Origin of the sequence: Caproiciproducens sp. NJN-50 (genome assembly GCF_004103755.1) — a bacterium.
Classification (GTDB): domain Bacteria; phylum Bacillota; class Clostridia; order Oscillospirales; family Acutalibacteraceae; genus Caproicibacter.
In genome coordinates, this window is sequence record NZ_CP035283.1 from 1027011 (window position 1) to 1084681 (window position 57671).

47 protein-coding genes and 2 pseudogenes (1 of these 49 only partly in view) are annotated in these 57671 nt (G+C 54.7%); 28 read left to right on the forward strand and 21 right to left on the reverse strand.

The window, feature by feature from the left end; all coding sequences use genetic code 11:
- Nucleotides 1–70: 70 nt before the first annotated feature.
- The 6 genes from EQM14_RS04905 to EQM14_RS04930 form a co-directional block, all read right to left on the reverse strand.
- Nucleotides 71–853, reverse strand: coding sequence for a LamB/YcsF family protein (locus EQM14_RS04905; RefSeq protein ID WP_128741903.1), 783 nt, complete (start codon nucleotides 851–853; stop codon nucleotides 71–73).
- 16 nt (nucleotides 854–869) lie between these two features.
- Nucleotides 870–1655, reverse strand: a complete 786-nt coding sequence (locus EQM14_RS04910; protein ID WP_128741904.1) for a putative hydro-lyase — start codon at nucleotides 1653–1655, stop codon at nucleotides 870–872.
- Between the two features lie 71 nt (nucleotides 1656–1726).
- A complete protein-coding gene (locus tag EQM14_RS04915) occupies nucleotides 1727–2668 on the reverse strand; it encodes a biotin-dependent carboxyltransferase family protein (protein ID WP_128741905.1) in 942 nt (313 codons plus the stop codon).
- Entirely contained in the window at nucleotides 2658–3407 is a 750-nt protein-coding gene (pxpB, locus tag EQM14_RS04920; protein WP_243112637.1) for a 5-oxoprolinase subunit PxpB, read from the reverse strand. Before pxpB ends, EQM14_RS04915 begins: the two co-directional genes overlap by 11 nt.
- Nucleotides 3407–4486, reverse strand: a complete 1080-nt coding sequence (locus tag EQM14_RS04925) for a DUF4392 domain-containing protein (protein ID WP_128741906.1) — start codon at nucleotides 4484–4486, stop codon at nucleotides 3407–3409. The genes pxpB and EQM14_RS04925 overlap by 1 nt, the downstream gene beginning before the upstream one ends.
- 25 nt (nucleotides 4487–4511) lie before the next feature.
- On the reverse strand, nucleotides 4512–5375 hold the full coding sequence (locus EQM14_RS04930) for an aminotransferase class IV (protein ID WP_128744237.1): 864 nt from the start codon (nucleotides 5373–5375) through the stop codon (nucleotides 4512–4514).
- A 387-nt stretch (nucleotides 5376–5762) separates the two neighbouring features.
- Between EQM14_RS04930 and EQM14_RS04935 the strand changes: the two genes are divergently transcribed.
- The gene (locus EQM14_RS04935; protein WP_128741907.1) at nucleotides 5763–6896 is read left to right on the forward strand and encodes a GGDEF domain-containing protein; all 1134 of its coding nucleotides are present in this window, start codon (nucleotides 5763–5765) and stop codon (nucleotides 6894–6896) included.
- On the opposite strand, the gene EQM14_RS04940 is transcribed toward EQM14_RS04935, so the two are convergent.
- The 4 genes from EQM14_RS04940 to EQM14_RS04955 all read right to left on the reverse strand — a co-directional run bounded on the left by EQM14_RS04940 (nucleotide 6884) and on the right by EQM14_RS04955 (nucleotide 10941).
- Complete coding sequence (locus tag EQM14_RS04940; protein WP_128741908.1) at nucleotides 6884–7639, reverse strand: protein-glutamine gamma-glutamyltransferase; 756 nt, start codon at nucleotides 7637–7639, stop codon at nucleotides 6884–6886. The two genes, EQM14_RS04935 and EQM14_RS04940, sit on opposite strands and share 13 nt — an antisense overlap.
- Nucleotides 7636–8625, reverse strand: coding sequence for a hypothetical protein (locus EQM14_RS04945; RefSeq protein ID WP_128741909.1), 990 nt, complete (start codon nucleotides 8623–8625; stop codon nucleotides 7636–7638). Before EQM14_RS04945 ends, EQM14_RS04940 begins: the two co-directional genes overlap by 4 nt.
- A 146-nt stretch (nucleotides 8626–8771) precedes the next feature.
- A complete protein-coding gene (locus EQM14_RS04950) occupies nucleotides 8772–10397 on the reverse strand; it encodes a peptide ABC transporter substrate-binding protein (RefSeq protein ID WP_128741910.1) in 1626 nt (541 codons plus the stop codon).
- A gap of 220 nt (nucleotides 10398–10617) precedes the next feature.
- Nucleotides 10618–10941: a P-II family nitrogen regulator gene (locus tag EQM14_RS04955; RefSeq protein WP_128741911.1), complete on the reverse strand. Its 324-nt coding sequence runs from the start codon at nucleotides 10939–10941 to the stop codon at nucleotides 10618–10620.
- Between the two features lie 393 nt (nucleotides 10942–11334).
- Between EQM14_RS04955 and EQM14_RS04960 the strand changes: the two genes are divergently transcribed.
- Nucleotides 11335–11898: a hypothetical protein gene (locus EQM14_RS04960; protein WP_128741912.1), complete on the forward strand. Its 564-nt coding sequence runs from the start codon at nucleotides 11335–11337 to the stop codon at nucleotides 11896–11898.
- 2 nt (nucleotides 11899–11900) lie between these two features.
- Complete coding sequence (locus EQM14_RS04965; protein WP_128741913.1) at nucleotides 11901–12473, forward strand: hypothetical protein; 573 nt, start codon at nucleotides 11901–11903, stop codon at nucleotides 12471–12473.
- A gap of 66 nt (nucleotides 12474–12539) precedes the next feature.
- Here the strand turns inward: EQM14_RS04965 and gpmI are convergent, their stop codons facing one another.
- From gpmI to EQM14_RS04985, 5 genes and pseudogenes are all read right to left on the reverse strand, one after another.
- On the reverse strand, nucleotides 12540–14051 hold the full coding sequence (gpmI, locus tag EQM14_RS04970; RefSeq protein WP_128741914.1) for a 2,3-bisphosphoglycerate-independent phosphoglycerate mutase: 1512 nt from the start codon (nucleotides 14049–14051) through the stop codon (nucleotides 12540–12542).
- A 19-nt stretch (nucleotides 14052–14070) separates the two neighbouring features.
- Nucleotides 14071–14838: a triose-phosphate isomerase gene (gene tpiA / locus EQM14_RS04975; protein WP_128741915.1), complete on the reverse strand. Its 768-nt coding sequence runs from the start codon at nucleotides 14836–14838 to the stop codon at nucleotides 14071–14073.
- A pseudogene (pgk, locus tag EQM14_RS16955) lies at nucleotides 14831–15339 on the reverse strand (phosphoglycerate kinase). The gene tpiA and the pseudogene pgk overlap by 8 nt, the downstream one beginning before the upstream one ends.
- Nucleotides 15251–16119, reverse strand: a pseudogene (locus EQM14_RS04980) (phosphoglycerate kinase). Before EQM14_RS04980 ends, pgk begins: the two co-directional pseudogenes overlap by 89 nt.
- A 134-nt stretch (nucleotides 16120–16253) precedes the next feature.
- Nucleotides 16254–16754 (reverse strand): tRNA (cytidine(34)-2'-O)-methyltransferase, encoded by a 501-nt coding sequence (locus EQM14_RS04985; RefSeq protein WP_128741916.1) that lies wholly within the window; start codon nucleotides 16752–16754, stop codon nucleotides 16254–16256.
- A 141-nt stretch (nucleotides 16755–16895) separates the two neighbouring features.
- Between EQM14_RS04985 and EQM14_RS04990 the strand changes: the two genes are divergently transcribed.
- The 6 genes from EQM14_RS04990 (at nucleotide 16896) to EQM14_RS05015 (ending at nucleotide 26880) form a co-directional block, all read left to right on the forward strand.
- The gene (locus EQM14_RS04990) at nucleotides 16896–17075 is read left to right on the forward strand and encodes a hypothetical protein (RefSeq protein WP_128741917.1); all 180 of its coding nucleotides are present in this window, start codon (nucleotides 16896–16898) and stop codon (nucleotides 17073–17075) included.
- 269 nt (nucleotides 17076–17344) lie between these two features.
- Nucleotides 17345–18880 carry a hypothetical protein gene (locus EQM14_RS04995; protein ID WP_128741918.1) on the forward strand — a complete coding sequence of 512 codons (1536 nt, stop codon included), beginning with the start codon at nucleotides 17345–17347 and terminating at the stop codon, nucleotides 18878–18880.
- Nucleotides 18867–20177: a hypothetical protein gene (locus EQM14_RS05000; protein WP_128741919.1), complete on the forward strand. Its 1311-nt coding sequence runs from the start codon at nucleotides 18867–18869 to the stop codon at nucleotides 20175–20177. Before EQM14_RS04995 ends, EQM14_RS05000 begins: the two co-directional genes overlap by 14 nt.
- A 383-nt stretch (nucleotides 20178–20560) precedes the next feature.
- Nucleotides 20561–23998: a hypothetical protein gene (locus tag EQM14_RS05005; RefSeq protein ID WP_128741920.1), complete on the forward strand. Its 3438-nt coding sequence runs from the start codon at nucleotides 20561–20563 to the stop codon at nucleotides 23996–23998.
- A gap of 284 nt (nucleotides 23999–24282) precedes the next feature.
- The gene (locus tag EQM14_RS05010) at nucleotides 24283–25674 is read left to right on the forward strand and encodes an MBOAT family O-acyltransferase (protein ID WP_128741921.1); all 1392 of its coding nucleotides are present in this window, start codon (nucleotides 24283–24285) and stop codon (nucleotides 25672–25674) included.
- A gap of 30 nt (nucleotides 25675–25704) precedes the next feature.
- Nucleotides 25705–26880 (forward strand): DHHW family protein, encoded by a 1176-nt coding sequence (locus EQM14_RS05015; RefSeq protein ID WP_164918972.1) that lies wholly within the window; start codon nucleotides 25705–25707, stop codon nucleotides 26878–26880.
- Between the two features lie 37 nt (nucleotides 26881–26917).
- Here EQM14_RS05015 and spoIID read toward each other — a convergent pair whose 3' ends face one another.
- A complete protein-coding gene (spoIID, locus tag EQM14_RS05020; RefSeq protein ID WP_128741923.1) occupies nucleotides 26918–27913 on the reverse strand; it encodes a stage II sporulation protein D in 996 nt (331 codons plus the stop codon).
- Nucleotides 27914–28182: 269 nt separating this feature from the next.
- Here spoIID and EQM14_RS05025 point away from each other — a divergent pair, with 269 nt between their 5' ends.
- From EQM14_RS05025 to EQM14_RS05095, 15 genes are all read left to right on the forward strand, one after another.
- On the forward strand, nucleotides 28183–29550 hold the full coding sequence (locus EQM14_RS05025) for a citrate/2-methylcitrate synthase (protein ID WP_128741924.1): 1368 nt from the start codon (nucleotides 28183–28185) through the stop codon (nucleotides 29548–29550).
- Nucleotides 29551–29570: 20 nt separating this feature from the next.
- Nucleotides 29571–30560, forward strand: a complete 990-nt coding sequence (locus EQM14_RS05030; RefSeq protein WP_128741925.1) for a hypothetical protein — start codon at nucleotides 29571–29573, stop codon at nucleotides 30558–30560.
- 92 nt (nucleotides 30561–30652) lie between these two features.
- Nucleotides 30653–31669 carry a type I glyceraldehyde-3-phosphate dehydrogenase gene (gap, locus tag EQM14_RS05035; protein ID WP_128741926.1) on the forward strand — a complete coding sequence of 339 codons (1017 nt, stop codon included), beginning with the start codon at nucleotides 30653–30655 and terminating at the stop codon, nucleotides 31667–31669.
- Between the two features lie 864 nt (nucleotides 31670–32533).
- Nucleotides 32534–33226 carry a hypothetical protein gene (locus EQM14_RS05040; RefSeq protein ID WP_128741927.1) on the forward strand — a complete coding sequence of 231 codons (693 nt, stop codon included), beginning with the start codon at nucleotides 32534–32536 and terminating at the stop codon, nucleotides 33224–33226.
- 24 nt (nucleotides 33227–33250) lie between these two features.
- Nucleotides 33251–34168 (forward strand): hypothetical protein, encoded by a 918-nt coding sequence (locus EQM14_RS05045; RefSeq protein WP_128741928.1) that lies wholly within the window; start codon nucleotides 33251–33253, stop codon nucleotides 34166–34168.
- Between the two features lie 60 nt (nucleotides 34169–34228).
- Nucleotides 34229–35848, forward strand: coding sequence for a hypothetical protein (locus EQM14_RS05050; protein ID WP_128741929.1), 1620 nt, complete (start codon nucleotides 34229–34231; stop codon nucleotides 35846–35848).
- 14 nt (nucleotides 35849–35862) lie between these two features.
- Nucleotides 35863–38094: a glycosyltransferase family 2 protein gene (locus EQM14_RS05055; RefSeq protein ID WP_128741930.1), complete on the forward strand. Its 2232-nt coding sequence runs from the start codon at nucleotides 35863–35865 to the stop codon at nucleotides 38092–38094.
- 46 nt (nucleotides 38095–38140) lie between these two features.
- Entirely contained in the window at nucleotides 38141–38935 is a 795-nt protein-coding gene (locus tag EQM14_RS05060; protein WP_243112640.1) for a polyprenol monophosphomannose synthase, read from the forward strand.
- Entirely contained in the window at nucleotides 38901–41315 is a 2415-nt protein-coding gene (locus EQM14_RS05065) for a cellulose biosynthesis cyclic di-GMP-binding regulatory protein BcsB (protein ID WP_128741931.1), read from the forward strand. The genes EQM14_RS05060 and EQM14_RS05065 overlap by 35 nt, the downstream gene beginning before the upstream one ends.
- A 12-nt stretch (nucleotides 41316–41327) precedes the next feature.
- Nucleotides 41328–42638: a sugar phosphate nucleotidyltransferase gene (locus EQM14_RS05070; RefSeq protein WP_128741932.1), complete on the forward strand. Its 1311-nt coding sequence runs from the start codon at nucleotides 41328–41330 to the stop codon at nucleotides 42636–42638.
- A gap of 429 nt (nucleotides 42639–43067) precedes the next feature.
- The gene (glgB, locus tag EQM14_RS05075) at nucleotides 43068–45062 is read left to right on the forward strand and encodes a 1,4-alpha-glucan branching protein GlgB (RefSeq protein WP_128741933.1); all 1995 of its coding nucleotides are present in this window, start codon (nucleotides 43068–43070) and stop codon (nucleotides 45060–45062) included.
- A gap of 1 nt (nucleotide 45063) precedes the next feature.
- The gene (locus EQM14_RS05080; RefSeq protein WP_128741934.1) at nucleotides 45064–46299 is read left to right on the forward strand and encodes a glucose-1-phosphate adenylyltransferase; all 1236 of its coding nucleotides are present in this window, start codon (nucleotides 45064–45066) and stop codon (nucleotides 46297–46299) included.
- Nucleotides 46286–47398, forward strand: coding sequence for a glucose-1-phosphate adenylyltransferase subunit GlgD (gene glgD, locus EQM14_RS05085; protein ID WP_128741935.1), 1113 nt, complete (start codon nucleotides 46286–46288; stop codon nucleotides 47396–47398). The genes EQM14_RS05080 and glgD overlap by 14 nt, the downstream gene beginning before the upstream one ends.
- Before the next feature lie 39 nt (nucleotides 47399–47437).
- On the forward strand, nucleotides 47438–48865 hold the full coding sequence (gene glgA / locus EQM14_RS05090; RefSeq protein WP_128741936.1) for a glycogen synthase GlgA: 1428 nt from the start codon (nucleotides 47438–47440) through the stop codon (nucleotides 48863–48865).
- Between the two features lie 27 nt (nucleotides 48866–48892).
- A complete protein-coding gene (locus EQM14_RS05095; protein WP_128741937.1) occupies nucleotides 48893–50164 on the forward strand; it encodes a glycoside hydrolase family 3 protein in 1272 nt (423 codons plus the stop codon).
- Nucleotides 50165–50270: 106 nt separating this feature from the next.
- Here EQM14_RS05095 and EQM14_RS05100 read toward each other — a convergent pair whose 3' ends face one another.
- Nucleotides 50271–50975 (reverse strand): helix-turn-helix domain-containing protein, encoded by a 705-nt coding sequence (locus tag EQM14_RS05100; RefSeq protein ID WP_128741938.1) that lies wholly within the window; start codon nucleotides 50973–50975, stop codon nucleotides 50271–50273.
- Nucleotides 50976–51128: 153 nt separating this feature from the next.
- On the opposite strand from EQM14_RS05100, the gene EQM14_RS05105 reads away from it, so the two are divergent.
- Both EQM14_RS05105 and EQM14_RS05110 read left to right on the forward strand, forming a co-directional pair.
- Nucleotides 51129–51872, forward strand: coding sequence for a histidine phosphatase family protein (locus EQM14_RS05105; protein ID WP_128741939.1), 744 nt, complete (start codon nucleotides 51129–51131; stop codon nucleotides 51870–51872).
- Complete coding sequence (locus tag EQM14_RS05110; RefSeq protein ID WP_128741940.1) at nucleotides 51869–52762, forward strand: carbon-nitrogen hydrolase family protein; 894 nt, start codon at nucleotides 51869–51871, stop codon at nucleotides 52760–52762. The genes EQM14_RS05105 and EQM14_RS05110 overlap by 4 nt, the downstream gene beginning before the upstream one ends.
- Nucleotides 52763–52835: 73 nt before the next feature.
- On the opposite strand, the gene EQM14_RS05115 is transcribed toward EQM14_RS05110, so the two are convergent.
- Nucleotides 52836–53324 carry a deoxycytidylate deaminase gene (locus EQM14_RS05115; protein WP_128741941.1) on the reverse strand — a complete coding sequence of 163 codons (489 nt, stop codon included), beginning with the start codon at nucleotides 53322–53324 and terminating at the stop codon, nucleotides 52836–52838.
- 94 nt (nucleotides 53325–53418) lie between these two features.
- Here EQM14_RS05115 and rsmA point away from each other — a divergent pair, with 94 nt between their 5' ends.
- Nucleotides 53419–54285: a 16S rRNA (adenine(1518)-N(6)/adenine(1519)-N(6))-dimethyltransferase RsmA gene (rsmA, locus tag EQM14_RS05120; protein ID WP_330546244.1), complete on the forward strand. Its 867-nt coding sequence runs from the start codon at nucleotides 53419–53421 to the stop codon at nucleotides 54283–54285.
- Nucleotides 54275–54556: a hypothetical protein gene (locus tag EQM14_RS05125; protein WP_128741943.1), complete on the forward strand. Its 282-nt coding sequence runs from the start codon at nucleotides 54275–54277 to the stop codon at nucleotides 54554–54556. Before rsmA ends, EQM14_RS05125 begins: the two co-directional genes overlap by 11 nt.
- 73 nt (nucleotides 54557–54629) lie before the next feature.
- Here the strand turns inward: EQM14_RS05125 and EQM14_RS05130 are convergent, their stop codons facing one another.
- The 3 genes in view from EQM14_RS05130 to EQM14_RS05140 are tightly spaced (at most 33 nt apart) and all read right to left on the reverse strand, a layout consistent with a single transcriptional unit that may run on beyond the window.
- A complete protein-coding gene (locus EQM14_RS05130) occupies nucleotides 54630–55805 on the reverse strand; it encodes a homocysteine S-methyltransferase family protein (protein ID WP_128741944.1) in 1176 nt (391 codons plus the stop codon).
- 33 nt (nucleotides 55806–55838) lie between these two features.
- On the reverse strand, nucleotides 55839–57533 hold the full coding sequence (argS, locus tag EQM14_RS05135; RefSeq protein ID WP_128741945.1) for an arginine--tRNA ligase: 1695 nt from the start codon (nucleotides 57531–57533) through the stop codon (nucleotides 55839–55841).
- A protein-coding gene (locus tag EQM14_RS05140; protein ID WP_128741946.1) for a DUF1934 domain-containing protein crosses the window boundary here: on the reverse strand, nucleotides 57505–57671 show its end. The gene runs 295 nt beyond the window's last position; only the last 167 of its 462 coding nucleotides appear in the window; its start codon lies off the right edge, out of view; the stop codon is at nucleotides 57505–57507. Before EQM14_RS05140 ends, argS begins: the two co-directional genes overlap by 29 nt.

A 57671-nucleotide genomic window follows, 5' to 3' on the forward strand; every position in this document is an offset into this window, starting at 1 on the left:
TTCCATTATAAAAGACCAGCGGAAAACAGTCAAGGCTTTCCAGTTAATTTACAGGAAACGGAGCAAATTTTTAACGAGGCCCTTTAAGACAGATTGTTGGAAGCGGCGTAATTTTGATTCCCTCCGCCGTAAGCGCGGAGCGGATCTTCTGTACAAAATCCAGCGCCTTGGCGTTGTCTCCGTGGACGCAGACGGAATCCGCCTGAATCGGGATCTCTTTTCCGGTGACCGCCGTCACGGTTCCCTCTTTCGCCATGCGGACCACGCGGCGGATCGCCTCGTTCTCATCCGTAATCATGGAATTCGGCTTGGTTCGGGCAACCAGAGAACCGTCCTCTTCGTAAGCGCGGTCGGCAAACACCTCGCTGGCGGCGCGCAGGCCCGTATCCTTTGCGGCGCGGATCATTTCGCTGCCGGAAAGGGCGAGCAGAATCAGGCTGCCGTCGATTTCCGCGATTCCTTCGCAGATGGCTCTGGCAAGGTCGTAGTCTTTGCCCGCCATGTTGTACAGGGCGCCGTGCGGCTTGACATGCACCAGCTTGACGCCGAAGGCCCGGCAGAAAGCATCGAGCGCGCCGATCTGGTACTGAACGTATGCCTTAGCTTCCAGCGGGGAAACCTTCATATTTCTGCGGCCAAACCCCATCAGGTCCGGAAAGCCCGGGTGAGCGCCGATGCAGACGCCGTTTTTCCCGGCCAGTTCCACGGTCTTGCGCATCACCACGGGATCGGAAGCGTGAAAACCGCAGGCGACGTTGGCGGAGGAGACAAACGGGATGACCTCTTCATCCATTCCCAGTTTGTAGGTGCCGAAGCTTTCCCCCAAATCGCAGTTCAAGTCTATTTGATTCATGCCTGTTCCCCTTTCCTCAATACTTCAGCTGTACGTTTTTCACGTCTGTAATCAGCATGTGCCCCGGCGAGTGCGTAATGGCGATCTTGGGTTTCACATTCATGATGACCGACTGGGGCGTGACGCCGCAGGGCCAGAACACGGGCACTTCGCCGTCGCGGATGGTGACGCTGTCGCCGAAATCCGGATGATGGATATCCCGGATTCCGATCGCTTCCGGGGAACCGATGTGAATCGGCGCGCCGTGGACGCGGGGCATTCCGCCTGTGATCAGCACGGCGCGGACCACCTGGCCGTGGGGAAGGGGGCGCATGGACACAACCATCTTCCCGCTGAAAATCCCCGCGGGTTCGCAGTCGATGTTGGTGAGGTACATCGGCACGTTGCGGTTTTCCTCAATATGCCTTACCGTAACGCCGGACTCCAACAGTTCCGATTCAAACGAGAAGCTGCACCCGATCAAAAAGCTGACGAAATCGTCGCGCCAGAGATGGGAAACGTCGGTACATTCCTCCACCATCGTGCCGTTTTCATAGACGCGGTATTTTGGAATGTCCGTGGCGATATCCGAATTTTTCGCAATGGTGTGCAGTTCCCGGCTGCCCACATCGGAGACTTCCAGCAGCGGGCAGGATTTCGGGTTCCTCTGGCAAAACAGCAGAAAGTCATAAGCCAGCTCTTTTGGAAGAACGGCGAGGTTCGCCTGCGCGTACCCGGCGCACAGGCCGGCGGTCGGGCCGGTGATTTCCCCCTTGCGGATCAATTTCCGAACCTCGGAAGGTGCCATCGTTGTAAGATCCATTCAATCGACCTCCGTTTCCGCTGCCGGACGCGCCGTCCGAAGGGCGGCGCGGCAGCTGCTTTGATAAGATGTTATTCGTTGAGATACCGGTTCAGCTTCCGGAGCTTTTTAGCCTCTTTCCGCAGGAGCTTTTGGGCATCCGCGACGGAAATCCGTTCAAACCGCACGGAATCGCCTGGCTTGCACTGAGCCAGCAGCGGAAGATCGACAGAAGCCACGGTTCCGATTTTTGTGTATCCGCCCGTTGTCTGGTGGTCGGCCAGCATGATGATCGGCTTGCCGCTTGACGGAATCTGGACCGCCCCGTCGGGGATTCCGTCGGAAATAATATCGGCCTTCTCTCTGCATTCGACCGTCGGCCCTTCCAAGGCGCAGCCCATTCGGTCAAAGCGGGGGGTCACCTCATAGGATTCCCCAAAAAAGGTGCGGATTCCGCCCTCGGTGAACGCGTCTTCCTGCGGGCCTAAAATCACGCGAAGGCTGACTTCTCCACCGAAAGTGGGAGATTCCAGCGTGCGGAGAGGAAAAAACGGAAGCTCCTTTTTGGGAGACGCAAAGCCGATCGTGTCGCCCGCCAGCAGTTTGCGGCCCTGATATCCGCCGAAGCCGCATTTCAAATTGGTTGATTTGCTGTCCATAACAGCCGGAAGGCCGAGTCCCCCGGCAAACGCCAGATAAGCGCGGCAGCCGCTTTTCGCCTGACCGAAGGAAAGAATGTCTCCGGCCTTGACCGGGTGGGCCGCATAGCGGGCAATCGGTTTTCCGTTCAGGGCGGGGGAGAGGTCTCCGCCGGTGACCGCGATGAAGTTATCCGCGGTAAACCGCAGTTCCGGACCCGTGAAAGTCAGCTCCAAGAGGGCTTCTGCGGCGGGATTGCAGACCAGAAGATTTGCGAGAGTCATTGCTCTGCGGTCCAGCGCCCCGGAAGGAGAGATGCCGAGCTTTTGATACCCGGTGCGCCCAAAATCCTGTACCGTTGTCAAAAGACCCGGCTTCAGAACTTCAAATCCCATTGCCGGTTCCCCCTTCCCGAACGGTACACGGATAGGTTCCCTGATCCGCAAGAGCCTGAATTTTTCTGTATTCCTCCGCCGAAACGGGGACGAAACGGATTCGGTCCCCCGCGCGGTACAGAATCGGGTCTTCCCGGTCCGGGTCATAGGGCCTGACCGGCGTGCTGCCGATCAGCCGCCAGCCGCCGGGGGAGGCGATCGGGTAGATTCCGGTCTGTTCGCCGCCGATGGCGACCGAGCCGGCCGGGATCTTGACGCGCGGCGTTTTCAGGCGGGGAGTCGCAATCCTCGAATCCATGCCGCCCAGATACGCGAAACCGGGCAGAAAGCCCAGCATGTAAATCAGGTAATCCTTTGAGGAGTGGATCCGGACGACTTCTTCTTCCGAAAGCCCCGCGTGAGCCGCCACGTCCGGCAGGTCCTCCCCGAATTCCCCACCGTAGCAGACGGGAATTTCGACGATCCGGCCCGCGCCGGAGGAGGCGGCGCCGAGCCGCTCCGCCAGCCGTGACACCCTGCGCTTCAAGGCCGCATACCGGATGGCGCACGGGTCGTAGCAGATCAGCAAAGAACGGTAAGTCGGGATGGTTTCGGTAATGCCGACAATGCCTTCCTTTTGAATGGCGTTGTCCAGCGCGAGGACCTTGCCGTTGATCTCCTCGCTGATTTCATTGCCGAATTCTACCGTCAGGGCGCTGTCGCCCGCGGTCAGGATTCTCGCCTGAGGCACTTTCGTCATCACTCCTTATGCTGAAAAAATCCAAGTTCCAATACTTTTTGAAACCAGGTTCTGCCCGGTTCGTAATTTGCGTAGTCCAAAGCGTATGTGACACATTCGCGCATCAGTTCCAGAATCAGCACGTTCATTTTCAGACCGAAGCCGTCCACCGCCGGGGTCAGGGAACCGTCCATGTTGACCATTCCGCACCGGGAGGCGGTTTTAATGACTTCTGCAAGCAGTTCTCCGTCGTGCAGAATTTCCGGGTCCTTTTTCAGGAATGCGAGCGCCGCAATCATTCCGTCGCTGCCCCAGTTGGAAACGGTTGCGGTCAGGACGGTTTCCGCTCTGGTTGCAACGGCGATTCCGCAGCCGCAGCCGCAGGAGCAAGCTCCCGGCGCGGCGTAGGGGATATAGCGGTTTAAATGGCCGCCGAGCGTACCGAGGCCCATTTCATTGCCCAAATCTCCGATAGAGATGGTAGGGACTCCCTTTTCCTGAAGTCTTTCAAACAGAATGTCCGCTTTGGCTTCCAGAGCGGTAACGCTTTTGCCGACGGCGTTATGATATTCGCCTTTCGCGTTTGCGCCCGGAAATTCAATGGTGACCGCAACGGAGGGGAGACCCTGTGCGATAATTTCTTCCGCGCGCGCTGCAGCTTTTTCCGCGTCCTTTGGAAAAGTCAGACATGCCATGGAGAAGGGAAAACGCTTGGCTTCCTTCACTGATTCGTACAGATGGAGTCCGATCAGCGGAGCGATTCCCCTGACCGCCGGTACGTTTTCTTCCGGGCAGACGAGGACCGGCACTGCGCGAAACGCCTTTTGAACCGCCCTTGCAAACAGCATGGCGCCGATAATTCCGTCCGTTTCCGCGCAGAGAGAAGGAGTCAGGACAAAACCGGTCAGGATTAAAACTTCGTCGCCTTCCCTGACGGTTTCCATCAGCTTTTTTGCCGCGTGGATCGTAAGCGGTTCGCCGGCCAGCTTCCGCGATCCTTCGTAAAGAATCCGGCAGACCCCGTATCCGCGGGGGTCCAGATTCATCAGGTCGTCGAGATTCTGTCCGACGTTCAGTTCGGTCAATGCTTCCTGATCCATTTCAGTCGTGACAATCCTTTCGCCGTTATTTTGCATAGTCCGCGAATTTCGATTTCGTGTAATCCTCAAACCGTTTCACAGCGGCGTTCTGCAGCTTTTTCAGCAGTTCGGGAGCTTTGCCGCCCACCTTTTTGCCGTCGATCTCAACAGCGGCGTTGCACAGGGTGCCGGAGCTGTGGACAATGACCTCGTCGGCATCCATCAGTTCCGTTACGGTGAACGGCTTTTCGCAGACTTTCAGACCGGCCTCTTCGGCGAGCGCGACCAGATGCTTTCTGGCGGTGCCGGGAAGGATCAGGTTGTTCAGCGGCGCGGTGCGGAAAGTGCCGTCCTTGATAATGGAAACATTGCTGTGCGCGCATTCGGTGACTGTTTCGCCGCGGTGGAACACCGCTTCCTGGCAGCCGGCTTCCTTGGCGCGCTGAGCCGCCATCACGCTCGGAATCAGGTTCAGCGTCTTGATATCGCAGTGCAGGAACCGCGTGTCTTCCACTGTAATCAGCTTCAGGGTCCTGTCGATCGGCGTCAGCGGAATCGGCCGGATCGCAACCAAAAGATTTGCCGGGCCCTCCGAAAAAGCATGGTTGCGCATCCCGGTTCCGCGGGTGGTCTGCCAGTAGACCATCAGGCTTTCGGAATTATCCACCTGCTCCACCAGCTCCTGCAGGGTCTTCGCAAGTTCTTCCTTCGACATGGCAAATGGGATTTCCAGTTTGGAAAAACTGCGGTAAAAACGTGCAATATGGTCTTCCAGCGCATAAATAATATGATTTACCGCATAAGTTGCGTCGTACACTCCGTCGCCGAAATAGACCGCGCGGTCGTTCATGGGGATGGTCATTTCCTCAATCGGGCCGGTTTTTCCATTGTAATACCCAATGTTTTTCATCATGCTGCAGGTACCTCCACAAACTGTTATTTCCGGCTGCGGATTGGGCCGCTAATGCGCTAAAGCGGTGCGCTTCAAAAAAGAAAGAAGCCACTTAACCTAAACAGCGAGTTAAATGACTTCTGAATCATCACTATATGGTTGATTGCCATGCCACCATTGGCGTACGGCTTCCATAATATTTTAAATTTTGCGCAGCAGGCCGAATTCCGCATTTACCGGCTGTAATCTTTCCTTATTCTATTCTTCGATATAGATTTTGTCAACCTTTTTTTCGGGGATGGGGGTGCGAAGCCTTTACGGCGGATTGGTTCAATATTATAATTATCAGTAACAGCACGCAGCAAACCGTGAATCGTGCCTTACTTGGGACAGGATGTGTCAAAAATGAAAAAAACCGCATTTGGACACGTCAGGCTGTTATCCGCGGACCATAACGGCAAATCGGAGCGCGGTCAGGCGTATTTTAATTATCAGCTTTTGTCCTGCCGCCGGTATATGAATAAGATCTGCCTTGCGGTTGGAATATTCAATGAGCTTTTGTTGATCCCCGATCTCCTTTTTATTGCCAGCGGAACCGGCAGAACGCTCATCGTTTTATTCCGCACTGTTTTTACCGCCCTTCTTATCCTGTTTTCCATGTATTATTCCGGCAACAGGGGGTTCCGGTCCTTTTACCGCATGACGACAGCCGCCGAACTGCTCGCGGTTGCGCTTTTTCTGTTTGTGATGGTTCAATACGATCCTCCGGACTTTATGATTCAGGCGTCGGGGCTGTACATTATCGTACTGGCGGTTTTTCTTTTTCCAAACCGATACCGGAACATGCTTTTGGTATCGGTCTTGGGGATCTCCGGCTTCCTGTTTTTTTCCTGGAGGAAACTTGGCCGGCTGGACCCGAACGAAATGACGGCCAGCATCATCTATTTTTCGGCCACCGTTCTGATCTGCTCCATTTTTGCGCTCGGCCGCAACAAGCAGCAATACAGGGAATTCCTTACAAAGACCCGGTTGCTCGAAATGAGCTATACCGATCAGCTGACTAAAGCCTCCAGCCGCAACAGGCTTTTTTCGGAGTTCGCGAGATGGCAAAAAATCTGCCGCAGGCAGCGGGAACCGCTTTCCCTCTCCCTGTTCGACATCGACCAGTTCAAATCCGTCAACGATCGGTTCGGGCATACGGTTGCCGACCATGTCCTTGTCGAACTGGCCGGCATGATCCGGGCGATCTTGCCCGATTCAAATTTATTGGTCCGTTGGGGAGGAGACGAGTTTGTGGTCCTGCTGCCCGCAACGAGCCTGGAAGAGGCTGTGCGGATTCTTGAAACGGTCCGTTCCGCGGTTGAAAAGAAGTGTTTCACCCGGGAAATAAAAATCACGTGCAGCTTTGGCGTCGCGCAGATGGAGGAGAACTCCACGCTGGATTCCCTGATTCATGAAGCGGACGACAGGATGTATGAGGGAAAAAAGCGGGGAGGGAACCGGGTGGAGTATGGTGAGAAGCGCGCTCAGCGGTTCTGAGAGACCTTAAACAGGTTTTTGTAGTTCGGGCGGCCTGCGGAATCCATCAGATAGGCGGATTCATCCGCGTCCTCAATTCTGTTTCCGTTCAGGGACCGAATGATGAAATCCGCGTCGTGGATTCCGATGCCGTGTCCGTAGTACAGCTTTCCGTTCAGATCGATGACGTTTTCCCCCTGCCATTCCGGCGTCAGCGGGTCGACGTCCGGGTTTGCAAAGTAGCGGCGGTCGCCGGGAAGATAGAATGGATATTTTTTCATCAGGCCGATTTCGCGGAGAAGCCAGTCGAGGTGGTGCCAGTTCATCAGTTCGATCTTCGGAAAGACCCGGTCGAACGTTTCGGGTCCCCAAACGGCGAGAAGTGCGCGGTAGTAGACGATGACCATGGCGGTCGCGCATTCCGTCGCGTACTTGCGCCCGTGCTCAAAAATATCCTGAATCGCCTCGCTGGGCTTGGCGCCGCTTTTCAGCCGGAATCCGCCTTCCGCCGTGCGGTCCCAGAAGTTCGGGTTGCATCTGGATTTCCTGAAAATCGCGAAATCCATGCCGCTGCGGTCCAATTCTCTGGCGGCGGCTACGGTCTGGCTGCGCACGTGCAGTTCAAACAACAATTGCTCCCGGGAGTCGTAATCGAGCTTCTCGCTTGAGGAAGCAAGCTGCGTGAGAACTGAGCTTTCCACACTGCCCTGTGCAACGCCGGGAATTGACTCCGGCTCAATCTTGTCGCCCGCGATGAAAATCATACCAAACGCCTCCCCGTCCCGCCTTTTGCGACGCGAATCTGTTCGGAAACCGGAGAATGAATCCACTGGTTCCAGAGTTCCGGATTGCGCGCGTGAAGCTTTCCGGAATAATCGGAGAGGACGGCTTTTTCATTTTCTTCCGCCTGCGCGAAGCAGCTCAGGGATTCCTCTTCCTCCTGGGTCAGGGGATCGACCGGCGTTCGTTTGCGCGGGGAAATCTGTTTTCCGAGATATTTCGCTTCGCGGTCAAGACTGCAGATTTCCGGCTGGTTGGAGCTTTGCAGGCTTTCTCCCGTATAATAAAGGTAGGCGCTGTTTTCCTGAAGCCAGCTCATGAAATTCCGGTACTGTTCCTCCCGTTTGCGCACGTCGCCGCCTTCCGGAAGATGCAGCAGCAGATGGGCAAGTTCCCTGTCCCTCGTATTGGAAGATCGCAGATACGGGGCGATGTACCGAAGGGAACCAGGGTCGTGAATCTGGAAAAAGGCCCAGATCAGATCGTGGAGATACCCTTTTTTCCGATTGCGGCGGAAGATCAGTTCCGTAAGTCCGGACAGAATATTTTTTTCGCGGTATCTGCGCGTCAGCACGCCGGCACACAGATCCAGAATTTCATCGTACTCGTTGCTCAGGCCGTCGTCGCGAGCCCCTGTCTGGAAAATCCATTGAAAAGCGTTGCGGACATTTTCATCCGAATAGGGGATCCCGCCGCCTGGCAGAGATTTTTTTTCTTCCAGCACTTTGTTGCAAATCTGCAGCGCGGCTTGCATTTTTCCGCTGAGTTTGGGTTCCAGCCCGGCCTCTTCGATTTGGGGCTTGAGCGCGAACAGGGTTGCAAAGCGCAGTCCTCCGCCGTTCAGCAGCTTTGCCGCGCCTTCCTTCTGCTGCCGGATGATTTCCTGAAAGCGCCTCTGGCAGGCGCCGGTACCGCGGACGCGCCGGATCTGCTCCAGCGTTCCGGCGGTTAAACGGGGATCGGTATACATACGGATTCCTTCTTTCGCCGATCGTTTTTGTGTCTAATCCATTTTATCAAAAAAATGGATTTTGTTTCCTTCCGGCAGGGACAGAAAAAAGGAACCGCCGTCCGGGGAGTTTCCGGATGGCGGTAGTGATCGGATTCCTGCTGCTGCTATTCCTTGCCCGCGTTGATAAAGTCCACGCCACCCTGATACGGGTGAAACGAAATTCCGGATACGCCTTTTGCCATGGCGTAGTATCGCTTCCCATAATACAACGGGTAAAAAACAGCCTGCCGGTTCAGGTATTCTTCCGCCGCGGCGTAATCCGTGGCGGCTTCCGTTCCTGTCCCGTTTTCCGCTTTTGCCAGGAGGGAATCATAAGCGGCGTTGCTGTATCCGGTGAAATTCCCCTTATCCTTGCTGCGGAACAGGGACAGAACCTGGGCGGGGCCGTCTCCGTCCGGCCTGACGGGGTAGAGGGCGGCCACATAGTTTCCCGACTCGACTTTGGAAAGAAGGGAGCTTTCGTCCATTGCCTCCAGATTAAAGTAATTATGGAACTGCGTATTCCAGGAAATAATCATCTCGTTGAGCATTAGCTTAACATTTTCGTCATCCGGACACAGGACATTTACGGATCCCATTTTGCCGCTTCCGGAAATTCCGAGCTCAGAAAGGCCTGAAGCGAGCGTCTGCGCGGCTTTTGCGTCCTGGGAAAGCAGGAATGGAGAGCCCGCGAGTTTTCGGTAATTTTCCCCCAGCAAGGTGGTGCCCGGAAGAAAGATGGCGTCCGCCGCCGAGGCGTCCCGCGGCAGATGGGCTAGGACCTTCTTCCGGTCCAGCGCCTGCAAAAAGGCTTTGCGGACGTTCACGTTTTTCATCAGATCCGACGAGGTGTTAAAGCAGAGGCCCCAGGTGCTGTCCTGAAATGAGGCGATGGTGCATCCGTCGGTTTGCGCCTCCAGGGCCTGTGCGTGGGAAACGGAAACGGCGTCGACGGTCCCGTTTTTCAGGGCGGCGACAGGGTCGCTCAGATCGGTGTCTTCACCGTTCACGCGAAAGTTCACGTTGGACGGCAGCGGAGCCTGGCCGCCGGAATAGGAGGAGGAACGTTTCAGATTCAGATATTGGTCGTGGGCCCATCCGTATTTTCCGTCGATGCGGAACGGGCCGTTTCCGAGCACAAAGGAGGAATCCAGGCCGTAGCGCCCGGAAGTGGATTCAAAAAACGCCTGGTTGCAGGGCATGAAAACGGAATTTGCGGTCAGCTTCGGAAAATCCGGGTAGGAATATTCCAGGTCCACTTTCAATGTATGGCTGTCCGCTGCGGAAACTCCCAGTTTTTCCGGCGCCAGTTTTCCGGCGTTGATCTGCCTGGCATTTTTCAGGCAGAACATCTGCGAACAGACGGGAGAATTGGTCTGCGGAGAAACGGCCCGGCGGAATGCGTAGACGAAATCATCCGCGGTGACGGGCTTTTGATCGCTCCATTTCGCTGTGCTGCGAAGGGAAAAGGTGAATTCCGTGCTGTCCGAATTTGCCTGCCAGCGCTCGGCTGCCCCGGGAACCGCGTTCCCTTTGGCATCCAGCCTGGCAAGTCCTTCAAAGAGCGCCTGGATCGCGATTATGGAAGAGGAATCGGAGGCGATCTGAGGGTCCAGGGTCTTCGGCTCATCCGTCAGCCCATAAGCGATGGTTTTATCGGCGTTTGACGGCCTGCCGCTTTTACATCCTGTCAGGACAAACGGAAGAACGGCAAAAACAAGGAAAACGGCAATCATTTTCCTGAATAGCAATGGAGACCCCTCCCGGCGGTTGGCATACCGTTATTTTATTTTATCTTATCATTTTTCAGAGACAAATTCAATCGCGGCCCGGAATGAAATCTTCTATTTTCAGCAGGGAAAATTTTGCACCCCCGATATTCCTGAACACAAAAATGGTACGGGATCTTAAGAAAAAGATCCCGTACCATAAAAGTTTTTTACTTGAATGGATTATGATGAAGACGGCTTATTAGATCGCGTCTTTCCCCTGTTCTCCCGTCCGAATGCGGACTGCCTGCTCCACATTATAAACGAAAATTTTTCCGTCCCCGATTTCACCTGTTTTGACCGCTTCGCAGACTTTTGAGATCAGATCGGTTACGACCTCGTCGTGTACAACCGTTTCCACCTTTACTTTCGGAAGCAGATTCAGATTGTATACGGTTCCATGGTAAACCTCTTTCAGGCCTTTCTGATTTCCGCAGCCGGAAACCGGAGTCACCGTCAGGCCGTTGATGGAAAGGCTGTTGAGGACGCTCTTTACCTCTTCCAGTTTTTCCGGGCGAATAATCATTTCTATCTTTTTCGTAACCTCATCCCCTTATCTTCATTTTGTTTTTTGGATTGACTTTATTTATCTATATTATATCTTTCAATTCTTTTAAGTCAATACAAAGGAAAGGAATCCGAAAATAATTAGCCGGACACCGATAAAAAAAGAATGATTTTCTATATCTTACTATATTTGTAAAAGAAAAAATTACCTACTCGAATTTTTTTAATAAGGTTATTATCAACTGTAATTAATATTAAATTTTTATTATATACATAAAAATCGCAAGCGTATATACATAAAAGAGCATTAAACTTGACAAAAAATGGAAAATATGTTATTTTAAAATAAATTAAATGAGAGGAGGATGAGAATTTTTGAGTTTGGCAGTCTACTTTCGAAAGGAGCGGAAAAATGAGAAAAAGTAAACTAAATATTTTTGTGATGTTTGCAATCGTTTTAGGCATGATCTTTTCAATTGGAAATATCGCGGCAAGTGCAGCGCAAATTAAATCTGTTAACGATGCAGATAAAATCAGCAACACCAAGCAAATGTTATCCAGCGGCAGAAACGGGACACGTGTTTATTCCATTTCTATTTATCCTGCGGGGGAAAAATATTATACGAGCATATCGGCAGAAGCATACTATCCGGTTAGTAATTCGACTACTACATATCATTTAACGAAAGCTGTGAAAGATGATTTAATAACAAAATATAAAAAATTAACAGGTATAGATCCGACGGGGTGGGAAGTTAAAATAACTTTTTTGGTGGAGACGGCGTCTGGAATTCCCGCCACACTGTATTTGAGCCACGATGGAAAGACCATGAGTCCGATTCTTGTTAGAAATAAGTATCAAACAGTTTCCTATTACACGGAATCCGATAACAGTTCTTTAAAAGGCTGCGTACAGTATACCAGCGATAATAAGAGATTGATCAGCACAGGAATTCTCTATAATGAAGGTGATTAAAAATGGTGAGTAACAGAATTTCTTCCTTGCAGTCAAATTTTACCGGCAACTTAAACTACCATTCATGGAGCGGAAACGTAAAAAGCAGCACATCGTTTGATGATACATTACAAGAAGCATCTCAGAGTTTAAAAAACAATCTTGATACCATTCAGTTATCTCCTTTGGGATCACAGGGCCCCGAAGAAGACAATGCGCTGACCGATGTGCGGGAACAGGATCTTCAGAAAAAATATGATTTTACTAATTTGTCCAATTCCGATTTTCAATCTGTACTTTCTGATTTAGTGGATATGGGTGTTTTGTCGTCTCAGGACTGCGGGATGATGTATGCACGGCCAACGCCACCTGAGGGAATGGTTATCGTCACCAGCAGTTCAACACCGCCGTCCCACTTTCCGTCAGGATCAGGCTCTCTGAAATCTTATGCGGATTATTTTCAACAGGTATTGTCTCAGGAAGAACAGGAGGCCGATTTTATCAAAGAAAAGAGCGGAGCGGATGCGCCTTCCGTCTTCAGCGACTGCATTGCGGCACATCGTCGAATTGTAAATGCTCTGAACAAGTTACTTTAAGGAGACGTTAAAAAGGGCTGTCTTCCGGCAATGAAAAGCCGGAGACAGCCCTTTTTACTGTTGATCTTATTTTATGATGCTTTTCCCGGTCATTTCCGAAGGCTGGGGAAGGCCGAGGATTTTCAGCATTGTGGGGGCGATATCCGCCAGCTTCCCGCCGGAGCGCAGAGTGCAGGGATATCCGATCACGCAGAACGGAACGGGATTTGTCGTGTGCGCGGTAAACGGCGAGCCGTCCGGCTCCGTCATCTGCTCGGCGTTCCCGTGGTCCGCCGTAATCAGCGCAATTCCGCCTGTTTCGCGGATCGCGTCGGTCACACGGCCGACGCAGGCGTCCACAGCTTCCACGGCGGCCTTTGCGGCGTCGAAGATCCCGGTGTGGCCAACCATATCGCAGTTCGCGAAATTCAAAATAATTACGTCGTATTTGCCGCTGCGGATCCGCTCCACCAGCGCGTCCGTCACCTCGTAGGCGCTCATTTCCGGCTTGAGGTCGTAAGTGGCGACTTTCGGCGAGTTGATCAGCGCGCGGTCCTCGCCGGGGTAGACGGTTTCCACGCCGCCGTTAAAGAAAAAAGTAACGTGCGCGTATTTTTCCGTTTCGGCAATGCGCAGTTGTGTCATTCCGTTTTTGGAGATCACTTCCGCCAGCGTGTTTTTCAGCTGCTGGGGGCGGAAGGCGATGTCGACGTTCGGCAGCGTCGCGTCGTACTGCGTCATGCAGACAAAGCGGAGAGGGAAAAAACCGCCGGCCCGTTCGAAACCGTCGAATTCCGGATCGACAAAGGTGCGGGTGATCTGGCGGGCGCGGTCCGGACGGAAATTAAAGAAGATCACCGAGTCGCCGGAAGCGACGCGGCCTTCCGGGTCGCAGACTGCGGGGAGGACGAATTCGTCCGTCACGCCGTTCCGGTAGGATTCCTCCACCGCGGCGGCGGGATCGCCGTTCTGAATGCCTCTGCCGAGGACCATCGCGTCGTAAGCCTTTTCGACCCGTTCCCATCTGTGGTCGCGGTCCATCGCATAATAGCGTCCCATTACGGTCGCGATTTTGCCGACGCCGATTTCCGCCATCTGCTTTTGGCAGTCGAGGACAAAATCCCTCCCGGAGGCCGGGGGGACGTCGCGGCCGTCCAGAAACGCATGTACGAAGACTCTGCCGCAGCCGCGCTGCTTTGCAAGTTTCAGGAGCGCGTAAAGATGCTGATTGTGGCTGTGCACGCCCCCGTTGGAAAGAAGGCCCATCAGATGCAGCGCACGGCCTGAAGATGCCGCCGCATCGACCGCGCCGAGCAGAGCCGGGTTTTCAAAGAAGTCACCGTCTTCGATCGATTTTGTGATCCGCGTCAGTTCCTGGTAAACGATGCGGCCGGCGCCGATATTCGTATGTCCGACTTCGGAATTTCCCATCTGCCCGTCGGGAAGGCCGACGTCCATTCCGGAAGCCCCGATCTGTGTCAGGGGATTTTCAGAAAAAAGACGGTCAAGATTCGGTTTCGACGCCGCTTTGACGGCGTTTCCCTCCTGCGGCCCGATGCCGAATCCGTCCAATATCATAAGGATCAGAGGTTTTTTCATTCCTGTACTCCTTCCGGGATTATTTGCTTGCCGCCTGAATGATCCGGGCAAAGTCGTCCGGCTTTAGGGAGGCCCCGCCGATCAGGCCACCGTCCACGTCGGGCTGAGCCAGAAGCTCGTCCGCATTTTTCGCGTTCATGGAGCCTCCGTACTGAATGGTCAGAGCGTCGGCCGCCGCGGAACCATACAAAGAAGCGACCGTCGACCGGATGGTCGCGCAGACCTCGTTTGCCTGTCCGGCGGTCGCGGTTTTGCCGGTCCCGATCGCCCAAATCGGCTCATAGGCGATGATGATCCGTTTTAACTCCTCGTCAGAAACGCCGCGCAGCGCGATTTTCGTCTGCATGGAGACCAATTCAGAGGTGATCCCCTGTTCGCGCTGTTCCAAAGATTCGCCGACGCAGAGAATGACGCTGAGCCCGCTGTCAAGCGCCGCGCGGATGCGCTGATTCACGGTCTTGTCCGTCTCGCCGAAATAGGTGCGGCGCTCGCTGTGTCCGATAATGACGTACTGCACGCCCATGGAAGACAGCATCGGAGCGGAAATCTCGCCCGTAAACGCGCCGGAGGGCGCCCAGTGGCAGTTCTGCGCGCCGACACCGACGCGGGATCCCTTTGCGGTTTCCAGAACAGGGAAAAGGTCCACAAACGGAACGCAGACCACGACTTCGCAGCCGGCGTCCTGCGCGGCTGGCAGGATCGCGCTTGCCAGCGCCTTTGCTTCCTCTGGCGTCTGATTCATTTTCCAGTTGCCCGCAATTACGGCTTTTCTCAGCTTTTTATTCATAACGGTGACCTCCTGTATGATATGGTATGGGAAGGAAAAGGAAGGGGCGGAATTCCGCCCCTTCCGATTTATTATCGTTCAGGCAGGCGATTCCGGGCAGTTCCTTGCCCTCCAGGAACTCGAGGGAAGCGCCGCCGCCGGTGGAGATATGGGTCATTTTATCCGCAAAACCCAGTTTCTCGATGGCTGCAGCCGAGTCGCCGCCTCCGATGATCGAAACAGCCCCGCTTTCCGCGACCGCCTGGCGACGGCGACGGTGCCGCCCGCGAAGTTTTCCCATTCGCTTACGCCCATCGGGCCGTTCCACACGACGGTGCCGGCCCCGCGGATCGCTTCGGCGAACAGCTTGCGGGTTTTTTCGCCGATATCCAGGCCCATCCAGCCGTCCGGAATTTTGTCGGAATCGACGGTTTTATACTGCGCGTCCTTGTCGTACTCGTCCGCCACGACATTGTCCAAAGGGAGCAGGAAACGCACGTCCTTTTCCTTTGCCTTGGCCATCAGGTCCGCGGCAAGGCCGACTTTGTCTTCTTGCATCCAGGGAGGAGCCGATGGAGTAGCCGAGCGCCTTCGTAAAAGTGTAGGCCATGCCGCCCCCGACAATCAGCGTGTCCACCTTATCCAGAAGATTCGTGATGACGCCGATCTTGTCCGAGACCTTCGCGCCGCCGAGGATCGCGACGAACGGACGCTTCGGATTGGCAAGAGCGCCGCCCATGACAGTGATCTCTTTCTGGATCAGGTATCCGCATACGGCGGGCAGGTAATCCGCCACGCCCGCGGTGGAAGCGTGCGCCCGGTGCGCGGTCCCGAATGCGTCGTTGACGTAAATCTCCGCGAGAGAAGCAAGCTCTTTCGCAAAAGCGGGGTCGTTTTCTCCTCTTCCTTATGGAAGCGGACGTTCTCAAGCAGCTCCACTTCGCCGTCCTTCAGATTCGCGGCAATGCTTTTCGCGCTTTCGCCGATGACATCCTTTGCCATTCTGACTTCCGTCCCCAGCTTTTTGGACAGATAGTCACCCACCGGCGCGAGAGAGTATTTGGGGTTGAATTCGCCCTTCGGGCGGCCCAGGTGGGAACAGAGAATCACTTTTGCCCCGTGATCCCTTAGATAGCAAATCGTTTTCATGGCCTCGTCGATCCGCTTCGGGTCGGAGATGTTTCCGTCCGAATCAAACGGGACGTTGAAATCGCACCGGACCAGGACCCGCTTGCCCTTCACGTCGATATCCTCTACGGTCTTTTTGTTCAAAGCGTTCATCAAGTACCTCTCCTTTTCCATAGGAAGAATTTTGGGAGATCGTTTCCATATTGTTACCTTTCTGACAAACTTTTTTTATTATACAACCAATGAATGGCATTTTCAAGGTTCTGCGGCCCGCCGCTGATACGAATTTTATCGGGAAAAGAGACCGATTACCAGTGATACTGCCGAAGCTGGCCGCTGCAAAGCATTCCGGGAAACTTCCACTGGCGCAGCACCTCAAATACGCCGACGGCCACCGAATTGGAAAGGTTCAGGCTGCGCGCGGAAGGGTCGTTTCTCATCGGGATGCGGACGCACGAATCCGGATTTTCGTAAAGAAGTTTTTCCGGCAGACCGGCCGTCTCTTTTCCGAAAACGAGGTAACTGCCGTCCGGATAGGCCGGCTCGGTGTAAACATGCCGCGCCTTCGTGGAGAAATAGAAAAAATTCCCGGTATTTTGGTCGAAAAATTCGGAAAGACTTTTGTAACAGGTGATATCAAGAAGGTGCCAGTAATCCAGGCCCGCCCGTTTGAGCCTCCTGTCGTCGATTTCAAATCCGAGCGGGCCGACCAGGTGAAGCCGCGCTCCCGTCGCGGCGCAGGTACGCGCCACGTTCCCGGTGTTCTGCGGGATTTCCGGCTCCACCATGACAATGTTGAGTTCCGGCATAGTATTCTCCTTTTCTATTTTAAAAATGTAATTTTTAAGGCGGTTTTCCAGCATTTCACTTCAATAATCCGAAGGGAAAGAGGCAAAATAATGAAAGGAAATTTCATTCATATTTTTTTCTGCGTTTGGAGGTATTGTAGAATGTACAAGCAGACGATGAATTTTGTGCGCGGGATCGGGACCGGCCTTGTTGCCGGGATGGCTCTTGCCACGGTTGGCACCCAGATGATGAAGAACAACCGCAGCTTCCGCAAACGCGCGAACAAGACTTTGCATACCGTCGGGGAATTGATGGACAGCATGCAGTATATGTTTAAGTGAGAGTGAAAACTCCGAGGGACGGAACTATTATAGCCCGTCCCTCTTTCTTTTCGCAACTGTTTTCAGGATGCGGCGGATCCTTCCGCAAGCTCCCTATACTATATATAATAGTTAGCAGATTCTTTTCTGCCGAAAAATTGTTAATTTTGTTACATAATTGTACCAGCGAAAGAATTCTGTGGAATTCTTGAAAATTTAATAAAATTAGGGTAGGATAGAACAAGAAAAGAAAAAGGGAAGAGTTTCCTCGGGAAAGGAGTTCTTGGCCCATGCCGGAACAATCTTCGCAAACGGTTTTCCACTCGGTGTCCTGCCGCCCGTTCGACGGCGGCGGGGAAGGGGATGTCCTGCTGTCCGGCGCGCTGGAAAAGGCGTTTTCCGACGGCCTGGCGAAGGGCCTGGCCCGCGGGGTCGAAAACGGCCGCGTCGTCCGGGCCCGTTACAAGATCGGCGGCGGGGAGTTCCGCTGGCGCAAAACCTCCGGCAGGACGGTGGTTCAGGAATCCTTCCGGCGTCCGGACGGCTTCCGGCTGATTACCCGGAACCTGTCTGGCGCGATCCTGTCCGAGGCGGCCTACGGCAGGGACCTCGGCTGGCTGCGCTCCGCGTATTTCACGGCGGACACGGGCCGCCCGGAGGTGCTTCTGCGTCCGGACGGAGACGGGCTTGAGCTGCTGGAATTCGACGCCGGAACAGGCCGCTATCGCAGGGAAAAGCTGCTTTCCTGCCCGGTGCGGCCCGGAACGGCGGCGCAGAGCTATGTCAACAGCGCGGCCGGAGGCGAGCCGAGGGTGCTGGCGCGCACCGGCGGGGGCCTTTTCTGTTACTGTGGGCCCGCGGAGCGGGAGAAGCGCCTTGCCCTTTTCCGCCGGCTGGAGGAGAACGGGGGCGTCCCGGACCCGGACTGGACGGATACCGGAGGGGACGCGCGGCTCGAATTTTCCTACATACGCAACGACGGCTCCGAATCCCGGCGGCAGGAAGCCGGGAAGGAAGAACCGGAGGCTGTCCCCGCCTTTGCGGCGGGCGCGGTCCTCGGCGCGTCCGTGCGGGCTTCGGAGGACCTGGATTCGTCGGATTACGCGGTCGACCGGGAGATCTTTTCCGTCGAGCCGGCCGATCCCCGGCCGATCCCGAATCCCGTTCCGGCGCCGAAGCCCGGCCCCATCCCGAATCCGGCCCCGGCCCCGAGTCCCGCGCCCGTCAAATACAGCGTGGCCGCCAAGGGCCTCGGCGGAAAAGTGATCCACGCAAGGGAGCTGGACCGCAAATCCGCCCGCATCGAGCCGCTGTTCGGCGAGGGCCTCATCCCCGCAAAGCGCATCGTCGTCAGCGAAGAGGAGAGCTATCTGTATTTCGGTTCGCTGATCGGCGGCCTGAGGCAGGGGCAGGGCCGCACGCAGATGGAAAACGGCCATACCGCCTACGAGGGCGGATACCTCGGCGACAAGCGCGACGGCTTCGGCGTGTATTATTATCAATCCGGAAAGCTGTGCTACGCCGGGAATTGGAAACGGAATCTGCGCGACGGCATGGGCGTCGCGTTCGGCTCCTCGGACGGCTCCGTCTTCATCGGCCGCTGGAAGGACGGCATCCCCACGGGACGCGGCTCCGCGTTCGACATGGACGGCAACCTGCTCTACACCGGCGAGTGGAAGGACGGGAAACCCCATGGAACAGGGACCGAGTACCGGGGCGGGCAGGTCGTGCGCTCCGGACAGTGGCGCGGCGGCAGGTTCGATTCCGGATGGAGCCGCAGGGAACCGGATTCCCCCGGAGAGGAGCAAACGGGTGCGGTGGATTGACCTGCACGACGTCGGCTGGGGGGAATGCATCGTTCTGGGCGGGGACCGGGGCGGCATCCTGATGGTGGACTGCGGCAGCAGCAACCTCCGGCTGGGCGAGGACGGGCCGGGATTCTACGAATATGTGACGGATTCGATCATCCCCCGGTATTTTGAAGCGGAGAACCGGTCCTTTTTTCTGACCCACTGCCACCGCGACCACCTGTGCGGCCTGTGGCGGATTCTGGAAACAGCGCCGGGCTATTTCGGCTCGCTGTATCTTCCGGTCCCTCCGTGCGGCGAAGACGGGCGGCCTCTTCTGCTGGAATTCGCCCTCGACGTCTCCGTGTTCTTGAGCCGCCTGACCGGTTACGCGCAGGTCAATGCGGCCGTTCTGACCCTTTTTACGCGCGCCGCGCGGCTTGCGGGGGCCGGGGCCGTCTTCCCGGTGCGGGAGGGGGACGGATTCCTTTTCGACGGGACGGAGTACGAGGTGATCTGGCCGCCGGAGACCGGCTTTCCCTATCCGGGGGAGCTTTCCGCCGCCGTGGAGGAGATCGACGCGATGCTCTCCGCCCCGCTCCTTCCGCCGTGCGCGCGGGAGTTCCTGGGGCTGCGGGAGCGATTCTGCGCCGCCTACCGGCTGATGGTCTCCTCCGCTCCCGTGCGGGAGGAGGAAGCCGAGGAGACGCGGGAACTGTACGAGCGGATCCGGGCGCTGGTCCCGGACCTCCTTCTGCTGCCGTGCGCGGGGGCGGCGGCGGACCTGCTGGCCGCCGGAAAAACGCGGGAGGCGTACTCCGGGGCGCTGAACGCCGCGTGCGCGGTGTTTCAGAACGTGCGTCGGGGCGGGCCGGGGCAGGACGACATCCTGATGACGGGGGACGCGACGCCGGAAAGCCTCCTTGCGGCCTCCGCGCGGATGTACGACGGGTACGCCGTGCTGAAAGCCCCGCATCACGGCACGGCGGGGTATTTCTTTCCGCTTGAGGTCGCGGCGGACCATATTCTCATCAGCAACGGCCCGTATCAGGGCGGCGGCGAAATCGCCTCCCGCTACGCGGAGCTGCCCGCCGTGCGCCACTGCACGGGGAACGCGGCCTGTTCCTATTTGAAAGAGCACGGCTCCTGCTGCAACCGTCTGGCCCTGTGCGGGCTGCCCTCCGGCGGGGCGGTCCTGCCCGTCCGGTGCCCCGCGGCGTCCCGTTCCGGCGCGGCGGCTCCCTGCCGCGTCCGCGTCCTTTCCGGGAAGAAAAACGCCTCCTGCCTCTGCGATGCCGTCCGATCAAAAAATTTTATGGCTCCGGCTGAATTTTGATATGAAATACGGAATAAATTTCCTCTTTCGGGACTTGCTGGGACCGCTTGTTTCCCATAGCTGGAAGATCCCGCCGCGGCCTTTCCAAATTCTTCCGAAGAAATTGAAGAATTTGGCTTGAAATCTGTAAAAATTATCGTTCATGGGCAAATTTTATTCAAAAATATATCCACAATGTACTTGACATTAAGTGCCAAATATCTTATAATCCAATTAAACATATGAGCGGTGTCCGCAACCGCTGCGTTCAGGCGCGCTGTGGGGCGCGGGGGCGCGGGCGTCGTTTTCAGCCGGAGGACTTGCACCCTTCGGCCAAGATGTATGTTAAAATTCTCATAGCACACGCAAATGCACAACGAACTATTTTAAGGAGGACAAAAAGGATGAAAAAATTCAGAGGAAAAGCTCTGGCAGCTCTGCTTTCATTAGCACTGATTGCTTCCAGCTTTCCGGTCACCCTCGCATCCGCTTCCACGAAGCATGCGACCGGCGTTCTGACCGACGACCCGGATAACGACGAGTTCTGGCTGGTCAACGGCGGAGACAAAGACGAGAGAAGCGTCACGAATTTCCAGGACTACATTTATGTGAACGGTGCCGCTCCGCTGGAGACCGCCGATCATCAGGATGTGGATGATCCGGAAGTTTATTCGATCTCCCATGTTTCCGGCGACAAGCTGGTTTCCTGGGATATCGGTGACGACGATGATGATGACGACAGCGGCGAGGTAAAGCTGAGCCTTCGCAAGAGCGATTCCGAGGGTGACGAAGTCATCGCGGTTCTGTACAAGGGTACTTATACGGACGACGACGACAACGAAGTTTCTGTGACGGCCAGCACGCAGATCACGATTCACGCGGTGGATGAGAATTCCACGGTGATTGGCGATGCCGGTGACATGGATGGAGATTATTTCGCTGATGATGGCGCTATGGTAGTCGGCACGGATTCGCCTGAACTTGACGGCGACGATGACGATGACGACAACTTCGCGGAGATCGCCACGGCCGCCAACGACTACAAAGCTGTTTCCGTTTTTAAAGCGGAAAAAAATGCTGACAGTTGTTTGGCTCAGTGGAAAGCTGTTCCGACGGTTTCCGAAAATGCTCTCGAAGATGAAGATGACTTCATAGATCAGAGCCCCAATGACATTTATTATGTTTTGGAGTCCAGCAATGATGATGATCTTGATGTTACTTCCAACGGCGTAAGCCTGATTGACGGCGGAAAGAGCGGCTTGACTGCTTCGGCTACGACATCAAGTAAGGTAGTCGATTTTACGAACGACACTTCCAACACCTATTATGCCAAAGAAGCAGGCGCATCGAGTGCAACAACGATTACTGCTAAGGCTGGTACAACGGCAGGATCGGGAATGGTAACTGTTTCAAATATTGGCGATTCGGTTAAGGTTTACTCTGACAGTGCCTGCGAAAATCTGGTGGCTACTTATGTTTACAGAGCACCGCTGACGTCTGTCGCTACGTCTGCCTCTCTTGACAGCGATAGTGGAACCCTTCCGAGTGACTTGACGTTGGGTGCAATTTCAACGACAGCCACATTTACAAATGCTAGTTCGACAACAGCTTATAACTACTATATAGGCGATGCGTTGCCTGCAAGTGGTAATGCGACAGGATCAATTGCGGTAAGCGATGATACAACAACTTCTACAATGGATGATGGCGATAAGTTGTTTATTTTAGCAGCTGCTGATGTCACGTGGACTTCTACGCCTACTCCCCTAGTTACGTATACCTACAATGCGGCCGCTACCGCAGGTGATACTGGTTTCTCGCAGTTTGTTTACGCGACGGTGAAAAATGACGCGGGCACCGCGAACATCACCCTGAAGGGTAAAGTGACCGACGCTCAGGAAGACAATGTTGCCGATGACGATGACATTAAATCCAAGGTGAAGATCGAAAAGAAAGCTTACGCAAACGATACTCTTGCTTCCGACGACGCGTCTTATACCATTTACAAAGACAGCGATAACGACTACCAGCTTTCTTACAAAGCGGATTCCAGCACTGCCGCGGCTACAACGGAAATTGACAGCGGCTTCGTTGTGAAATTCGTTACAGACAATGGCAACTTTGATCTTCCGGATGTTACTGTCAACGATGACGCAAGTCTTGACGGTATTAAGGGGTATGTCGGCAAGCTGACGATTGATGACGCGAAGAAGGTCGGTACGGTTGACCTGAAAAAGGGCGATGTCAGCGTCGAGGATTCCGATGTCAAGGTTGACAGCATTACCACAAAGAATAACGCGGTAGTTTCGATTGACGCGGACAACGATGTGGGTGCGATTACAATTAAAGACGATGATGCGGGCGACAGCAGCGTAAGTATGACGTCCGGCTCCGCAACAAGCATTACAAGCAAAGGTACGGTTGATCTTGAGGGCACGGAAGACGACGAGCCGATTTCTGTCGGTACGGTTAAGGCCCAGAAGATTTCCATTGACAGCGACGACGGCGCTGTTACCGTAAACAGCATTGTTTCCTCCGCGCCGACCGATGACGAGGGCGGATGCACGATCGAACTGTTCGGCGATCAGTCGACCATTAAAGCGATTGATTTTGCCGGCTACGGTGTCGACATGCAGGCTGAGGATTTCCAGGGCGAGATTCCTGCTCCTGAGAATGCGACGGCTGACGACGCGATCTTTGAGACAACCGACGAGGACGACGATATCACTTTCACCGGCGATGTTGACATCAATGCGGTGACGATTGAAGACGACAGCAAGGTCGTGTTTAACGGCAAGCTTAGTGTTGATGATCTCGACGGTTCCGGTACAATGTACATCGGCGCGAACAAGCTCTATGTGGGCGACGATGCTTCCGGTGTCCTGGTTAAGGTTACAGACAATACGATTACGGCTGGCAGCACGATCTTTACTGCGGCTACCGATACGGTTGATGATGATGACCTCGACTTCTACGGTTTCACCGTTAAATGCAACGAAGGCAAATCCACGGATACGTTTGTGGTTGACCAGCTCCAGTTTGCTGGCCTTGCGATGAACAAGACTTCCGACAAGATCGTTCTGAACGAGAGCGCGACCTACACGGCTACCGCTTATGCTCCTGGCACCTCTCTGCCGGAAGGCTACAGCATTGAATTTGACATTGACGACAACAGCGGCGTGTTTGAGCTGACCGATAACGGCAACGGCACCGCGACTGTAAAGTGTGTTGATTTCGACGATGTGTTCTCCGACGAAAACAAAGCGACCCTTGAGGCTTATGTGGTTGACGAAGACGGCGACGAGGACGAAGATTACGGCATGGCTGAATGCAACCTGACCGCTCTGAAGACCCCGGAAAAGACCTTCACTTCCGATACCAACAATGACTTTACCCTTGCTTCTGGCGCGACTTACCAGTTCAAGATTACGGATGCGTCCGCTGCTCCGGTTATGACCGCCGGTACCGCTGGTGTTGTTGACATTGCCAATGTTGGCAAGTCCGGCAACGACTACTTCATCAAGGTTACCGCGAAGGGTGCGGCTAACGCAAAGACTGGTATCTATGTAAACGGCACAAAACTTCTCGTGATTACGGTTGGCGGAGTTGTTTGCGACACCACAACGGACATCACTGTGAAGAAGGGTGCTTCCTATCAGTATAAAGTTACAGCTTCCGCTGCTCCGACCTTTGGCTTTGGCACTGCCGGCGTGTTTACTTCTCAGCTGGTAAGCCACAGCGGCAACAATTACTTCTACAAAGTTACGGCTGTCGGCGCTGCCGGTGCTTCCACCGGTGTCTATGTCAATGGCCAGAAGGTTAACGTTGCTAAGGTTGGTTAAGCGAAACCCCCTAGACAAAACAATTACTGACTCAACAAATTAGTAAGTTGTATTTGCGTGGCGGCGGTTTGGGTGAGAACTCAGGCCGCCGCTTTGTGCGAATCATATGGGAAGAGTAGTTGAAAAGGGCCGCCGGGTCCCCGGCAGCGCATTTTGAAAGGGATGCACCGGGCGGCTGATGCGGGAGAACGCAAAGAAACATCTTTGCGTTCTCTTGCTTTTTTTCGTCCATTCTTTTACAATAGGAATCGGAAGAATAATCGGGGGAAAGGACCAGGAAACATATGATATTCAGCAGCCTCTTTTTTATTTTTATCTTTCTTCCGGTTTCGCTGGCGGCGTATTATCTGCTGCCGCGCAAGTGGAGAAACCTCTGCCTTTTTGCTTTCAGCCTTGTCTTCTACGCCTGGGGCGAGCCGGTTTATGTGTTCCTGATGCTGTTTACCGCCGTCTTCGATTACGCGGTCGGGGCGCTGCTGGAGCGCTTTTCCGGCCGGCCGGCCCTGCGCCGCGCCGTGCTGGTTTTCGGCATTTGCGTGAACCTGGGGATGCTGGCCTGGTTTAAATACGCGGCGCTGTTTGTTTCCACGGCCAACTCGATTTTTTCCCTGTCGCTGCCGGTTCCCGCCGCCGCGCTGCCGATCGGCATTTCGTTCTATACCTTTGAGTCCATTTCTTATTCCGTCGACATTTACCGCGGCGAGGCGCGCGCGCAGGGGAACCTGGTCGACTTCGGCACTTATATTTCATTTTTTCCCCATCTGATTTCCGGGCCGATCATCCAGTATAAAGAGATGCGGGCCCAGCTGCGGGGAAGGGCGGAATCGATGGAGCATGTGACGGAAGGCGCGCTGCGCTTTCTTCACGGCCTGTTCAAAAAAGTGCTGCTTGCGAACAATCTTGCGCTCATCGCGGACAAAGTGCAGTATTTCGGCAATCCCACGGCGCTGAGCGCATGGCTTGGCGCGCTTGCCTTCACTTTTCAGATTTACTTTGATTTTTCCGGCTATACCGATATGGCGATCGGGCTTGGCCGGATGTTCGGTTTTGTCCTGCCGGAAAATTTCAACATGCCTTACAGCGCGCAGAGCGCCTCCGATTTCTGGCGGCGTTGGCATATGACGCTGGGCCGCTGGTTTCGCGACTATTTGTATATTCCGCTCGGCGGCAATCGGTGCTCCACTGTCAGGCTTGTCCGCAACCTGGCGGTTGTCTGGGTGCTGACGGGCTTTTGGCACGGCTCCAGTTGGAATTTCGCGGTTTGGGGCGCATACTGGGGCTTCCTGATTATCTGTGAGAAATTATTTTTGCAGAAGTGGCTGGACCGGATCCCGGTATTCTTTCGCTGGCTGTACGCGTTTTTGGCCGCGGTTGTCGGCTGGGTGTTTTTTTCCTATACGGATATTCAGAAAGCCTGTGGCGTTGTGGCCGCGATGTTTGGGTTTTCCGGCGGTTCCGACGCCCTGGGAGTCTACACGCTGATGACCGGTATGCCGATTCTGCTGCTTGCCGCGCTGTTCTGCACGCCTTATCCGGCAAAGCTGATCCGGTGGCTCGACCAAAAGGGGAGAGGCGGGCTTGTGGTCCGCTGCGCCGGCATGACAATACTCTTTCTATTTTCGATTGCCGCGCTTGTTGACAATTCCTATAACCCGTTTTTGTATTTTCGTTTCTGACGGGAAATGTTGATTGACAGGGGGAAAAAGATGCTCCGATTAAAAAAGTGGGCCGGTTGCCGGCCGGCCGCGTCTTCGGCGGCATTGCTGCTTGCCGGGTCGGTCCTGACGGGGTTGATTTGGCTTGCGGCGGCGCCGAAACAGGCTTTTTCCGAGAATGAGAACAGAGTTCTGGAACCCGCGCCGGTTCCGTCTGTTGACTCCATATTGAGCGGCAGCTTTATGAAATCGGCGGAAAATTATGTCGTCGATCATTTCCCGCTGCGCGACCCTTTTGTCTCATTGAATACCGCGGAACAGATTTTGCTTGGCAAAAGGGATCTTGCGGCGGATTACAGCACTGTGCCCGCGGAGGGCGGCGTTTACTTCGGCAAAGACGATCATATTTACGAAGTGCTCCTGCCGGACAAAACCGGGATTTTCCGGAACAATGCCTCCGCTCTGGCGGATTTTGCGGAAAAGTCCGGCGTTTCGCTGACCATTTTGCCGGTGCCTTCCGGCTCTCAGGAACAGCCGGAGAACCTTCCTTATTCCGCGCCGAACCATGACCAGCGGCAGGAGTATAAGGAGCTGGAGCAGGCGGTAGGGCGAAAGGCGGTGGTGGTCGATCTGTTCGATAAGCTCAGCCTGAAAACGGGCGGCGATTATTATTTCAAGACCGATCACCATTGGAATGCCTACGGGGCTTATATCGGCTATGCGGCGCTTTCCGAGGCAATGGGGTTCCCCTGCGTGAAGCAAAGCGCGTTTGCCTACAGGGCAGTGGCACAGCCTTTTTATGGTATGCTTTATTCCAAAGCCGTCAACACATGGCAGAAGCCGGACGCATTGGTCCTCCCCTTCGTGAAAGGGAATTCGTCTGTCGTCCAGGTAACGGCGGGGAAAATACACCGGGGAATATACTGGGAGGAATATCTCGATAAAAAAGACAAATATTCAGTCTATCTCGGCGGGAATCCGTCATTGACGGTAGTGAAAAATCCGGACGCGCAGGGAGGAAAACTCCTTTTGCTGAAGGATTCCTATGCAAATTCCATGATTCCTTATCTTTCACAGAATTTTTCGGAGATTCACTTGGTTGACCTTAGATATTACAATAAGGATATTTATGAATATATTACACAGAATGGAATAAAACAGGTTGCGGCCGTTTATAGCATGAAACAGCTTTGTGACGTTTCCATCGCGAATAAGCTGAGGCGGTAAGACGAAAAATCCCCTTGGATGGTTTGGGCCGGCCTTTTTATGTTTCGAGCGTGGTGGATGGATAGTACCAGGAAAGGATCTGCCGGTAATTCGCCCCTTCTTTTGCCATGTATTGTGCGCCGGTTTGGCTCATGCCGACATCGTGGCCATAACCGAGCACGAGAAAGGTGAACTGACCGTTGGAGTAATTCACAGTGAAGTTAGCGGAGCGCAGCCCAAAGGCCGCGCGGGCCGCGTTCCCGGTGATGCTTTTGCCGCCCAGCGGGATGTTTTTGACCGAGCCGGCGGCGGTGCGTTCAGCGGTGCCGACCCAGCCGGAGGGGTCGCCTGAAAGATTTGCATCCGGCGCCGCGGCAAGAATAGCCGTTTTCATTTTGTCTGTGGGCAGGGTGACGGTGGTCTGGTATCCGCCCGCGAAGCGGTCGCCGGGACTCGCGACGGAAACCAGATAGGGACGCGCTCCCCCCCAGACGTCTGCGGAAGATTCCGTATTCCCCGATGAAATGGCATAGTAGGTGGCTTCGATCAATTCGCCGCTGCTGCGCAGGGTCTGCCCGAAGACAGGGTCGATCGCCGTCTTGAGCGCCTGTGCGTATTCGTCATAGTGGCTGCCCCAGCGTTTTCTGCGCAGATCGTCGGTCAGGTAGATCTGTCCGTTTTGGAGGTCGGCGGAAAAATCCGCTCCGTTCAGCGATGCGTCAGGCGTCTTTTTTTGAATTTCACGCAGCCGGCTGTAATAGGTATAACAGGCTACCGCCTGCGCTTTCAGGGCTTCCGTTTCCGCGCTGGGCGACATTTCGGCCGCGACGCCTCCGGTCATAAATTCGCGGTCACCGACCGTCAGGATTTGCTTGGTGCCTGAGTCCATGATGTGAAAAGAGCTGCCGGTGATCGCCGGTTCGGAGCTTGGATTTTTTCCTGCCTGAGAGCCGTCTTTGCTTGCCGCGGAGCTGCCGATTGCGGCAAATGGGATGAAAAACATGGCTAGAAAAAGGATAAGACCCAGAAGGATTTCTCCCCTGCGATGCTGCATTCCATATTCCTCCTTTACCATTCATACATTTTTCATTTTAAATGATTCAGCCGACCACTTATATAGTATCTATAAAGAATAAACACGCAATAAAATGAAATATTTAACAAATTATATTGCAAAAACAGACGCCAAAGTGGGCAGAGAGTCACTTGACTTTAATTGCCTGGTGGGATAAAATACATTTAAAATAAAGTTAGGGTCGGGCCGCGTTGTTTTCCGCTCGGAGCAGCGGCTTTATTTTTTATCATGAAAGGAAAGGTGCTAGGATGGCGGAAATCAATCTGGAAAACCACAGCCCGGAACTGGAGAACCTTTGCGGCGAGTTCCGCGCCAATAATCGAATTGCCCCGGAAAAATTCGATCTTTATCAGGTGAAGCGCGGATTGCGGAATCCGGATGGCACGGGTGTCATGGCGGGGCTCACTTTGATCTGCAATGTTCACGGGTATCTGATTGCGGATGGTGAACTGATCCCGGACGTAGGGAAATTGACTTACCGCGGCATTGATCTGAATGATATCGTGGATGGATGCACATCGGAAAACCGGTTCGGATTTGAAGAGGTCGCGTGGCTTCTTTTATTCGGAAAGCAACCTACAGCCGGCCAACTGGAGCAGTTTAAAATGGTGCTCAGCGGTTTCCGGGAACTGCCGGAGTATTTCGCGGAAGACATGATTATCAAAGCTCCTTCCAAAAATGTAATGAACAAGCTGGCCCGGTCCGTTCTGGCGCTTTATTCCTATGACGAAGACCCTGACAACCCGTCCCTGGAGAACAACATGCGCCAGGCGATTCAGCTGATTGCCCGTCTGCCCACCATCATGACTTACGCCTATCAGGTCAAACGCCGGCGCTTCGATAAGAAGAGCATGTATTTTCATCCCCTGGATCCCAGCCAGTCCACTGCGGAGTCCATCCTGAATGCGATTCGTCCGGACCGCTCATTTACGGACGAGGAGGCGAAACTGCTTGATATCTGCATGATGATCCATGCGGAGCACGGAGGCGGAAATAACTCTACGTTTACCGCCCGGGTGCTTTCTTCGACGGGGACTGACATCTATTCGGCGATCAGCGCCGCGATCGGGTCGCTGAAGGGACCGAGGCACGGCGGAGCGAATCACCGGGTTATGACGATGATGAACGGCCTGATGGAAAGCGTGAAGGACTGGAAAGACGACGATGAAATATCCGGTTACCTGGAAAAAATACTGCGTAAAAAAGTGCCGGACCACTCCGGGCTGATCTATGGGATCGGCCATGCGGTTTACACGCTCTCCGATCCGCGTGCCGTCATTCTGAAAAAACAGGCACGCAGACTTGCGGAGGAACGCGGAATGCTGGAAAAGCTGGAACTGTTTGAGCGGGTGGAACAGCTCGCGCCGGGAGTGTTTGCAAAAGTGACGGGAAATCCGAAAGTGATGTGCGCGAACGTCGACTTTTATTCCGGCCTGATTTATGAGATGCTGGGCATTCCGAGCGACTTGTACACACCGCTTTTTGCTGTTTCAAGGATAGCCGGGTGGTGCGCCCATCGCATTGAGGAAATGGAAACGTGCGGACGGATCATGCGCCCGGCGTACCGCTCGCTTTCCAAAAATGTTCCTTATCTGCCAATTGACCAAAGAATGTGATATATATGGGGGAAGTTGATATGAAACGGGCTTGGATCTCCTTTTGGGTGACTCTGGGGTTGGTTCTTCCGATCAGAATTTTTGCAATGCTCCGGTATCTGAATCCGCAGACCGGATTTTACTCGGATGGCGGCAGAGTGGTTGGCGCGGCTTCCGCCTTGCTGATTGCGGGCATTTTTCTGACCGTGTTTTTTGCCGGACGGGCCGCGGTGGGAGAGTTTGGAACTGAACCATTGAAGAATATCCCCGCTGCCGTTTTAGGAGCGTTTGCGGGAATTTTTGTGGTGGTTCAGTCCGTTGTCGGGATCGGCACCGGCTTTTTGGGGGAGGGGCAAATCTTTTACCAGATCTATTCCTATCTGGGAATTCTGGCCGGCGGCGTGCTGCTGATGACAGCCTATGGTTTCGCGGCCGGTCTGCGCACGGTTGGAAGCCGTCCGATCCTCGCGCTGATCCCTTCCGTCTGGGGCTGCTTTTTCCTGGTTGTTCTGTTTATCACTTACTCGGCGGCCGTCAATCTCGTAGAGGATGTCTATCATACATTTACGGTTGTTTTTCTGCTTTTATTCCTGTTTACACAGGCAAAACTGCTCACGGGTATAGAAAGTGCGAAAACCGGAAAAATGATTTATGTGACAGGCTTTCCCGCGGCGCTGCTTTCGCTGGTGACGGGCGTGCCGAGCTGCATCCAGTACTTTGGGACAGGGGAAACCGCCGGCTTTATTTCCATTGGCCTGCATATGGCGAACATCATGCTGGCGTTTTATATTATCGCTTTTCTTCTCGCGCTGCGCCCTTCGCTTTGTCCGGCCAAGACGGATATGACCTTCGCTCCGTCCCGGCAGCCGGGAAAATCTGCTGAAGATGGGGACAAGCCGGAAGTCGAGGAAAATTCCATCGCCGTGTATGCCGGGTTTCTGGCCAAGGTTTGTGGAAGCGGAGAAAAGTTCATAGAAGCCGGCGTCAGTCCGTTCTACACCCCGGAGGAATCCATAGCGGAAGAAAGCTAGTTAAAATATTATCAAAAAGCTTGTAAAAGTATTCCTGATGTAATAAAATAAATAGGAAAGAATGGACCGAAAAGATTAGGAGGTAGCAGTTTATGTCCATCAAGATTGGTATCAATGGTTTTGGCCGTATCGGGCGTCTCGTGTTCCGTGCGGCGGCCGCACAGCCCGAGACTTTTGAGGTCGTCGGTATTAATGATCCCTTTATCGACCCGGATTACATGGTGTACATGGTGAAATACGATACCATGCACGGTCATTTCCAGGGTGAAGTCAAATCGGAAGATGGAAAACTGATTGTGAACGGCAAAGCCATTTCTGTTTATGCGGAGAAGGATCCTTCCCAGATTCCGTGGGGGAAAGTAGGCGCCGAATATGTGGTGGAGTCCACGGGCGTATTCCCCAGCACTGAAAAGGCTTCTGCCCATATCGCTGCCGGCGCGAAAAAAGTCGTTATATCGGCGCCTGCGAAAGACGACACGCCGACTTTTGTCTGCGGTGTGAATCTTGACATGTATAAAAAGGATATGAAGGTTGTTTCCAATGCTTCCTGCACAACAAACTGCCTTGCTCCGATCGTAAAGGTTGTCAATGACAAATTTGGGATCGTGGAAGGTCTGATGACCACGGTGCATTCCACCACGGCGACCCAGAAAACCGTCGATGGTCCTTCAAAGAAGGACTGGCGCGGCGGCCGCGCGGCAGCGGGCAATATCATTCCGTCCACGACCGGCGCCGCCAAAGCCTGTGCGCTCGTGATTCCATCCGTGAAAGGCAAGCTGACCGGCATGTCCATGCGCGTACCGACCCTGGATGTTTCCGTCGTCGATCTGACCGTCAGCCTCGCGAAACCCACTACCTATGAAGCCATCTGCGATGCAATGAAGGAAGCTTCCGAAGGCGATATGAAAGGAATTCTGGGGTATACGGAGGATATGGTTGTTTCTTCCGATTTCCTCGGCGATGCCCGTACCTCCATTTTTGATGCCAAGGCCGGTATTATGCTGAATGACCATTTTGTCAAACTGGTTTCCTGGTACGATAATGAATGGGGCTACAGCAACAAGGTTCTGGAGCTCATCAAGCACATGTTCAAAGTCGACCATGAATAATTTTCTACTGTGATTGAGGCCCTTTACCGAAGTATGCTTCGTGCTCCGGTAAAGGGCCTTTCTATGTTGCTGTCATTTGAGGCAGGTAAAGAAAGATTTTACAAATCAATTCTTTTCGCTTCCGAAATGATGTGTTATACTAAAAAAACTGTATGGTTCTTACTTCTGTTAAATTCAGTCGTTGTTTCCATCATAAATGCGCTCTCCATATGTCGCTGATACTGTTTTAAAATATGCAAATAATTTTTTGTTTTCAGAAAATTTTTTTCTTTACATGTGGTTGCAGTTCATTTATAATTATTCACGAATAAAAGAAGTATATAAAGGTTCCGCTGGGATCCTTGAACGAGACCGAAACTAAGCTGATGGAGTATTCCTGTGCTAAGGTTCTGCAAAAATTCTGAGCGGGCATTTTGGCACTTTATTGTGATTCCAGGTGGGAATCTGCCTGCTGTGCGACGAAATCAGACACGATTTGACATTGCGCCGTCAGAGGCGGATGGGATGGAAAAGAATCTGCTCTTCAAGAGAGGTGCAGGTTCCTGTGCGTCCTGTTTCACAATCGGGAAATTTCTAAAAATAAACTGAGTGACAAATAAGGAAGAATCTGCTATGATAGCTGATGTTATAATACGTTGGAGCTGAAATTTATTGTCGAAAAAAGTAAGCATTTAATTGTACGGTGAATATCGAAATCGGATTCATGCATGCTTTAGTCCAAAATCAGATATAATAGGAGACATACCACTTTTGGAAAATTTAATCGAAACAGTCAGCCGTTCTAGACGCTTTCCTGAAATCGTTTTAACGAAACCGGGACCCTTGGAATTCTAAAGTTTTTATCTAAAAGTGGGAGGCCCGTACATGGATGACGAACTTCCGATCAAACCCAAGCTCACATATTTGGCCGATAGACGGTGGATCATTTCATTTGCGCTGCTTCTTTTTTTGGCGGAATCCGCTTATGGGTTCTATCAGGGACTTATCCTGCAGGTCCTTCCCGCCGATGCCATCAGCCGCGTGGCAAATGCCTATTATGTGGTTGCAGTGCAGCCTCCCCGGCTAAGCTCGATCGGTCTGATCTGGAATCCACTTCCAAGTTTGCTGGAACTTCCTTTTGTGGCACTTGCTCCACTTTGGAAACCGCTTGTTTCCCGCGGACTTGTCAGTTGTTTGGTCACGGCGGCGTTTTCTGCTTTGACGGCGTACGTATTACTGAGTGCTTTCTTAAAATTCCAGATATCGAAAACTTACGCATTGTTTTTCACATTCCTTTATATTCTGCACCCCTACATTTTCTATTACGGCTCCAATGGAATGAGCGAATCGATCTTTTTTTTCTTCATTATCTACTGTATCTGCAACTTAACTCTTTGGTTCGCATGCGGCAGCGGCAGTTATTTGATCAGAATAGCTTTTGGCCTTGCGGGTGGTTTTCTGGTAAGATATGAAACCATACCTTTTGCAGTAGGAATCGGTGTTTGCATCATCCTCAATATTCTGTTTAATACTAGAGAAAGCTCCTACTGGGCGGCGGGTGGACGACGGTTCGAATAGTTTCGCTATATGGAAGGTACGCTGGTGATGCTTTATACGCCGGCTGTTTATACCGCTTTGGTATGGGTTCTGATCTGCTGGGTGATAACCGGGAATCCCCTCTATTTTTTCAATTCCAATTATTCCAACATGGCGCAGAGCGAAAGCGCCGTTCAGGTTTCTACGGTTCCGGGACTGATCCAGTATGTTTCTTTCCGCGCCATGCCCTTTTTAATGGTGTTTTTCGCAATCATCGCAATGCGTTTTATCGGCCGTGCGGTTTTCCGGTATGATTTTCTTTGCCTTGTCTGTCTGGTCCTGTCGCTCCTTTTGTTCCATATCCTCATGTACTGGAATGGAAGCTCCTTCGGGTGGCTGCGTTTTTTCTGCTACAGTCTTCCGGTTTGCGCTGCCTTTCTTCCCTATGAGAGTGCCGCCTGCCGGGACGGATACTTCAAACTCGGCCGGGCGGGAAAGCACTATGCGGGAAGGCGGGAGAAGCGCCTTGGGCCTGGGAGCAAAGTACCCGTTTCGCAGAAATTTTTCGCCGTGTTGCTGTCGGCCGCTCTGGTCGTATCCGTTATTCTGCTGAACAACGTCATGCAGGGCAGGAAGATCCCGGACTATGAGGGAAGCACTCATGACGAGGAATATCGTATTGCGGATTATATCAATGATAAGCTGCCGGACAGGACGATCCTGACCGATGTTTTTACGACATATAACATAGCTCTCAATGTGGATCATTTTCAGAAACTTGTGGTCAGCAGCAGTACAAATTTCAATGCATGTATCGCGGATCCTGTTGGGAACGGGGTGGAGTACGTACTCGTACCGGACCCGAAGGATGCGCCGAGCGATGCCATTAATCTGGCTTATCCGAATCTGTACAATCAGGGAACGGATTGGTGCGTCGAAGTCCGTGATTTTTCAGGCTATAAACTGTTTCAGGTGACCGGCTGAAAACGGATGCCCCTTCCGGTGAATTCTGATCCGGCAGGTACGTTTCTGGAGGGATATAAAATGTCAGTGGCTTTGCCAAAACACATGAAGCCGGATCATCTGAGCCGGAAAACGATCGTGTGTGTTGCCATTGCCCTGTTTGCGGCAGAAGTTCTTTACGGGCTCTATATCGGAATCGTGCAGGAAATGATGCCCGGAGACGCAATCAGCCGGGTGGCCAACGCCTATTATGTCCTTGCCGTAAAACCGGTTCGGCTGAGCTCCATCGGGCTGATCTGGAATCCGCTCCCGAGTCTGATGGAGCTTCCGTTGGTCGCCTTGTCTCCGCTATGGAAGCCACTGATTTCCCGCGGGATTTCCGGGAGTATCATTACCGCTCTGTTTTCCGCCCTTTCTGTGGGAGTCCTTCTCAAAACTTTTTCAAGATTTTGTATTTCCAAATTTTATTCATTCCTTATCGCGCTTTTTTTTGCTTTGCATCCTTATATTTTTCGCTACGGAGCGAATGGCATGAGCGAGGCCATGTTTTTCTTCTTTATTATTTACTGTATCTGCAATTTGATCTTATGGTTTCGGGAAGGGAGTTCCAGTTACATTGTAAAAATAGCTTTCGGCCTTGTCGGGGGCTTCCTTACCCGCTATGAGACGATACCGTTTGCTATGGGAATTGGTTTCTGCGTGGTTCTGAACATCCTGTATAACCCGAAGGAGAAAAAATACTGGTCTGCCGGAAACCGGAAAAGGGAGCGGTATCGTTATATTGAGGGAACGCTGGTCATGCTGTATACTCCGGCCGTTTATGCAGGAATTGTCTGGATTTTGCTCTGCTGGGTCATAACGGGGAATCCCTTCTATTTTCTGAACTCCAATTACTCGAATTCCGGGCAAAGCGCTTTCGCCGACGGGGCAAGTTCCCTTCCGGTGCTGGTGAGCTATATTTCCCGCCGCGCCATACCGTTTCTTCCGCCGTTTTTTGCAATTGTTCTTATGCGCATCGTCCGCAAGAGCTTATTCAAGGCCGATTTTCTCTGCCTTCTTGCCCTTGTGCTGTCACTTCTCGGTTTTCATATCCTGTTGTACTGGCGGGGCTCCTCGTTCGGTTGGCTGCGCTTCTTTTGTTATAGCCTTCCCATCTGCATCGCCTGGCTGCCCTATGAACTGTCGACGTATCAAGAGTCTGAGCCTGCTCATTTCCGGACACCGGCTCTTTCCTCGCCCGTAATACGGACAAAAAACGTAATGCTGAATTTTTTTAAGGTCCTAATACCTGTCTCCCTTATTGTTTCCGTCTTTCTGGTGCAAATTGTAATGTCGGACTACGTGATTGCGGACCAAGAGGGCGGCGCGAGCGCGTTTCAGGAAAACCTTCAGGTTGCGGATTACATTAATAATCACCTGCCGGACAAAATTGTACTCACCGATGTCTTTACTACCTATAATGTCGCCATGAACGTCGATCATTTTGACAATCTTGTTGTCAGCAGCAGCCTCAATTTCAAACAATGTGTCGCCGACCCGGTCGGTAACGGCATCAATTATCTGCTGATTCCCAATCCGATGGGGATCAGCAACAATGACGCGATCAATCTTGCTTACCCGGGCCTTTACGTGAACGGTGCGGACTGGTGTGCGGAAGAAAAGGACTTTGGAGATTTTAAACTCTTTCGCATCACCGGATAGCGGAAAGGAAAACGATGGAGAAAACAGAAAAGCGGCTCGGGGAAAAACTTCTTGAGGCCGGCTACATTACGGAAAAACAGCTTGAGGAAGCCGTCGCCATGCAGCAGCGTGACGGTGGGCTGATTGGCGACTGCCTGGTCCGGTACGGATATCTTTCTCCTTATCAGCTTTCCGATTTTATTTACCAGAACCAGTTTTCAAAGTTGGGAGAGCTGCTGATTCAGGACGGCAGGATCGACCGGGAGCAGCTGAGGCAGGCGCTGGAATACCAGAAACAGTACGGCGGAAGGATCGGGAGCATCTGTGTGCATCTCGGCTTTCTGACGGAGAAAGAGCTGGAGCAGACGCTGCGGGGGCACAGCCGCAGCAAGGGGAGGCTGGGCGAAATCCTGCTGCGTGACGGAGTCCTGACGCAGGAACAACTGGACAGGGCGATCGAGATGCAGCAGAAGAGCGGCGGACAGCTTGGCGAAATTCTGCTGTTTCTGCATGCGATCGATCAGGAAACTCTCTGCCGGGAGCTCGCCAAGCAGTTCGAGCTTGGCCGTGTCGGGGAAGAGGTGGAGGTAGAAAAGGGGAAAAACCTGCCCTATGCGATGGCGAACCGATATCAGGCGATCGTTGTTTCCGAACGGGACGACAGGGATCTTCTCGCCGTGAGGAACCGCCTGGACGACAAGGCGGTCCGGGCGATCGAGGAATATCTGGGCAAGCCGGTGGAACAGGTTCTGGCGACGCCGGAGGAAATGAATCGTTGGTGGCAACAGCATTTTCAAAAAGTCCAGCGCCATAAAAGCATTTTCGACCTTTATGACACACAGCCGGAAAATTCCGCCATTGTGACGTTCAGCACGCCTCAGCTGATCGTTCTGATTGCAGTCGGCATCCTCATATTGACGGGCTTTATTGTGGATTGGCTTTCCACTCTGTTTATTGTCAATCTGGTAGTCCAGATCGTATATGCCGTTATGACGTTTCTCAAACTGTATCTTGTCCTGAAGGGGGAAGATGAAGAATACCAGCTTCGGTTTTCGGACGAAGAGGTTGCCGGGATCGATGAAAAGGAACTGCCGGTCTACACCATCCTGGTTCCCGTCTATCACGAAGCTGCGGTGATCGAGACTCTGCTCAGGCACATCGCGGGAATGGATTATCCGAAATACAAGCTGGATGTGCGGATTCTGCTGGAAGAGGACGACCAGGAGACCATCGAAGCCGTTTCCTCGCTTCTGAAATCCGGCCGTCTGCCGATTGATTTTGTTCCGATCATAGTGCCGAAATCTCAGCCGCAGACAAAGCCGAAGGCCTGTAATTACGGGCTTTTGCAGGCGCGCGGCGAGTATGTCGTCATCTACGATGCGGAGGACCGGCCGGAACCCGATCAGCTGAAAAAGGTGTTTCTGTCCTTTCAGACGCTGCCGCAGGAATTTGTGTGCGTACAGGCAAAACTAAACTATTACAACAGCGAGCAAAACTTTCTGACAAGGCTTTTTACACAGGAATACAGCATGTGGTTTGAAAACCTTCTGGTCGGCGTCATGTCAATGGACATTCCGGTTCCGCTCGGCGGCACCTCGAATCATTTCAAAATGAGCTTTCTGCGTGAGGTAGGGGGCTGGGACCCTTTCAATGTCACGGAGGACGCGGACCTCGGGGTAAGGCTGTTCAAATTCCGGTACAAGACGGTGGTTCTGGACTCCCGCACGTGGGAGGAGGCGAATTCCACCGTCAGAGGCTGGATCCGGCAGCGTTCCCGGTGGATCAAGGGATATATGCAGACCTGGCTTGTGCATATGCGGCATCCGGTCAAACTGTACCGAGACCTCGGGCTGAGGGGCTACATCGGATATCACGCGATGGTTCTCGGCACCCCCGCGCTTCCGCTCATCAATCCGCTCCTTTGGCTGATGATGATCCTCTGGTTCGCAACGAAAGCCTGGTGGATTCAGTACCTGTTTCCCGGATTTCTCTATTATATCGCCATGATTCAGCTCCTGTTCGGCAATTTCATGTTTACCTACATTAATCTGATCGGCATGTATTCTGTGATTCGGGACTGCAACCTGAAAAACAAGCCGATCTTTTCCTACGCGCTGATTAAATATGCCCTCTTGACACCGGCTTACTGGGTCCTGATGAGCGTAGCGGCGTACAAGGCGCTGTTCCAGCTGCTGAAGAAACCCTTTTATTGGGAAAAGACGGTTCACGGGCTGGACGACGAGGAAGAAACGATGGATTCCGGCTGAGGCAGCTTGAGGATTTTTGAAAAGAGGGGAAAGGGGAGAAAAAAGCGTGCGGATTTCCGTTGTTGTGCCGGTCCGCAATGAGGCGGAGAATATCGCTCCGTTGCTGAGTGAGATCTCCAAAGCGCTCGAGGGTATTTCTTTTGAAGTTATTTTTGTAGATGACAGCACGGACGGTACACCCGAAATCATCCAAAAAGAGGCGATGCGGAGCCGGGCGCCCGTGCGAATGGAACACAGGGAGGGACAAAGCGGCCTTTCTTCCGCCGTGCTGCGGGGATTCGAACTGGCCGAGGGCGATTTTGTCGCCGTGATGGACGCCGATCTGCAACACCCTCCCACAATGCTGCGGAGCATGTACTGTGCCATGCTTCACGGCGCCGATCTCTGCCTGCCCAGCAGGCGGATACCCGGCGGAGGGGACCCTGGGCTTAAGGGCTCTCGAAAGTTTGTCTCCTCGACGGCGGCATGGATGGGAAAGGTCATGGTCGCCAGGCTCCGCCCGCTTTCGGACCCGACCGGCGGGCTGTTCATGGTAAGAAGGCCGCTGCTGGAAGGGGCGGGGTTGAAGCCGATTGGCTGGAAGATCCTGGCGGAAGTCGCCGCAGTTTGCCCCTGTGAAAAAATCATAGAAATTCCGTATGTGTTTCAGAAACGGAACAGCGGAACGTCGAAAATATCACTGAAGGTCACGCTGGAATATATCGGGCAGCTGGTTTCACTCCTGACAAGAGCGCGGAAAGGCGGCCGATTCAGGGTGGAACGCTGGTCGGAACAACAAGTTACTGAAAGTCTGGAGGAGTTGAAAGGTGCGCAAAATAGTGAAGAAGAGGTCTCACGTTAAAATCCTGGTTGCTCTATTTCTGTTGTTTTCGGTTCTGGCCGCCGGGCCCGCGCAGGATGTTTTTGCGGCGTCCCAGGAGCCACTGAAATCGGCTTCTTCCATGTCCGAGGCGGACCGGCAGGCGGCGGCTCAGAAACAGGAGCAGGAACGCCTGACTACGGCTGCGGACGCTGCAAAACGGAAAGCGGATCAGCTTGTTGCCGAGGGAAAACTGAATCGTCTGAACAGCGACTATGTCGATGTTCAACTCTTTGCACAAACCGTACACCTGAGCATGCCGAAAAACACGGCTTCCTTCTGGTTTAGCATTCCGAAGGGGACGTCGTTAAAAGACGGCTGTTCGCTGAATCTTGACGTCACGATTTCCACCACGCTGATCGATAACCGTTCCAGTATCTCTCTGGCGGTCAACGGTACAACGCTTGAGACAAAATGGATTTATGACGTCGTGAAAAACCAGACCGCATGGTGGAAGGTAAATGTGCCCGTCAGCCTGCTGAAGACGGACGGCAGCGCCAACGATCTGACGATTACCACGACGCAGCGCTCCATTGAGGGCGACTGCGCGGACATCGACAATCCTTCGAACTGGGTAAGATTCGACCCGGACTCCTACTTACATCTTGCCGTCGGGAGCTATGCGGAACCGTCCCTCGGGAATCTCTACTCTTATTTCTACGACAATCTGGACGACAGCAACGGCATTCAGAACGAATTCATTCTTCCGCGGTCCCCGGATGCTGCCGTGATTTCAAAGATGCTCAAGGTTTCTTCCGCGATCGGTGCAAACAGCCGGTGGAAAAATCTTCTGAATTTCAAGGTGTCGGAATTATCTCCGTCCGACTCGTCGATCCGTAATAAAATCTATCTCGGCCTGGTGCAGAATTGGACGGGGAACGGGAATCTGACTCTGCCGGGCGCGCTTGCCGAGGAGGAGGGCTTTCTTTCGGTCAAAGGAAACAGCGCGCTGATTACCGGGCGAAGTGAGACCGGACTGCAGAAAGCAGCGGATTTTTTCTCGGGTTCCGCTTATCTCAACAGGATTGATGCAAAAAGCCTGGTTGTCAAATCGGAGATTCCGAATTCCTCCGTGCAGCTCAAACCGAACGACACCGGCTACTATACGCTGAAAGATTTCGGCTACAGCGACATCAATCTGGCCGGGGCGTTCCATCAGAGTACGACTTTGACGCTGACGCAGCCAAGCGGGGTGAAAAGCGGAACGGCCTCTTATGTCAACGTGAAATTCCGCCATTCAAAGGCTCTTTCCACCGATGCGTCGTTGCTGACGGTCTACCTGAACGACGTGGCCTACGGCAGCGCCAGACTCAACAGCTCAAATGCGGACGGAGGCTCGATCAAGATCAAGATTCCGGACGATGTGCTGCAGCAGGAAGCAATCAGCTTGAAAATCGACGTCTACAACTACCTCGGGAAGATCGACTGTTCAAAGGATTGGTACGACACGGCCTGGACGGTGATCGACAAGGCCAGCGAGGTCTATTTTGAACCTGGCAACAACGGTGTTGCGCCGACGCTTGCCAATTTCCCGACCTTCAGCATGTTTACAACGGATGACGCAACGGGAATCATGATGATTGCGCCGGGATATTCCAATACGGAAATGCTTTCTCTCATGAGCCTGCTCTCCGGAAAAGCCGGACAGAACAGCGGAAACGTATTCAATTTTTCGGTAAGTGATTCTTTCGACAAGCTGACCGACCAGGATCGGAAGAAAAATATGATTCTCGTCGGTTCCTACGATCAGCTGAAACTGCCTCAGGAGGTCTCCTCGGCACTGGGCGTGGCGCCCGAAGGGGGAGACACGTTCCGAATCTCCAAAGATCTGCCCATTACCCCGGAAACGCTTCAGAACAAGACTTTGATCCAGGTAATCCGCTCCCCCTGGAACTTTTACAAGAAAATTTATGTTGTCACATATGACAAATCCATGCAGAAAAACCTGATCGCATTTTTGAGTGACAAAACGCTTTCCGGTCAGCTTTCTGATGAGATCAGCGTAGTCAATGCGGACGGCGAAGTAACGAGCTACCCGCTTGGTGCCGATACGGGCGTGTCCTCAGGGGTCCCGCTTTCCTGGGAGCGGGCGAAATATCTGGTCGAAAAGTGGACCGGGATCCCACTCTGGGCCATGGCCGTTATCCTTCTGCTTGTCGTGATCTGCCTGATCCTTTTGATCCGGCTGTCCAGAAATAAAAAGCGGTTTCAGAAAAATGCGGAGAAAATGCGCAAGAGCATTGAGAAGGATTCGTCCGCGGAGGACGTGTCAGCTCCCCCTGCGGACCGCTTGCCGGACCTTCCGGATGCACCGGCAGAGGAACAGGAAAAGGGGAAAAAGGGCCCGAACCATTTTAGATGATGAGACCCGAATATGAGAACAGATAGGGGAGAGATGATGTATACCGTCCTGCTTTCCGGCGGTTCCGGGAAAAGGCTGTGGCCCATTTCCGGTCCTATGCGGTCCAAACAATATTTGATGTTTCTGAAAGACAGCCGGACCGGCGAACCCTGTTCGATGGTCCAGCGCGTATGGGCCCAGCTTGAAAAGGCAAATCTTGCAGGGAACTGTATCGTTTGCGCGGACAGAACGCAGAAAGAGCTTCTCCGCAAACAGCTTGGCGGCGTCCGGATTTCGGAGGAGCCGGAGGGGCGCGACACCTTTCCTGCGGTGGCTCTTTCCTGCGCGTACCTGAAAAGCAGGCTGCACGCGAAAGACGACGACATCGCCTGCATTTTGCCAGTCGACCCATATGCGGAGCAGGCGTTTTTCGAGTCCCTGAAACTCCTGCCGTCCGTGCTGGAAAGCAGCGGCGCTTCCATTGTGCTGATGGGCGTAAGGCCCTCCTCCCCCTCCGGCAAATACGGCTATATCGTCCCGCTGCTGTATGGGGACGGGTATTTCCGTGTACGGTGTTTTCAGGAAAAACCGGGGGAGGAACAGGCCCGGGATCTGATTGCGCGGGGGGCGCTCTGGAACTGCGGCGTGTTCTGCCTGAAGATAGGAACGGTCCTGAAAAAGCTCGCCGGATTGGGTCTGCCCGGGGATTACGACGAGTTGTACCGGGTATACGAAAAGCTGCCCGCCGTCAGCTTCGATTATGAGATTTTGGAAAAATCAAAGGATCTTGTGGCGGTGCCGTTCGACGGTATGTGGAAGGACCTCGGCACATGGGGCGCCTTCGCTGAAATCATGGAACAGCCTGCGCGGGGAGAGTGTTTCATCGATTCCTCCTGCAGCGGGGCGCGGGTCGTCAACGAAACGCAAATCCCCGTGGTGGCGCTCGGCCTGAAAGATCAGATGGTGGTCGCAAGCTATGACGGGATTCTGGTGACGGACAAAAACCACAGTTCGCGTCTCAAGCAGATTGTTTCCAACCTGCCGCCCCGGCCCGGACTGGAAGAGAGTTACTGGGGAGCCGCTGTGGTGCTGGACTACCGACCCGGAGAAAACGGTTACCTGGTTCGCCGGGTTCGAGTGCATGCAGGACAGAAATTCGGACCCAAATGCCGGGAAGGGCTGGGCGAAGTCTGGACGGTTCTTTCAGGAAGCGGAAGATTGGTATGCGGTGAAACGGAACGGAGGCTGCGGGCCGGCGATGCCGTACCGCTCTGCGGGGAGGAGCCGTATTCCCTGTCTGCGGACACGGAGCTCCTGTTTCTTCAGGCTCGGACCGGCGGTTGACGAATAGTATGGAATGCGGAAAATAGGTGGTTCCAATTTTGGATACGATTTTATATTTGAAGCGTATACAGAGCAGTATCGCCTTAGGCAGCAGAAGATGGCTGTCTAAGGCAGTCTTTTTGTCTATATCAAAAACAGCGTAAAAATAGTTCTTTGAGGGCAGTCTGAAAAAGCCGATGCTTTGGCGGCTGGAGCATGAAAAGTAAAATGTGGCGGAGAGAAAAGCGGGGATCAAACAGAAATCGACAGGCGGACTGTGCTAAGATAAAAACAGATTCGCTGTTACAAAAAATAATCAGGGAATTTTATAACAAAACAAACAAAAAAATAAAAAAATATATAAAAATAACTTTAATAATTACCAAATGCAACTTGATATTTTTCCGGATTGTGTTATGATAAAGACAAAAGTAAAGGGGGCCAAGCACCATGCAGAAGACAAAGATGCAGGAAGGCATGGACCCGTCTCTGACTGGGTTCCTGGAAGGGACAAACTTCAGAGTTTTTGATTACATGGGGGTGCATCAGTCCAGCCGCGGCGGCCGGAAAGGGATGCTGTGCCGCGTTTGGGCGCCGAATGCGATGGAAGTCTCCATTGTCGGTGATTTCGACCGCTGGCAGTCCGGGCACGATCCGATGGAGCCTGTCGGCGGGGGAGTGTGGGAGTGCTTCCTGACCGGGGTGTGGAATCGGTTCGATTCCTATAAGTTCTGCATTGTCACATCGGACGGCCGGAAGCTTTACAAAAGCGATCCCTATGCGTATCATTTCGAGTCCGGGGAAGGCAAAGCTTCCAAATATTACGATATCGAGGGATTTCCATGGAAAGACGGCGCATGGATGCGGCACAAAACGGCAAAACCGCATTACGAACAGCCCGTCAATGTCTATGAAATCCATCCGGGCTCCTGGAAGAGAAACGCTGCGGGCGGGGTCCTTTCCTATGACGAGCTGGCGGACAAGCTGGTGCCTTACCTGAAGAATATGGGCTACACGCATGTGGAGCTTATGCCGGTGACCGAGTATCCCTTTGAAGGTTCGTGGGGATATCAGGTGACCGGGTATTTTGCTCCGACCTGCCGGTACGGAGAGCCGAAGCAGTTCATGAGCTTTGTGGAAAAATGCCACGAGGCCGGCATCGGGGTGATCCTTGACTGGGTTCCCGGCCATTTCCCGAAGGATGAATTCGGGCTGGCGCGGTTCGACGGGACGCCCTGTTATGAATATGCGGATCCCCGAAAGGGAGAACATAAGGATTGGGGGACTCTTGTCTTTGACTATGGCCGCAGGGAGGTCGTCAGTTTCCTGATTTCGAGCGCGGTTTTCTGGCTGGAGAAATATCATGTAGACGGCATCCGGGTGGACGCGGTCGCGTCAATGCTTTATCTGGACTACAGCCGGAAAGAGGGGGAATGGATCCCGAACCAAAACGGAGGAAGGGAAAATCTGGAGGCCGTCGCATTCCTGCAAAAGCTGAATGAAGTCGTATTCGCCCTGTTTCCCAGCGTGATGATGATTGCGGAGGAATCGACCGCGTGGCCGATGGTATCCAGGCCGACCTACTCCGGAGGCCTCGGCTTCAACTACAAATGGAACATGGGCTGGATGAACGACATGCTGCACTACCTCACGCTGGATCCGGTTTACCGCCCTTTCAATCATGATAATCTCACATTCTCTTTTTTCTACGCTTTTTCGGAGAACTTTATTCTCCCTGTTTCCCACGACGAAGTCGTGCATGGGAAAAAGTCTCTGATTGAGAAGATGCCCGGGTCCTATGAACAGAAATTCGCGGGAGTGCGGGCGTTCCTGTGCTACATGATGGCGCACCCCGGCAAAAAGCTGATTTTCATGGGGACCGAGTTCAGCCAGTTCATTGAGTGGAACTATAAGCAGCAGTTGGACTGGGTGCTGCTGGATTACGAGCAGCACCGCAGGCAGCAGAATTTTTTTCGGGATCTGAACCATTTTTATCTGAATACGCCCGCCCTTTGGGAAATAGATTTTTCCTGGGAGGGTTTTTCGTGGATTTCCAATGACGACTACACGCAGAGCGTGATCGCGTTCCGCAGGATCGACAAATCGGGAAAGGAACTGATTGCGGTCTGCAATTTTCAGCCGGTCCGGCGGGACGATTACTGCATCGGCGCACCGGTTCCCGGCGTTTACGAGGAAGTGTTTTCCTCCGACGCGCTCAAGTACGGAGGCAGCGGCATCAGCAACGGTTCCTCCATCAGGAGCGTGAAAACGCCGATGCACGGCTGCGAGCAGTCGATCAGCCTGACGCTGCCGCCGCTTTCCGTCATTTATCTGAAATGCAAGCGGCGCAGAGCGAAATCCTCAAGCGGCTCATCCGGTCCGCTTGAGAGCGGGGGAAATCGGAAAACCGGCGGGTCTACGGCCGGAATCAAGGAGGAGAACTGACATGTTGCCGAAGCAACAGGTTGTGGCCATGCTGCTGGCGGGCGGCCAGGGAAGCAGGCTTGGAGTGCTGACAAGGAATCTGGCGAAACCCGCCGTTCCATACGGAGGGAAATACCGGATCATCGATTTTCCCTTGTCCAACTGCGTCAATTCCGGGATCGAGACCGTCGGCGTTCTGACGCAGTACCAGCCGATGATCCTGAACGAATACATAGGCAGCGGGCAGCCGTGGGATCTGGACAGCATGAACGCGGGAGTCCATGTGCTTCCGCCGTTCCAGCGCAGCCGCAGGTCCGACTGGTATAAAGGGACCGCAAACGCGATCTATCAGAATATTCCGTTTATCGAGCGCTACCATCCCGATTATGTGGTGGTCCTTTCCGGCGATCACATCTACAAAATGGATTATTCCCGGATGATCGCCTTCCACAAAGAGAAAGAAGCGGACTGCACGATCGCCACGATAGAAGTTCCCATGGAGGAGGCTTCCCGGTTCGGCATTCTCAATACGAACCCGGACGGCTCCGTCTATGAATTCGACGAAAAGCCGAAGAATCCGAAGAGCAATCAGGCTTCCATGGGCATTTATGTGTTCAACTGGGGCAAGCTCAGAAATTACCTGGAAGCGGACGAAGCGGACCCGAAATCTTCGAATGATTTCGGAAAGGACGTGCTGCCCGCCATGCTCGGCGCGGGCGAACGCATCTTTGCCTACCGGTTCGAAGGGTACTGGAAGGATGTCGGGACCATCGAAAGCCTTTGGGAGTCCAACATGGATCTGCTGGACCCGAACATCCCGCTGGACCTGAACGAGGAAAGCTGGAAGATCTACACCCGCAACCCCGTCATGCCGCCCCACTATATCGCGAAGGGCGCCCGCGTGCAGAACTCGCTTGTGGCGGAAGGCGGAAGCGTCTATGGGGAGATCGACTTCGCCGTCCTTTTTTCCGGTGTTACGATCGCTCCGGGCGCGGTGGTCCGCGACTCGATCATCATGCCGAACACCCGCGTGGAGGAGGGGGCCGTCGTTCAGTATGCCATTGTCGCAGAAGACTGCGTGATCGGCCGCGGGGCCAGGATCGGGGTCCGACCGGAAGATATCGTCGATAAGGACGAATGGGGCGTTGCAGTCGTCGGCAACGGGTGCGCTATTCCGCCGGGCGCCGTGATTGCGCCGAAGGCTATGGTCGACCCCGAGACATTCACGGAGGAGGCGGGAAAGAATGCGCGGAAATAATGTGCTTGGCCTGATTTTTTCCAACATTCACGAAGAGCAGCTCCGCGACCTGACCGAGCTCCGCACCATGGGCTCCGTGCCGTTTGGGGGGAGGTACCGCATGATCGACTTTCCCCTCTCCAACATGGTTAATTCCGGGATCAACAAGGTCGGCGTCATCACCAAAAGCAACTACCAGTCCCTGATGGACCATCTCGGTTCGGGAAAGGCGTGGGACCTTTCCCGGAAGAGGGAGGGCCTGTATATCCTGCCGCCGTTCGAAGACACGCGCATGGCCAACAACAGGATCGAATCGCTGGCTTCCATCAAGAGATTCCTGACTAATTCCAAAGAGGACCTGGTCCTGATTTCCGACTGCGACGTGATCTGTAATATCGACTATTCCGACGTGGTTTCCCTCCATCTCCAGAAGGACGCCGACATCACGATGGTCTGCCGCTTTGGGCCACTGCCTCAGAAGACCGCCGAGCCCGTCGTCCTTACGGCCGATCCGGAAGGCCGCGTCGTCGACCTTCTGATCGGCCCGCGCACGGACGGGGAATGCTGTTACGGAATGGGAATGATCCTGCTCGGGCGCGAGCTCCTGATCCGCCTGGTGGACGACTGCGTCAGCCGGAATCTGTACAGCTTCAAACGGGACCTGCTTCAGAGGAATCTCGGCTCGCTGCGGATGTATTCCTATGCATTCCGGGGATATGCGCAGATGATCTGCTCGCCCGTCTCCTATTTTGCGGCCAATATGGAACTGATGCAGCCGGATGTCCGGGCGCAGCTTTTCAACCCGGACCGCCCGGTTTACACCAAGGTGCGCGACGACATGCCGGCGAGGTACGGCCTTGGGTCCGAAGTCTCCAATTCCCTGATTGCCGACGGCTGCGTCATCGACGGCGAGGTGCGCGACAGCGTTCTCTTCCGGGGCGTGCGGGTCGGCAAGGGCGCCGTTGTGGAGAACTGCGTGATCCTTCAGGATGCACGGATTCGTCCGGGATGCAGGCTGAAATATGTCATTACGGACAAAGATGTCCTGATTCAGAATGACCGCTCTCTGCTCGGATTCGAGTCCTACCCGATTTTTATCAGCAAGGGCAGCGTCGTGTGACGCTTTCAGAGTCACGATTTCACGCAAGGGGGTATTTCAATGAAGGTACTGTACTGTACGAGCGAAGCAATCCCGTTTGCTTCGACGGGCGGGCTGGCGGAGGTCGCCGGTTCGCTGCCGCAGGCGCTGAGGCTCCGCCTGATCGGCTGCCGCGTGGTGATGCCTCTGTATGAGGACGTTCCGAAAGAACTTCGCGACGGTATGAAATTTCTCACCAGCCTGTCCGTGCCGGTCGCTTGGAGGAGACAATACTGTGGCGTTTTTGAAACGCATGTCGGAGGCGTGATCTTTTACCTGATCGACAACCAGTATTATTTCAAGCGGCACGGCCTTTACGGGCACTTTGACGACGCGGAGCGCTTCGCGTTTTTTTCCCGCGCCGTGCTGGAGATGCTGCCGTATCTCGATTTTAAGCCGGATGTCATTCACGTGAACGACTGGCAGACGGCTCTGGTTCCGGTTTATTACAGCACGTTTTACGCGGACGCCGACTGGTTCCGGGGGATCAAAACGGTTCTGACCATCCACAATATCCAGTATCAGGGAAAATACGGAGAAGAGCTGCTGGAGGATGTCCTCGGCCTGCCGAAGAGCAGTCTGCCGGTTCTCCAGTTCGGCGAATGCGTCAATTTCCTCAAAGGCGCCATTGAATGCGCCAACCGCGTGACGACCGTCAGCCCGACCTACGCCTCGGAAATCCTCGACCCGTGGTATTCCCATGGGCTGGACAGTATCCTGAGGGAGCGCAAGTGGAAGCTCTCCGGCATACTGAACGGGATCGACACCGCGGTTTACAATCCGGAGACGGACCCGGACATCTATTCGAATTATTCGGCGGGCGATCCGTCGGGCAAAGCGGAAAACAAGACGGAACTGCAAAAGCGGCTGAATCTTGCGGTTTCAGGGGAGACGCCGCTGATTGGGATGGTGACCCGCATGGTCTCCCACAAGGGGTTGGACCTGGTCCGCGACTCGTTGGACAGTCTGCTGAATTCAACGGACTGCCAGTTTGTCATTCTCGGCTCCGGCGACTGGGAGTACGAAACGTTTTTCCGGGAGCTCCAGGGGCGTTTCTCCGGCCGTGTGTGCGCCTGCTTTGGCTTTGTGCCGGAACTTTCCCACAAGATCTACGCGGCGAGCGACATTTTCCTGATGCCGTCCAGGAGCGAGCCCTGCGGCCTTTCCCAGATGATCGCGCTGCGTTACGGGTCGGTTCCGGTGGTCAGGGAGACCGGCGGCCTGAAGGATTCCGTCACCGACAGCGGAGACGGGGAGGGCAACGGCTTTACCTTTCAGAATTACGACGGGGAAGACATGCTCCATGCCTTAGGCCGCGCGGTTCAGGGGTACAGGAACCGCGAAGGCTGGGAGATCCTGGTGCGCCGAGGGATGGAATGCGATTACAGCTGGGGCCACTCCGCGAATGAATATATCCGGCTGTACCGCAGTCTGTTGAAAAACGGCTGATTTATCCAGCGGCGGGAGGGGAAAGCAATGGGGGGTCCACCGAAAAATAACCGCGGCATGCTGAAGAAAACCGCTCTTTTTCTGCTGCTTTTTCTTTGTGCGGGCGCCGCGGCGTTCGGATTTTACCGGATCGCCGACAAAGTCCTGGACCAAATGTTTCCCCCGGCCGGAGAGATCGCGGCGTCCAGTTCTTATGCCGATTTGTCACCGGAGTCCCCGCAAATTTCCGCAGTGCTGTCTTCCTCGTCCGGGCCGGAAGCCTACAAGCCGGTGGAGGGACTGTTTGAAGGTTACGGCGCAGCGGCGCAGCGACGCCTTGACAGGATGACGACGAGGGAAAAGGTGGGGCAGGTGTTTCTGCTTACCTGCCCCGCGACCGCGGCGGTCAAAACAATCGACGATTACCAGCCGTGCGGATATTGCCTGACCGCCAGGGACTTTGAGGGGAAAACCGCCGGTCAGGTCCGTAAAACGCTCGCTTCCTACCAGAACTCCAGCAAAATCAAAATGATCCTGTGCTGTGACGAAGAGGGCGGAACGGTCGTGCGCATCAGCAAATATCCCGCTCTTTCCGCGCAGAAGTTCCGTTCTCCGCAGGATGTCTTCCGTCAGGGCGGCATGAATGGGATCGCGCAGGATACCGTTAAAAAGGCTCAGATGATGAAATCTTTGGGCCTGAACATGAATCTGGCGCCGGTCTGTGACGTTTCCGTCAACCCTTCCGACTTTATATACGCGCGGTCGTTCGGCCGGAGCGCGGAACAGACGGCGGAATTTGTCACCGCTTCGGTCAAGGCTTACGGGGAGCAGAGCCTTTCCTGTGCGCTCAAGCACTTTCCGGGGTATGGCAACAACGCGGACACCCACACCGGAGTCGCGAGGGACAAGCGCGGCTATCAGACCTTCCAGCAGTATGATTTCCTCCCGTTCCAGGCCGGGATTCAGGCGGGCGCCCCCTGCGTGATGGTCTCCCACAATATCGTCGAGTGCATGGATTCCACGAATCCCGCGTCGCTTTCGCCGCAGGTCCACCGGATTCTGAGAGACACGCTCGGCTTTTCCGGCGTCGTGATGACGGACGATCTCTCCATGAAAGGAGTCGCCGACTTCCTAAACGGGAAGAATGCGGCTGTGGCCGCTTTTGGGGCGGGAAACGACCTCCTGCTGACACCGGATTTCAAAGACAGCTTCAACGCTCTGTACGCGGCTGTGGAGAACGGAACGGTCAGCGCGGAGCGGCTGGACGAATCCGTGCGGCGCATTCTTGCCTGGAAGTACAGCATGGGTCTGCTGTCCTGAGAAAAGCGCCGGAAATCGAATCGGCCGGAGTGTAACCCACTCCGGCCGATTCGATTCCTAATCTGACTTTTTTTCATTTGCAAACGGCTCTTGCCGTGTTATAATCTTATTTAGACTGCTTTTTTACTCCCATCCGCAGTTCTGAGTTCTGGATCAGGTTGAAGAGCGAAGAGGCGAACAGCGGGTATTCCATAGACAGTTTTTCGGGGGAAAGGGAGGGCAGCGCGTTCTTGTCGACGCCCTCCATGGATTCGACCCTGTTTCCTGAAATCAGGCATTCCGCGTTGGAAAGAGAGATCTGCTGCGCCGCGGCGGAGCGGCCGGAGCTGAGTTTCAGAGGGACGGAGAAAAGCCCCTGGGGATTCTTGGAATTGGCGGAATAAAGCATGCGGAAAATTTTGTATACGGAAAGGCTGAGAAAAGCGGAGATTTCCGTTGTCAGCGCCTTGTTTCCACATTTCTGAAGAATGCCGAAAATGACGTTCAGAGAATTGGCGATCAGCTTTTTATTCAAAACGGGCAGCAGGCTTCCGCGCATGGTGTTCTCCTTGCCCGCCGCGTCCGGTTCGGGAATATCTTCCACCGAGATCGTAGCGCCGCTGCGGTGCGGAGTCCGGCCCAGCAGATAGTCGCAGGATACGTTGTAGTAGTCGGCCGCGCGAACGACAAAATCGAGGCCGCATTCCCGGATTCCCTTTTCATAATGGGAGAGCAGCGCCTGGGAAACGCCGAGGTCCCCGGCGGCCTTTTTCTGGCTGTAGCCGCGTTCCTTGCGAAGCAAGGTGATAATTCTTGCAAAATTGTTGTTCATTTGATTATCCCCTGTCGAATCCTGTTTAATAAACGCAAAGTAAAGTATACAATAGATATAACATTTTGTAAAGCCGCTAGATATCGTGCCAGGCCGGACGAACCGTTCCGTATCTTGGGCGAACGCGGCTGGAAAGTTCCAAAGGAGTATTTTATGAAATCCTACACCGTTCATTTCATCCGTCACGGGACGACAGAAGGCAACGAACAGGGCCGTTATATCGGCTCGACGGACCTCGCGCTTTCCCCGGGGGGCGCGGAACATTTGCACGCGCTGGGGAAAAAGCATTCCTATCCGACGGCTCAGGTGTATCTTTGCAGCCCGATGCGCCGCTGCACGGAAACCATGGGCATTTTATATCCGGAAGCCAAACCGACTCTGATTTCCGGTCTGCGGGAGTGTGACTTCGGCGACTGGGAAGGAAAGACAGCCGGAGAAATTGCCGGGGAGGACGGCCGTTTCCGCAGGTGGATCGCCGGGGACGGAGAGCCGGTCACGCCGCCGAACGGGGAGGATGGCTCCGCTTTTGCGCAGCGGGTCTGCGCGGCGTTTGAGAAGATTGTAGAGGACCTGATGCGCTCCGGGACAACCTCCACGGTGATTGTCACGCACGGCGGGGTGGTCATGTCCATTCTCGCCGCCTACGGTCTGCCGCGGGCGAAATTCTACGACTGGATGTCCGAGCCGGGATGCGGGTATTCAATGAGGATCATTCCGGGCCTTTGGATGCGGTCCAGAGTCGGGGAAGTCTTTTCGGAGATTCCGGTCCGTCCCAAACAGGACGGGGAAGGCGGCGAAAGAATTCTGATCGACCTTGCACGGGAGGCGGCAGACCGCGCGTTCGGCGAAAAGGAGAGGAAAACAGGCGGAGCCGGGAACGGGAGGGAACCAAAATGAACCGTGACGTGCTGACCGTATCCGTTGTTACGATGAACGCGGCGTGGGGAGACAAAGTTCGCAATTTGAATCGGATCAAGGGGTATATCGAGTGCGCAGGCAAGCGCGGCTCCGATCTGATCGTTCTGCCGGAGATGGCGCTGACGGGGTATGACGACGTGCCGGAGACACCGATCGACCAAAAAATGCAGGCTCGTCTGGCGGAAACGATTCCGGGACCGGCAACGGACGAAATCGCGGAGCTGACAAAGCGATATGGAATCTACGCATTCCTTGGAATGCCGGAATGCGCGCCGGAGGGACTTTACAACTCCATGGCGGTTTTTTCACCGGAGGGGCTGTGCGCCGTCTATCGAAAAATGCATCTCCCGCCGCCGGAACCGAACTGGGCCCTGCGGGGCGAAAAGCCGGTGCTGGTGGAAACGCCCTGGGGTCCGGTCGGTGTTTCCATCTGCTACGATTCTTATTACTTTCCGGAACTGATGCGCTATTATGTTGCAAAGGGAGCAAGACTGGTCGTCAACTGCACGGCCCACGCCCACTGCCATGGACGTTATCTGGCAAAGGCTTCGCTGGAGGTTGGTTCCGTGGTGAATGGAATCTTCATCGCCTCATCGAATCTTGGCGGGCCGGACCTGACGAACTGGTTCTGGGGAGGAAGCAGTATCGTCGGTCCTTCCAGAAACAAAAGAGAGCCGCATTACTATGCGGGAATCCCATTTTATGAAGACGGCTGCGACGAGGAGGCAATGTACACCGCTACGATCGATCTCAGCCTCGCGACACGGTTCCTCGTGCAGGAAAACGGGGCGGGGGAGACGGACTTTAGGCCGGACGTTTACAGCAGAATGTATTCCGAGCTGGCACAGATGCCCCCGTTCAGAAAATAAGATCAGGCGCCGCAGGGCAAAAAAGAGAGCCCGGCGCCTTTTGAATGCGGCGCGGGCCCGGTTTTGTCTTGCTTCAGTATCCGAATTTACCTGAGAGAGATTCGTCTTTTTCCACCCAGTCCTGGACGTCCGTCACGGTAAAATCAGTGGGATTGTTTCTTGCGACGATCCGGGTGATACCCGCATTGATGATCATCCGCTTGCACAGCGAGCAGGGGGCCGGGTCAGGCACGTAGGAACCGGAACCGGCCTCCCGGCCGACCAGGTACAGCGTGGCGCCGATCATGTCCCTGCGCGGCGCGCTGATGATCGCGTTCATTTCCGCGTGGACGGAACGGCAGAGCTCATAGCGTTCGCCGCGCGGGACTTTCAGCGATTCCCTTACGCAGACGCCGAGGTCGATGCAGTTCTTCCGTCCGCGCGGCGCGCCGGTGTATCCGGTGGAAACAATCTCGTCGTTCTTGACGATAATTGCTCCAAAGTTGCGCCTCAGGCAGGTTCCCCGTTCCAGAACGGTTTCCGCGATATCAAGATAGTAATTTGCCTTGTCGGTGCGTTTCATCAAATAAACCTCCCAATCAGTCACGGGAATGCATTTTATCGAATCAGGCGGGTAACGGCAACGCCTGAAAAAAGCAATTGGAGGATCGACAATCATGGAACTGACGGACCTTGCAACCATCCGGGCCGTCTTGAAACGGCATGGCTTCCGCTTTTCTAAATCCCTGGGGCAGAATTTTCTGACCGACCCCTCCGTCTGCCCGCGCATGGCGCTTGCATGCGGCGCGGACGAGTCAAAGGGAGTGCTGGAAATCGGCCCTGGGTTCGGCGTGCTGACCAAGGAGCTTTCCGAGCGGGCCGGCAGGGTCGTCGCGGTGGAACTGGACGAAAGCCTGCTGCCCGTCCTCGGGGAAACGCTGGACTCCTGCCGGAATGTGGAAGTCGTCCCCGGAGATGTCCTGAAGCTGGATCTTGCGGGGCTGCTGAAAGAGAAATTCGGCGGAATGGAAACCGCGGTTTGCGCAAATCTGCCGTATTACATCACGTCGCCTGTTTTGATGCGCTTTCTGGAGGAGCGGCTGCCGGTCGCTTCCTTGACCCTCATGGTGCAGAAGGAGGCGGCGCGGCGCCTGTGCGCGCCGCCGGGCAGCAGGGACTGCGGAGCGGTGAGCGTCGCGGTCAGCTATTACGCAAGGCCGAAGATCCTGTTCGAGGTGCCGCGGACCTCGTTCTATCCGCAGCCGAATGTGGATTCGGCGGTCATCCGGCTGGACGTGCTTCCGGAGCCTTCCGTCAGGGTCAAAAATGAAAAAGCATTTTTTGCGCTTGTGCGCGCGGCGTTCGGCAAACGGCGCAAAACGGTTTTAAACTCCATTTCATCCGGGCTTGGACTCGAAAAAAGCGAAATACTCACAGCGCTTGAGCGCGCCGCCGTTGCGCCGAGCGCGAGGGCGGAACAGCTTTCCATCGGGCAGTTTGCCGAATTGTCCAACAGACTGGAGAAACTGAAAAATGAGCAATGAAAGACTCGCCATGCTGTTTTTTGATATCGGGCTTGTCCTCGCGATGATCTCCATGGTCATCGGGCCGTTTGGAATCACAAACTGGGCGTTGACCACCGGGGTCGTCGCCTGCTTTTTTGGGATTGCTTCGCTTTGCCTCGGCTTTTTAAACTGGGACGACTGGATGCGTCCGGAGCATTCGGACGGGACATCCCTGCAACCCTCCGGGCGGGACGCGGCTGAAACGGACATGGCCGACAGCCGGGATGATCCTTTTCCTCATTCGCTTTAAGCATGGTTCGCGTCTGCGGTTTCGCTCCGGAGCCGGATGGCGGGACGAAGGTGCAGCGGTACGCTGCTGACGATCAGTAAAGAATTGCGCCGTATTTTGCCGCCAGCGGTTCGAGAGTTTCCCGCTCGATTTGGCAGTTGGAGTCAATGATCAGCCGCCCTTGAAAATACCGCAGGGCGGCGTCCAGGACGGTCGGGCTGTCGGCGTGGACCGCGATCGGCAGCCTGGTCATGCCCCCGGCCTCGCCGAGCAGAGCCGCGTCATCCATCCCGGTCACGTCGACCAGCGCGGCGGTGACCTGCTCGTCGTCCAGATCGATCAGGTCGTCGGCGAGAGAACTTGTGCAGCGGATCGGTTCGCTGAGAACAATATCGTCGCCGAGGAAAAAAGCTTCCTGCTCAATGGCTGCGGCATCGCAGTCCGGCTCTTCCGGCAGAACCGGAGGGCCGAACTTTTTCATGACCTCCGCCAGGGCTTTCACATGCTCCGGTCCGGCGCCGATGCCCGTGCCCAGAATTCTCACGCCGGCCTCCAGAAACGGAACGGCGGCTCCGGCCAGTTCCACCGGGGTCAGATCGTCGGGTCTCAGCCGGACGGCGAACGGGACTGCGGCGTGCTGCCGTGCCCGCCGGAACTCCTCCGCCAGCTCCGGTTCCGCGGCGCAGCTGAGGCCCACCGCGTCCGCTCCCATGGCCTGCAGGGTGATCAGCGCCGGCAGAAGGCTTCCGCCGGTCATCGTCCGACCGTCGGAGTCGACGGAGATCAGCACGATGACGGGAAGCCCGGTTGTGCGTGCGGCGAGCAGGGCGGCCCGCAGGTCCGAAAGGGAGTGCAGACCGTCCAGAAGAAGAAAATCGGCGCCGGCTTCGTCCAGAGACCGGATCTGTTCCCGGTAGCCGTCGTAGATGTCGTCGAAGTCGGCTTCGCCGTGCGGCGGGACGAAAAGGCCGCTGGGGCCTACCGCTCCGCCGACGGGAATTCCCACGGTTCCGGCGGCGTCTTTCGCAATTTTGACAAGCTGCCGGTTCAGCCCTGGAATGTCGCGGTGCGGCAGACAGAAGCGATTCGCACAGAGCGTCGGCGCGCAGAGAGTCCGGACCCCGGCGGAAAGGGACCTGCGCAGCAGGTTCCCGGCCGGACCGGGGTGTTCGGCGAGCCACAATTCGGGCTCCGCGCCGGACGGCAGCCCGGCGGCGTGAAAATCGGGAATCGGGTCCAGAAGAAGCGGGAGCCGGTCAAGGTAGTCCATTCTTGTTTGTTTACACCTGCATTTCCAAACGGCTCACATGCTTTCGGGAGCCGTGATTTTAAACATCGAGAGCACGTTGCGCAGAACCGTGGCGGTCGCGCGGCACAGAAGGAGCCGCGCCGCAGTCAGGCTCTCCGCCTCGCCCTTGACTCTGCGGGCGTTATAAAATTTGTGGAACAGCGTCGCAAGCTCGATCACGTATCTCGTGATCCGAGCGGGATCGTAGTTCTGTGCGGCGGCGATGATTTCCGAGGTGAAGGAGGCGATATGGCGGATCAGCTCGATTTCCTCAGGGGAATTGAGCAGAGCCAGCTCCTCCTCCGTGCAGTCGCGGGGGAAAATGCCCTCCGCAGCAAGATTTTTCAGAATGCTGCAGATCCGCGCGTGTGCGTACTGAACGTAATAAACCGGGTTCTGGGAATCCTGCTGCACGGCGAGGTCCAAATCGAATTCCATCTGGGAGGTGGCCTCGCGCAGATTGAAGTAGAACCGGGCCGCGTCCACGGGAACTTCGTCCAGAAGATCGGCGAGTCCGATGGCCTTGCCGGTGCGCTTGCTCATGCGCACGACCTCGCCGCCGCGGACCAGCCGGACCAACTGGATCAGGACGACGTCCAGCTTGCTCCCGTCGAGCCCGATGGCGTCCATCGCGCCCTTCATCCGGGCGACGTGGCCGTGATGGTCCGCGCCCCACACGTCGATGACGCGGGAAAAGCCGCGCTTCGCAAACTTATTGCGGTGGTAGGCGATGTCGGCGGCGAAATAGGTCGGGTTTCCGTTCTGGCGGACCAGGACCTCATCCTTTTCCGCGCCGAGCGCGGTCGCACGGTACCAGAGCGCGCCGTCCTTTTCGTAGGTCATGCCGCGTTCTTTCAGGATGTCGATGGTTTCCGTGAGCTCGCCGTCCTCGTGGATGGTGCTTTCGCGGAACCAGACGTCATAAAGGATGCGGTATTTTTCCAGGTCGGTCTTCATCTTGTCGATGTTTTTCGGCAGGGCAAAGCCGACCAGCGCCATGCGGCGCTCGGCGGAGTCCGATTTCACGTAGCGGTCCCCGTTTTGTTCGGCGAACTGCTGCGCGCGGTCGCGGATGTCGTCGCCCTGGTAGCCGTCCTCCGGAAATTCAACGGCGTCTTCGCCGAGATAAATCTGCAGATAACGCGCTTCCAGCGAAGCGCCGAATTTGTCGATCTGGTTTCCCGCGTCGTTGACGTAAAATTCGCGCGTGACGTCGTATCCGGCCGCATCCAGGACGGAGGCGAGGCAGTCGCCCAGCGCGCCGCCGCGGGCGTTGCCCATGTGCATCGGCCCGGTCGGATTGGCGGAAACAAACTCCACCATGATCTTTTCTTTTTTCCCGAAATCACTGCGGCCATAGCTGTCTCCGCAGGCGATCACGTCCTTCAGCACGTCGGTGTAGAAGCCGGGCCGGAAAAAGAAATTCAGAAAACCGGGCCCCGCAATTTCGGAGCGGCCGAAATAAGTGCCGGAAAGATCGATCTTTTCCGCGATGGTTTGGGCGATTTTCCGCGGGGGCAAGTGAAAACTTTTCGCGCCGGCCATGGCGGCGTTGGTCGCCCAGTCGCCGTGCGCGCGGTCGGCCGGGACCTCGACGGTAAATTCCGGCAGGGGAGCTTCCGGCAGGGAGCCGTCTTTGACCGCTTTCTCCATAGCGGTCCGGATCGCGTCTCTCAGTTGTTCAGTTGCCTGCAGCGCTAATTTGGACATCCTTGTTGTTTGCCTCCTTGATGGTGATGAAAATCTCGTTCTGACTCGAAAGGCTGGAATTGATGTCCAGCGTGTAGCTGACCTCCAGTTTCCCGCCCAGGTCGTTGAGTTCGGACTGAACCCGGCTGGTGAAGACGC

Coding starts and splice junctions, on each gene's coding strand:
- EQM14_RS04965 (WP_128741913.1), top strand. CDS start 11,901: ATGGTGAGTAACAGAATTTCTTCCTTGCAGTCAAATTTTACCGGCAAC.
- rsmA (WP_330546244.1), top strand. CDS start 53,419: ATGGAACTGACGGACCTTGCAACCATCCGGGCCGTCTTGAAACGGCAT.
- EQM14_RS05095 (WP_128741937.1), top strand. CDS start 48,893: ATGGGGGGTCCACCGAAAAATAACCGCGGCATGCTGAAGAAAACCGCT.
- EQM14_RS04960 (WP_128741912.1), top strand. CDS start 11,335: ATGAGAAAAAGTAAACTAAATATTTTTGTGATGTTTGCAATCGTTTTA.
- EQM14_RS04985 (WP_128741916.1), bottom strand. CDS start 16,754: ATGCCGGAACTCAACATTGTCATGGTGGAGCCGGAAATCCCGCAGAAC.
- EQM14_RS05050 (WP_128741929.1), top strand. CDS start 34,229: ATGTCAGTGGCTTTGCCAAAACACATGAAGCCGGATCATCTGAGCCGG.
- EQM14_RS04995 (WP_128741918.1), top strand. CDS start 17,345: ATGCCGGAACAATCTTCGCAAACGGTTTTCCACTCGGTGTCCTGCCGC.
- EQM14_RS05005 (WP_128741920.1), top strand. CDS start 20,561: ATGAAAAAATTCAGAGGAAAAGCTCTGGCAGCTCTGCTTTCATTAGCA.
- EQM14_RS04945 (WP_128741909.1), bottom strand. CDS start 8,625: ATGTATACCGATCCCCGTTTAACCGCCGGAACGCTGGAGCAGATCCGG.
- glgA (WP_128741936.1), top strand. CDS start 47,438: ATGAAGGTACTGTACTGTACGAGCGAAGCAATCCCGTTTGCTTCGACG.
- EQM14_RS05025 (WP_128741924.1), top strand. CDS start 28,183: ATGGCGGAAATCAATCTGGAAAACCACAGCCCGGAACTGGAGAACCTT.
- EQM14_RS04905 (WP_128741903.1), bottom strand. CDS start 853: ATGAATCAAATAGACTTGAACTGCGATTTGGGGGAAAGCTTCGGCACC.
- EQM14_RS05040 (WP_128741927.1), top strand. CDS start 32,534: ATGGATGACGAACTTCCGATCAAACCCAAGCTCACATATTTGGCCGAT.
- EQM14_RS05055 (WP_128741930.1), top strand. CDS start 35,863: ATGGAGAAAACAGAAAAGCGGCTCGGGGAAAAACTTCTTGAGGCCGGC.
- EQM14_RS04910 (WP_128741904.1), bottom strand. CDS start 1,655: ATGGATCTTACAACGATGGCACCTTCCGAGGTTCGGAAATTGATCCGC.
- EQM14_RS04930 (WP_128744237.1), bottom strand. CDS start 5,375: ATGAAAAACATTGGGTATTACAATGGAAAAACCGGCCCGATTGAGGAA.
- glgB (WP_128741933.1), top strand. CDS start 43,068: ATGCAGAAGACAAAGATGCAGGAAGGCATGGACCCGTCTCTGACTGGG.
- EQM14_RS04940 (WP_128741908.1), bottom strand. CDS start 7,639: ATGATTTTCATCGCGGGCGACAAGATTGAGCCGGAGTCAATTCCCGGC.
- EQM14_RS05125 (WP_128741943.1), top strand. CDS start 54,275: ATGAGCAATGAAAGACTCGCCATGCTGTTTTTTGATATCGGGCTTGTC.
- EQM14_RS05070 (WP_128741932.1), top strand. CDS start 41,328: ATGAGAACAGATAGGGGAGAGATGATGTATACCGTCCTGCTTTCCGGC.
- EQM14_RS05115 (WP_128741941.1), bottom strand. CDS start 53,324: ATGAAACGCACCGACAAGGCAAATTACTATCTTGATATCGCGGAAACC.
- spoIID (WP_128741923.1), bottom strand. CDS start 27,913: ATGCAGCATCGCAGGGGAGAAATCCTTCTGGGTCTTATCCTTTTTCTA.
- EQM14_RS05010 (WP_128741921.1), top strand. CDS start 24,283: ATGATATTCAGCAGCCTCTTTTTTATTTTTATCTTTCTTCCGGTTTCG.
- EQM14_RS05110 (WP_128741940.1), top strand. CDS start 51,869: ATGAACCGTGACGTGCTGACCGTATCCGTTGTTACGATGAACGCGGCG.
- EQM14_RS04935 (WP_128741907.1), top strand. CDS start 5,763: ATGAAAAAAACCGCATTTGGACACGTCAGGCTGTTATCCGCGGACCAT.
- EQM14_RS05030 (WP_128741925.1), top strand. CDS start 29,571: ATGAAACGGGCTTGGATCTCCTTTTGGGTGACTCTGGGGTTGGTTCTT.
- argS (WP_128741945.1), bottom strand. CDS start 57,533: ATGTCCAAATTAGCGCTGCAGGCAACTGAACAACTGAGAGACGCGATC.
- EQM14_RS04990 (WP_128741917.1), top strand. CDS start 16,896: ATGTACAAGCAGACGATGAATTTTGTGCGCGGGATCGGGACCGGCCTT.
- EQM14_RS04925 (WP_128741906.1), bottom strand. CDS start 4,486: ATGGATCAGGAAGCATTGACCGAACTGAACGTCGGACAGAATCTCGAC.
- EQM14_RS05105 (WP_128741939.1), top strand. CDS start 51,129: ATGAAATCCTACACCGTTCATTTCATCCGTCACGGGACGACAGAAGGC.
- gpmI (WP_128741914.1), bottom strand. CDS start 14,051: ATGAAAAAACCTCTGATCCTTATGATATTGGACGGATTCGGCATCGGG.
- EQM14_RS04915 (WP_128741905.1), bottom strand. CDS start 2,668: ATGGGATTTGAAGTTCTGAAGCCGGGTCTTTTGACAACGGTACAGGAT.
- EQM14_RS04955 (WP_128741911.1), bottom strand. CDS start 10,941: ATGATTATTCGCCCGGAAAAACTGGAAGAGGTAAAGAGCGTCCTCAAC.
- EQM14_RS05100 (WP_128741938.1), bottom strand. CDS start 50,975: ATGAACAACAATTTTGCAAGAATTATCACCTTGCTTCGCAAGGAACGC.
- tpiA (WP_128741915.1), bottom strand. CDS start 14,838: ATGAATAAAAAGCTGAGAAAAGCCGTAATTGCGGGCAACTGGAAAATG.
- EQM14_RS05130 (WP_128741944.1), bottom strand. CDS start 55,805: ATGGACTACCTTGACCGGCTCCCGCTTCTTCTGGACCCGATTCCCGAT.
- gap (WP_128741926.1), top strand. CDS start 30,653: ATGTCCATCAAGATTGGTATCAATGGTTTTGGCCGTATCGGGCGTCTC.
- glgD (WP_128741935.1), top strand. CDS start 46,286: ATGCGCGGAAATAATGTGCTTGGCCTGATTTTTTCCAACATTCACGAA.
- EQM14_RS05015 (WP_164918972.1), top strand. CDS start 25,705: ATGCTCCGATTAAAAAAGTGGGCCGGTTGCCGGCCGGCCGCGTCTTCG.
- EQM14_RS05080 (WP_128741934.1), top strand. CDS start 45,064: ATGTTGCCGAAGCAACAGGTTGTGGCCATGCTGCTGGCGGGCGGCCAG.
- pxpB (WP_243112637.1), bottom strand. CDS start 3,407: ATGACGAAAGTGCCTCAGGCGAGAATCCTGACCGCGGGCGACAGCGCC.